The sequence below is a fragment of the Pseudomonas fungipugnans genome, assembly GCF_029955235.1.
Classification (GTDB): domain Bacteria; phylum Pseudomonadota; class Gammaproteobacteria; order Pseudomonadales; family Pseudomonadaceae; genus Aquipseudomonas; species Aquipseudomonas fungipugnans.
Genome location: NZ_JARBWL010000001.1, coordinates 1,610,534 through 1,668,204, shown reverse-complemented (window position 1 = coordinate 1,668,204; position 57,671 = coordinate 1,610,534). Strand labels below are relative to the sequence as shown.

The following is a 57,671-nucleotide window of genomic DNA, read 5'->3' as shown; positions in this document are numbered from 1 at the left end:
GCGTAGCGCACGTTGCTCAGTTCCAGACTGTGCACCGGGCCGGGTTTGCTGCCTTGATCTTCCAGCAACAGGTGCGGCTCCGGCGACGAAAACTGCTCGCTCAATTCGGCAATGCGGCGGAAGGCAATCTGCGCGCGGCTGATGATCGGCAAGGTGCTGACCAGATGCTCCAGCGGCCCTTTCATATACAGCAGCACCAGCACAAAACCGCTCATCACCGCCTTGTCGGAGCTGGGCCAGAACGACTGCAGGGCCAGCGCCAGGCCAATGACCACAAAGAACAGCATCGAGCCGAACGACTTGGCGATCACAAAGGTGTTGATCGAACGGATCTGCGTGTCGCAGATTTTCTCGGCGGTCTTCTGAATACCGGAAACGAACATGCGCTGACGGCGCGGGCGATGAATGCGCAGTTCCTTGGCACCTTCGGCAATCGCGTTGTAGTGCTTTTGCAGTTCGTCTTCGCAGTCGCGCGCCGCGTAGAAACCGCGCATGCCCTTGGCCCGGGCAATCGCCTGGATGGTGGTGCCGATGGCGATGGCCACCAGCATCATCAGGAACATCGGCCACGACAGCATGGCCAGATAACCGAGGCAACCGAGGGTCACGGTCAGGGAAATGGCCAGTGGTGCAAAGGCGAAGGCGAAGTCGCTGATGGTGTCGACGTCGTGGGTCAGCACCGGGATCAAGCGGTGACTGCGGTAGCGTTCGATCTGGTCGATTGGCGCCGACAGCACTTTCTCCCCCAGTTCCTTGCGCAGCCTGGCGATGATGTGTTGGCCGACGTAGTTGGTGCCGATGTCGGACAGGATCGAGGTCAGCAGCGCCACCACGCACAGGCCGGCGAAGATCATGACCACGGTGCGGGTCAGGCCGTCGGCCGAGTGCAGGGCATTGTTGATGGTCGCCAGCAACACGGTGACGCTCAGGCCGCCGATCATGCCGAGCATGATGGACACCGAGACGATCAGGCGGAAGGGCTTGAGCAGGGCGAACAATTCGTTGATCGCCCCACGCGTTGGCTTGGTCATGGAGGATTCCTGCTTCGATGCGGAGGGAGTGCTTTAAAGAAAACGAACGATTGCCGACTTTCTTTAAACGACCGCAGACAGGTCTGCGGTCGTGAGGGGCGGGATCAGAGGTCGCGCACTACGCGAAAGCCCAGCCAGTCGCCTTTGCTGGTTGGCCAGCTGCTGTTGCGATTGCCGGAACGGGAGAACACCGGGGCTTCACCCCAGTCGTTGCCGCGCATTACCTGACGTTCACAGTTGGCCTGCACCCACGAACTGCCGTCTGTCGGCACGCCGGAATAATCTTTGTGGTAACAGTCGGCGGTCCACTCATAGACGTTGCCGTGCATGTCGTACACACCAAAAGCGTTGGGCGGGAAAGTGCCTGCCGGGGAGGTGAAGTTGTAGCCGTCGGCAGCGCCATAAGTGTTGGCGTGTTTGGAAATCTGGTACTCGCTGCCTTCATCGAACGGGAACGGGAAGGCGCCGGTGCTGCCACCACGGGCGGCGTATTCGCGGATCGATTCGCTTTGCAGGCGATAGGCCTGACCGGTTTTCTTCGACAGCCAGTCAATGTAGCCCTGGGCTTCGGCCACGTTCATGCACACCGCCGGGTCCCGTGGGGTTTGCGCGAAGCTCGGCTTGCCCGCGGTGCAACGACGGCCCGGTCGGTCGTCGAAATCGTAGGGCTTGTTGCCGGTTTCACGGACATACGCGTCCCATTCGCTGACCAATACCTGGAAGCGGCTGATGGCAAAGGGTTTGGTGAAGGTCACTTGGTGACGCGGGCCTTCATCCGGCTCGCGTCCGACTTCATCCTCCGGTGTGCCCATGGTGTAGCTGCCGGTCGGCAGCACCACCATTTCCGGGCAGTCCTTGCAGTCCTTGAACACCTTGCCGGGCACTGGCGGGGTGGCCGCCTGCGCGACGCCGGGCACCAGGCTGGCGAGCAGGGCCGTCAGGGCAATGGCCGACAAGGCCTTGAGTGAAGATGACATGAGGGGCTTTTTCATAAGTCGTCTCTGGTAAGGGAAACTGTGCTTCGCAAAGAGAGGCGGGCGCTGGCCCCCCCTGTGGAAGTTAGGCAAAGGTGCGACGGTCACTCAGGGTTTGGCAGCTTTCTGCACCTGTTCCCAGACCCGCAGGAAGTTGCCGCCCCAGAGCTTGGCGATGTCCGCTTCGGAGTAGCCGCGCTGAAGCAGTTCGGCAGTCACGTTGCGCACTTCGCTGACGTTCTCCCAGCCCTTGATGCCGCCGCCGTCGTTGAAATCCGAGGCGATGCCGACGTGGTCGATGCCGATCTTGCGCACGGTGTAGTCGATGGCATCGCCCAGGTCCTTGAGCGTCGCCTTGGGTTCTTCTTCAAGGATCGCGTACAGGCCGCTGGCGTACTGACCGAGTTTGTGTTCGGACCAGGCGGTGATGATCGGGTCGCCGGGCATCAGCGCCATGGCCAGATTCGGCAGCGGCGGCAGGTCGAAGCGTGCGCGCAGGGCATTGAGTTTGTCCTGGGTGCCCTGGGTCAGCGGTTTGAGGTACTGCGAAAAACCGACCACCTGCACCACGCCGCCGCTGTTCTTGATCAGCTGCAATTCCTTGTCGCTGAGGTTGCGCGGGATGTCCACCGACGCGCGGGGCGCCGAGTGCGAGGCGACCATCGGCGTGCGGCTCAGTTGCGCCACTTGCTCCAGGCCCTTGGTCGACATCTGCGACACGTCGATGATCACGCCCAGGTCGTTGAGCCGTTGCACGGCCTGTTTACCGATGTCCGAGAGACCGTCGAGGGCGTCGGGCGAATCATTGAAGAACGGCAGCGGCCGCGAAGAATCGGCCCAGCTGTTGTTGCCGATGTAGCTGAAGCCGAACATGCGCATGCCGCGAGCGGCCCACAGGTCCAGTTTGTTCAGGTCGTTGCCCAGCGGGTAGGCGTTGAGCATGCTGATGAAAATCGCGAATTTGCCTTCACCGTGCAGGCGCCGGAAGTCGTCCGGGGTGTAGGCGATGCCGACCTGATTGGGGAAATCGCGCACCAGTCCGGAGATGATCTTGTAGCGCACCTCCTGCTGATTGCGTGCCTCTTCGACGAAGCCTTCGGTAGGGCGGTGCGGCGCGTTCGGGCCGTTCCACATTTCCGGCCAGCCGAACACGGTCAGGGCCGCGCCGGACAGGCGTCCGCGATTGGCCTTGATCAGGTCGAACTGCCCGGCGCCGTCCTTGTCCGCCTCGTTGCCGTGGGCGCCGAAGCTCAGCGGCACGGTGATGTGGCTGTCGAAGGAGAGGATCCGGTCCTGCAACTCGGTGGCCTGTTTCATCACCTTGACCGGGTAGCCGGGGTTGTTCCGAAACCAGTAGTCCCAGGCCAGGAAGCCGGCGCCGGCACCGATGGCCAGGGCCAGTGGCAGGCCGATGTACAAAGCCTTTTTCGAACGCGTTTTTGTCATTGCCGTCTCAGTCAGGTTCGCCGTCGAGGGTCAGGCGCAGGGGCCTTTGCTATCTGGGAAGAACGAGCGACCCAGGCAAGAATTTAGGCCGATGTGTCGTCCTCTTCGCGAGCAGCTTCAGCGCTGATCCTGTGAGAGCGAGGCTGCTTGCGAAGCTTTTAAATTTGTTCAGGCAACAAACGTTCTAGCTTGGATAAAGCCTGCTTCATGGCTGACACAGGTAGGGCAATGACGATTTCTCGACGCTGGTTCATGGCGGGCCTGGCACTCACGGGCGCTGCGCTGCCCGCCGCCTTTTATGCACATCGTGAGCTGACCCGTGAGGAGGAGCCGATCACCCCCGGCGAAGCCACGGTCGACTTGGCGGACACCGCCGGGCAACACCTGGCCGACAGCCTGCGCGGGGTCTGGGACATACGGTTCACCGGCACCGACGCCGGGCTCGATGGCCTGCCACACGAGGGCGTGGAGCTGTTTCTCGACAGCGCCCACCGTGGTCGCGGTTTGCGCGGTTACCTGGACACAGGCGTCAACCTGCGCGCGGAGCAGGCGCCGCGTTATCAGGTGATCGGCGATCTCGCACCGGGCAATGGCGCCGAGTTGTACTGGCGGCTGATGCGCAGCGACGCACCATCCGCGCCGCCGGTGTATGAGTTCAAGGTCAGGCTGGACGAGGTCTGGGCGGCGTTCGGCAATGCCGGCAGCGGCACGTTCAATGGTCAGGTGCTGCGCCTGGATCGGCCGCTGGCCTTGCCCGAGCAGGACAATCGTTTTATCGCCATCAAGCGCCGGTTTCCCGAAGCGCGGGAGCGAACCGGTTTGAATCCGGCGCTGCTGGCATGGCTGGTGGCGCCCGAGCACCGGCTGTTCCATCAGCTCTGGCATGCCTCCCGGGACAAGTGGCACAAGCTCTCGGACAAGAAGCGCGATGCCCTGCGCGGCATCGGCTGGCAGCCCGGCCCACGGGACAAGGAGCGTGATGCGCGAGGGCCACGCAAGGATCGCAACGGCTCGGGCATCGACTTTTTCTTCATGCACCGGCACATGCTGGGCATCGCCCGTTCCAAACAGGATTTGCCATCGTGGCCGGCGTTTCCGATGCCGCAGCCGGAACTTGAGCGTGATCGTCAGGGCTTCGCCCGCTATTTCGATAACCACGACGGCAACGCCTTGCCGCCGACCTGGCTGACCGACGGCGACGACGAGTACACCAAGTGGGTCAGCGATATCAAAGCCGCCGAGACCTATCACAGCAATTTCCAGGTCTGGGAGTCGCAGTACCGTGACCCGCGCTATCTGTCGAAAATGACCCTCGGCCAGTTCGGCTCGGAGGTCGAACTGGGCCTGCACGACTGGCTGCACATGCGCTGGGCGTCGGTGGCGCGCGATCCGTCGAACAATATCCCGGTGCCGATGGCCCGTGATCAGGCCGACTTCGCAGCCCGTTGGTATGCCCCGGAAAATGACTTTCTCGGCGACCCGTTTTCGTCCCATGTGAACCCGGTGTTCTGGCGCTTTCACGGCTGGATCGACGACCGTGTCGAAGACTGGTTCCGTGCCCATGAAAGGTTTCATCCGGGCGAAGTCAGTCGGCTGGAGGTCAACGGCGTGCCGTGGTTCGCGCCGGGGCGCTGGGTGGAAGTCGATGACCCGTGGCTCGGCCCGGACACCCACGGCTGCAGCACGGTCCCGGGTTTGCAACTGGGACGCTCGGTGGAAATGGACCCGGAAACCATGAAGCTGGCGCTGCGCATCACCTTTGGCGATGAAGACAACATGGCTGACCTGCTGCGCAAAGTGCCGCAACGGCCGTGGTATGCGCGGCATCTGAAGGTCAAGGGGTGGGCGGTTTAGTCAGGTAGACCGCAGCGCGCCCTTCGCGAGCAGACTCGCGAAGGGCGATAACGAGGTCTCAAGCCATACGCAGTCAGATAACCTGCCAACCCCCACCCAGCGCCTTGTACAGCGCGATACTCGCCTGCAATCGCGACAACCGCAGCTGCACATTCATATCCTGAGCCGCATACAGCGTGCGCTGTGTTTGCAGCACCGTAAGCAGGTCTTCAGCTCCGGCCTGGTAGCGACTCTGGGCAATGTCGAATGCGGTTTGTGCCTGGGTCAGTTCTTCATGCTGCCAGCGACGTTGTTCATCAAGACCACGAATCCCGGTCAGTGCTTTCTCGACATCGGCAAAACCATTGATGATCGCCCCGCGATACGTTTCCAGCAGCTCTTGCTGACGTGCCGTGGCCTTGTCGCGTTCGGCGCTCAGGCGGCCGTTGTTGAAGACCGGCGCCACAAGCCCCGACGACAAATTGTAGAAGGTCGTGCGCATCAGCTCCGAGGCCATGTCGGCGCCGGTGCCGAGGCTGGCGGTGAGCGTGACTTTGGGCAGCATCGCCGCACGGGCCACCGTCACATCGGCCTGGGCGGCGGCCAGTCTGGCTTCGGCGCTGGCGATGTCGGGACGGCGGCGCAGCAAGTCGCTGGGCACGCCGCTGGCGATGTCCGGCCATTGCAACTGGTCGAACGGTTGCGGCGTCAGGGTCAGTTCCTGCACCGGTTGGCCGAGCAAGGCGGCCAGGGTGATCAGCGCTTCGCGGGCCTGTTGTTGCACCAGCGGCAACTTGCGTTGCTGCTCGGCCACCAGGCTTTTCTGCTGAGCCAGTTCCAGGGCCGTCGCGCTGCCGGCGTCGTAGCGGGTTTGCACCAGGTGCAGGACGCTTTGCGCGTTGGCCAGGTTCAGTTCGGCAATCCGCCCCTGTTCACGCAGCGACAAGGCCTGGGTGTAACTGTTGGCGACGCCGCTGAACAAGGTCAGTTCGACGGTGGCGCGGTCGAACTCGCTGGCCTGCAAGCCGAACACGGCGCTGTCCCGGGTGGCACGTTTACCGCCCCAGAAATCGATTTCGTAACTGGCGCTCAGTTCGGCGTCGTAGTAATCCAGCGAGCGGTTGCTCGGGCTGACATCCAGCTGGCTGTAGCCCTTGCCGTGGATCAGCCGCTGGCGATTGGCGTTCAGGCCGGCCTTGATTTCGGGCAGCAGCGGGGCGCCCGCAATCACCGCGCTGGCTTCGGCCTGACGCACCCGCGCCACCGCAGCGGCCAGGTCAAAGCTGCCCAGCCGCGCCTGTTCGATCAAGCCGTCCAGTTGCGCACTGGCGAAGTGGGTCCACCATTGCCGGTTGCTCTGCACGGTGTTGGCGTTGTTGGGCGACTGCCACGCGGCGGGCGGTTGCAGGCCGCTGTCGGGACGTGGCGCGGGGCTGCTGCAGGCCGCCAGCAAAAGGCTGGCGGCAAGGAGGGTCAGGGGCGCTTTCATAGGTCGATCATTCACTGGTAAGGGCCGTGACCGGGTCGAGCCGGGCAGCCTTGCGGGCAGGCATGAAGCCGAAGATGACGCCAGTGGCCAGGGCGCAACCAAAGGCACCGAACACGGCGAACCACTGGAAAGCCACGGCCACATCGCTGAGCAGCAACACGCCACCGACCAGCAGCGCCAGGCCGATACCGGCAAGGCCGCCGACCACCGAGAGCATCACTGCCTCGGTGAGAAACTGGCGCAGGATGTCGCGCTGGCGGGCGCCGGTGGCCATGCGGATGCCGATTTCGCGGGTCCGCTCGCGCACGGTCATGAGCATGATGTTCATCACGCCAATACCGCCCACCAGCAGCGAGATCGCGGCGATGGCACCGAGCATCAGCGACAGCGTGCCCTGGGTACGGGCCTCGGCCTGGATCAGGGCGGCGTTGTTGGTCAGCTCGAAGTCTTTCTTGCCCTTGTGCCGCTGCAACAGGGTCTGTTCGATGGCGTGCTCGGCGTCCTTGACCTTGGCCGCGTCCCTGGCGGCGATCACCACGTATTGCGGGTCGCGGCTGCCGAACAGGCGCACGCTGGCCGCCGAATAGGGCACGGCGATGCGGTTGTCGCTGTCCGAGTCGCCGGAGCTGGCGCCTTTTTCGGCCAGCACGCCGAGTACCTGGAATGGCACGTTTTCAATCAGGATGTACTGACCGATGGGGTCGGCCACGTCCTTGAGCAATTTGTCCCGGACCTTCTTGCCAATCACCGCGACGGCGGCTGCGCTGTCTTCATCGGCCTGGGTGAAGTAACTGCCCTGGACCACCGGCCAGTTGAAGATGACCGGAAAATTGGTGTCGTTGCCGCCCACGTAACTGGTGTGATCGACGTTGCCGAAGCGCACCCCGGCTGTCGCCCCGTTGACCGGCATGATGCGTTGCACTTGTGGCAGGTCTGCCAGCGCGGCGACATCGTCCAGGGTGACGATGCCCGGTGGCGTGCGTGGGTGGGGGGCGCTGCCATTCAAGTAGATGATGTTGGAACCGAAGGCGCCCATTTGCGCCATCACCTGGCGCTTGCTGCCTTCACCCACCGCCAGCATCACCACCACCGAGGCGACGCCGATGACGATGCCCAGCAAGGTCAGGGCGGTACGGAAGCGGTTGATCCACATCACGCGCCAGGCCGCTTGCACGGCGTCCACCAGTTCACCTTTCCAGGCCCCGGCGTGCTCGCTGCCGGCGCTCAGGCGCTGGCGCAGGTCTACGGCTTGCAAGGCGCCGGGGTTGGCCTGGCGGGGCGCAGCAGCGGGTTCATCGGCGGTGTCACTGATGATCAGGCCGTCGCGGATTTCGATGATGCGGTTGGCGCGTTGGGCGACTTCCCGGTCGTGGGTGATCAGGATCACCACATGGCCCTGGCTGGCGAGTTCGTCGAGCAGGGTCATGACCTCGGCGCCGCTGTGGCTGTCGAGGGCGCCGGTGGGTTCGTCGGCCAGAATGATGTGGCCGCCGTTCATCAAGGCCCGGGCAATCGACACCCGTTGTTGCTGGCCACCGGAGAGCTGATGCGGGCGGTTGCCGGTGCGGCTGGCCAGGCCCAGACGGTCCAGCAGGGCCGCGGCGCGGGCATGGCGCTCAGCGGCTGGGGTGCCGGCATAGATGGCCGGCATCTCGACGTTTTCCTGGGCCGAGCCGGACGGGATCAGGTGATAGCCCTGAAACACGAAGCCGAACGCCTCGCGCCGCAGCCAGGCCAGTTCGTCGCTGTCCAGTTGCGCGACGTTTTCGCCGGCAAACAGGTACTCGCCGCGGGTGGGGCGATCGAGGCAGCCGAGGATGTTCATCAGTGTCGATTTGCCGGAGCCGGAAGCGCCGACAATCGCCACGAACTCACCGGCATGAATCGACAGGTCAATGCCGCGCAGCACTTCCACCAACGGGCTGTCGTTACCGCCATAGGCTTTGCGGATCTGGCGCAGGTCAATCAGGGGCGTTTGCATTCAGCCTCCGCTGCCAACAGCCGGGGCGCTGAGCACGTGATCGCCTTCGGCCAGGCCGTCGAGGACCTGGGTGCGCAGGCGGTCGCTGATACCGGTACGTACCTCGCGTGGCTGAATGTCGCCGTTGGCGGCGACGACCTGTGCCATGTGCCGGTCGGCTTGCGGCCCGCTCTGCAGCGAGGCGGTTGGCACGGTCAGCACGTTGCGGGCCTGTTGGGCGACGAAGAACACCTGCGCGGTCATGTCCGCCATCAAGGCGTTATCGGCGTTATCGACGTCCAGCAATACGGTGTAGAGCACCACGCGTTCGGCGCCGCTGCGACCGCTGGTGGGGCTGCCGCCCTGGGACTGTTCGAGTGGACGGGGCGGCACCGGCAGAATCTGGCGCACGGTGCTGCTCCAGCGACGCTTGCCGCCGCTGAGGGTGGTGAAGTAGGCGCTCATGCCGGCTTTGACGTGGCCGATGTCGGCTTCCGAGACTTCGGCCCACACGGTCATCGGCGACAAGCGTGCGATGCGCAGGATCAGCGGGGTTTGCTGTTGGGCGTTGAGCGTCTGGCCTTCGCGCGCGCCGACCGCGACCACGGTGCCGGACATCGGCGCATAGATGCGCGTGTAGCCGAGTTCGGCCTCGTCGCTGCGCAGGCTGGCCTGAGCCTGACGAATCTGCGCCTGGAACATGTCGATGCGCGCCTGGGTCGCCCGCACTTCGGCGCGGGCGGTCTGCACATCTTCTTCACGGGTGGCGCCGCCGGCGGCGAGTTGCTGCTGGCGCTGGTACTTCTGCTGTGCCAGATCGTGCTGGGCGCGCTGTTCTTGCAACTGCGCTCTCAGGTTGTCGATCGAGAAGCGCCCGGCATCGAGTTTGGCCTTCTGGGTCGACGGGTCGATTTCCACCAGCAACTGGCCCTCCTTGACTTCGTCGCCAGCCTCGACATGGATTTTCTGGATCTGCCCGGACGCCTGGGCGCCGACATCGACATAGCGGCGCGGTTGCAGGGTGCCGAGGGCGGTCACACTGCTTTCGATATCGGCCCGGGAGACCTGCGCCGTGGCCAGTTTTTCCCGACCCGGCGGGATGACTTGCCAGGCTGCGAAGGCCATTGCGGGGATCAGGCAGAGTGCTACAAGCAGGGCGCGTCGGGTGGGACGGGGACGTTTCATGCAGGGTTCCAGCCGGTGGGTATCGGCCCGTCGTATGGCGCTGCGCAATGTTTGCGCAGCGCCATACGCTGTCGCAGGGCGCGACAGACACGGGAGGCTGTCCTGTTAACGAGAACCCTTCGCAGGAATTTAAGCCTTGATACATTGGGTTACAGCTCCGCCGGCGGGTTATTTGTCCGGCAGATGGATCCAGTGCTTTAAATCTATATGAGAATTACTATAAATTACGCACCTTGAATGGCCACTATCGTGCTATTGCCCATTTTGGCGGTGGCCGGTCTGGCTCAAGGACAGGACCCGCACTCCGTGCGGCCGGGAGTCATGTTGGAAAACTACTATCGCGAACTGGTGTATTTTCTGAACGCCAGGCTGGGCAACCGTCAGGTGGCCGAAGATGTGGTGCATGACGCCTATGTGCGGGTGCTGGAGCGCTCCAGCGAAACGCCGATCGAGCAACCCCGGGCTTTTCTGTATCGCACCGCACTCAATCTGGTGATCGACGACCATCGGCGCAACGCCCTGCGTCAGGTCGAGTCGCTGGATGTGCTCGATAGCGAAGAGCGCTATTTCACCCCGTCGCCCCATCACAGCCTCGATCATGGCCAACGCGTGGAGATGCTCCAGCGCGCCCTCGCGGAGTTGCCAAGGCTGTGCCGCGAGAGTTTTCTGCTGCGCAAGATCGACGGCCTGTCGCACCCGCAAATCGCCGAACACCTGGGCATTTCCCGGGCGCTGGTGGAAAAGCACATCGTCAATGCCATGAAGCATTGCCGCGTGCGCATCAAGCAATGGGACGCCCATTGATCCTTTGCCGTTAAATTTTTTTTCATCGTCCTCGTTCCTACTCAACAGACGACCCTGGCCGGCGCAAGGCCAGCCGGGTCACTTAGGCTTACCCCGTGTTGAGGGGTTCATCCAGAGGACACTGGAAATGACACAGGCAATTGCATCGCCCATCGTTCACGACCTGATCGGCGTCGGTTTCGGCCCTTCGAACCTGGCGCTGGCCATCGCCCTGCAAGAGCGCGGGCCGAGCCAGGGCGAGCTGGATGTGCTGTTTCTCGACAAGCAGGCCGACTACCGCTGGCACGGCAACACCCTGGTGACCCAGAGCGAGTTGCAGATTTCCTTCCTCAAGGACCTGGTGACCCTGCGCAACCCGACCAGCCCGTACTCGTTCGTCAATTACCTCAAGCACCACGGTCGTCTGGTGGACTTCATCAACCTGGGCACCTTTTATCCGTGCCGCATGGAGTACAACGACTACCTGCGCTGGGTCGCCGGGCAGTTCACCGAGCAGAGCCGCTACGGCGAAGAAGTGCTGGCCATCGAGCCGGTGCTGCATCAGCAGACCGTCGAGGCGCTGCGGGTGATTTCCCGTGATGCCCAGGGCCATCAACACGTGCGCACCACCCGTTCGGTGGTGGTCAGCGCTGGCGGCACACCGCGCATTCCCGAGGCGTTCAAGGCGCTGAAAGATGACGGCCGGGTGTTCCACCATTCCCAGTACCTGGCGCAGATGGCCAAGCAGCCATGCGTGAACAATCAGCCGATGAACATCGCGATCATCGGCGGCGGGCAGAGCGCGGCAGAGGCGTTCATCGACCTCAACGACAGCTTCCCGACGGTCAAGGTCGACATGATCCTGCGCGGCTCGGCGCTGAAACCGGCGGATGACAGCCCGTTCGTCAACGAAGTGTTTTCGCCGGAGTTCACCGACCTGGTGTTCCAGCAGGCCCACAGCGAGCGCGAGCGGCTGGTCAACGAGTACCACAACACCAACTACTCGGTGGTGGACATCGACCTGATCGAACGCATCTACGGCATCTTCTATCGCCAGAAAGTCTCGGGCATTGCCCGGCACGCATTCCGTACCCTGACCACCGTCGAAAAAGCCACCGCCACCGAGCGCGGTATCGAACTGGCGGTGCGCAACAATGCCACTGGCGAAGTCACGGTCCGTCTGTACGACGCCGTGGTGCTGGCCACCGGTTACGAGCGCCAGATGCACCGCAAACTGCTGGCGCCGCTGGAAGAATACCTGGGTGATTTTGAAGTGGACCGCAATTACAAACTGATCACCGACGAACGCTGCAAGGCCGGCATCTACATGCAGGGCTTCTGCCAGGCGAGCCACGGCTTGAGTGACACCTTGCTGTCGATCCTGCCGATTCGCGCCGATGAGATTGCAGGGTCTTTGTATGACCATGGCAAGCATCGTGGGCATGGCCGTTCGGTGATGGATCTGTTGTTGGCGACCGCCAGCTAAGATTTTCGGCGCCTGTACCGCCGCCATCGCGAGCAAGCTCGCTCCCACATTTGATCTTCGGTTGTACACAAAATCTGTATTCACTGAAGATCCCTGTGGGAGCGAGCCTGCTCGCGAAGAGGCCATTTAAAGCACCACAAAGCCATATACCTGAACCCTCCCACAGGAGATCTTCAGAGAGCACAAATTTTGTGCATGACAGGGATCAAATGTGGGAGCGAGCTTGCTCGCGATGGGGCCATCGAAAGCACCACAAAGCCATATACCTGAACCCTCCCACAGGAGATCTTCAGAGAGCACAAATTTTGTGCATGACAGAGATCAAATGTGGGAGCGAGCTTGCTCGCGATGGGGCCATTGAAAGCACCACAGAGCCATATACCTGAACCCTCCCACAGGAGATCTTCAGAGAGCACAAATTTTGTGCATGACAGAGATCAAATGTGGGAGCGAGCCTGCTCGCGATGGGGCCATTGAAAGCACCACAAAGCCATATACCTGAACCCTCCCACAGGAGATCTTCAGAGAGCACAAATTTTGTGCATGACAGGGATCAAATGTGGGAGCGAGCTTGCTCGCGATGGGGCCATCGAAAGCACCACAGAGCCCCAACCTGAACCCTTCCTGAATAACCCTGCAATTGCCCCGGCAGCCGTCAAGGCGTCGTTTACTCTCCCTGTAGCGGTATGTAAGCTTCGCGCGATTTTATCCATAGCGGAGACCCACAGTGGGCACTTGTTCGAGTGACAGTAGTCGGCCGGTTTTGATAACCGGCATATTCTCGGCAAGATAACGCGCAGTTTTTTTGTGCCGTTATCTCGCCGAAAAGCGAGTAGCGGCATCCCGATCGCGGCCAGTTGCGGCCCGACTCCCGACGTCCCTCTCATCGACGCTGAACAGCGCGTGATGTTCGACTACCCCGTCGCCATCACGGCGCAGACACGCCTGCTTGAAGGTTTCCCCGGCTGCTCCTGGGAAAACTGCCATGAACCTGACCCTGCTCAAAGAATTCTTCGCCGGATTCCTGCGCACCCGCCACATCGCCCGGCACTTTCGCCGTCTGGCGTTGCTGGAAAGTTTCACCGACGCCACGGTCAATCGCGAAGTGCCGCCGTCACTCGCACAAACCCTGGTGACTGCCGCCAACAGCGACACCGGCCCGTTGCTCAATCGTCTTGGCAGCCACACCGACGGCTTGAGCGAAGCCGAGGCGCACACCCTGCGCGAGCGTTTCGGTCTCAACGAGGTCGAGCACGAGCAGCCTCTGCCCTGGTGGACGCACCTGTGGCACTGCTACAAAAACCCGTTCAACCTGCTGCTGACCCTGTTGGCCGTCATTTCCCTGCTGACCGATGACCTGAAAGCCGCCACGGTGATCTTCTCCATGGTGTTGCTTTCGACGCTGCTGCGTTTCTGGCAGGAAACCAAATCCAACCAGGCCGCCGACGCGCTCAAGGCCATGGTCAGCAACACCGCTACCGTGCTGCGCCGTGGCGATGCCGACACCGAGCAGGCGACGCAACGCATCGAGTTGCCGATCAAGCAACTGGTGCCGGGCGATCTGATCGTGCTGTCGGCCGGCGACATGATTCCCGCCGATTGCCGGGTACTCAGCGCCAAGGATCTGTTCGTCAGCCAGGCGGCGATGACCGGCGAATCGATGCCGGTGGAAAAATTCCCCCGCCAGCAGGACAGCGACACCAGCAACCCGCTGGACCTGGACAACATCCTGTTCATGGGCACCAATGTGGTGTCCGGCACCGCCATGGCGGTGATTCTCACCACCGGCAACAACACCTATTTCGGCGCACTGGCGCTGCGGGTCAGCGCCACCGACCGTGGCCCGACCTCGTTCCAGACGGGCGTCAACAACGTCAGCTGGTTGCTGATCCGCTTCATGTTCGTCATGGCGCCGCTGGTGTTGTTCATCAACGGTTTCACCAAGGGCGACTGGACTCAGGCGCTGTTGTTCGCGCTGTCGATTGCCGTGGGCCTGACCCCGGAAATGCTGCCGATGATCGTCACCTCGACCCTGGCCAAGGGCGCGGTGTTTCTGTCGCGCAAAAAAGTCATCGTCAAACGCCTCGACGCCATCCAGAACTTCGGCGCGATGGACGTGCTGTGCACCGACAAGACCGGCACTCTGACCCAGGACAAGATTTTCCTCGCGCGCCACGTTGACGTCTGGGGTGAAGACTCCGACGACGTGTTGGAAATGGCCTACCTCAACAGCTACTACCAGACCGGTCTGAAAAACCTGCTGGACGTGGCGGTACTGGAACACGTCGAGGTCTTTCGCGAGCTGAAAGTCGGCACGGCGTTCAGCAAGGTCGACGAGATCCCTTTCGACTTCAATCGTCGGCGCATGTCGGTGGTGGTGGCCGAGCAGAGCCAGCCGCATCTGCTGATCTGCAAAGGTGCAGTGGAAGAGGTGTTGTCCGTCTGCACGCGCGTGCGCCACGGCAAGGCCGAAGAAGCGCTGACCGAACCATTGCTGGCGCGCATTCGGCAAGTCACGGCGGCCTTCAATGCCGAAGGCTTGCGGGTCGTCGCCGTGGCTGCACGGCCGATGATCGACGGGCGCGACACCTATAATCTGGCGGATGAACAGGAGCTGACGCTGATCGGTTATGTGGCCTTTCTCGACCCGCCGAAAGAAAGCACCGCTCCGGCCCTCAAGGCCCTGGCCGCCCACGGCGTGGCGGTGAAAGTGCTGACCGGCGACAACGAACTGGTGACCGCCAAGATCTGCCGTGAAGTCGGCCTGGAGCAGCAGGGCCTGCTGATGGGCAACGACATCGAGCGCATGAGCGACCGGCAACTGGCGCTGGCGGTGGAAACCACCAACGTCTTCGCCAAACTCACGCCGACCCACAAGGAACGCATCGTGCGCCTGCTCAAGGCCAACGGCCATGTGGTCGGCTTCATGGGCGACGGCATCAACGATGCGCCGGCCCTGCGCACCGCCGACATCGGCATTTCCGTGGACAGCGCGGTGGACATCGCCAAGGAAGCGGCGGACATCATCCTCCTGGAAAAGAGCCTGATGGTGCTGGAGGAGGGCGTGCTGGAAGGGCGCCGGACCTTCGCCAACATGCTCAAGTACATCAAGATGACCGCCAGTTCCAACTTCGGCAACGTGTTCTCGGTGCTGGTGGCCAGCGCGTTCATCCCGTTCCTGCCGATGCTGCCGATGCACCTGCTGGTGCAGAACCTGCTGTACGACATCTCGCAGATCGCCATCCCGTTCGATAACGTCGATGCCGACATGCTGAAAAAACCACAGCGCTGGCAGCCGGCGGACGTCGGGCGCTTCATGCTGTTTTTCGGCCCGATCAGCTCGATCTTCGACATCACCACCTTCGCCCTGATGTGGTACGTGTTCGACGCCAACACCCCGGACCACCAGACCCTGTTCCAGTCCGGCTGGTTCGTGGTGGGGCTGCTGACCCAGACCCTGATCGTGCACATGATCCGCACCCCGAAAATCCCGTTCCTGCAAAGCCGTGCGGCCCCACCGCTGATGATCATGACCGCGATCATCATGGCCGTCGGCATCTTCCTGCCCATGGGCCCGCTGGCGCACTACTTCAAACTGCAGGCGCTGCCGTCGCTGTACTTCGTGTTTTTGCCGGTGATTCTGCTGGCGTACATGGGCCTGACTCAGGCGGTGAAGGGGTTTTACATTCGGCGGTTCGGCTGGCAGTAATCAGCCCCATCCCACGGACTGCCTTTTGTGGCGAGGGGGCTTGCCCCCGCTCGGCGGCGAAGCCGTCGTTAACCTGAACATGCGATCGTTCCCACGCTCTGCGTGGGAATGCAGCCCGTGACGCTCTGCGTCACAGCCTCAAAGGCGCATTACTGAGCCGGCTTTAAATCGATCACTTCGAACCCGGACTTGCCCGGCACGATATCGCTGCCACTGGCTTCTTCACCTTGGCCTTTGCCCGAGACATAGTCATAAATCAGAAAGCGCTTCGGCGTTTCATTGCCGATGTTGGGAAAGACCAGCCGCATCTGTGTCTGCCCAAGATACAGAAAGGTCGGCAGTGCTTTCTCGGCAAAATCAATGCGTTCAATCGAATGACTGACAGGGTTTTTCCGTAATACAACACCTTTCAAATAAGGTGAGCCGTAGTCAAGCGCAAAGATCAGGCTGGAGCCCGCGCACCTGGCCATGACCACTTCTCCGACAAAGTCAGCGTCAGGCATGTCGGTGAAGGCGGGTTGTGTTTTTTTATCGATGTTCACGAATAGACGTTGGCCATCAGCGCTGGATTCAGCCAATAAGGAGGCTTGGGTTCCGTCTGATAACAGGCAGTTGATAATGGGTTTTGGTGGTTGTGCGAACACCTGGCCAGCTGCAAGCAGGTCTAGCAGGCTCAGACAGATGATGTTTTTTTTGGGGCTCACTGTTTTTAGAACCTTTTTATCGGAAACACACTGTATTTGCTTGACGCCGACGAGCGCTTTTTGCTTAAGCGGCGTATGGCTTCTTCTTGGCCCATGGCCCACAACTTGTCACAGCCCAGGACCACTTCGTGGACGGAGCAGGCTTTGTCATTGGTCGTGAAGGTGGTAATCGGTTGAGCGCTCATTTCTTTCTGCTCGCCTCATAGTCATCGGCCCCGGAAGGCACAATCAGTTCATCCCATACCAGATGGGCCTTTACCGGTTCTTCGGCGTCGGTTTGCAAGCGGGGATGAAGACCGGCGGCGTCGCTTTTCGAAATTTGCGGCGCTGTTTCGGAGGGCACGATCAGCGCCGTCTTGACGGATTTGACGGGCTGTCCACGGCGGGTAACGAACTTCAGTTATTCGTCATAGCGTTCGCTGACTTTTGATTTGAGCAAGCCGCCTGCCCGGGCTTGATCGACAATCACAGGAATCAGCGGCGCAAGAATGCCGATCCCCGTACCCGCCCCAGGCGCACCCCCGGAATTGGTCTTGACCTCGGCACCACTGATGGTCACGCCACCGGCATCGATCTTGATAAAACTCCCGCCTGCCTTGGCCGTCAGTTCCATCCCGGCGTCGATCACCACCTTCTCACCCGCGTGGTAGTGAATCTCGGTCCCGGCCTCGACAAACTGCGCCGTGCCGACCTTCACATGTTGGGTCACGCCCACGGTCAGGTGCTCATCGGCTCGCGCTTCGGTCTTGCGGTCCAGATGGGTGATGCGGTGTTCTTCGACCTTGAACTCGCTGAACACATTGGCCTCGACCGTGTCATGCCGTTCGTTGCCGACATGGATCTTCTGGTCGTGCTCGATGTTTTCGTCCCAGTCACGCTGGGCGTGCAGGTAGATCTGTTCCGCGCCTTTCTTGTCTTCGATGCGAAATTCGTTGTAGCCCTTGCCGCCCGGTGAACTCAGGGTCTTGAAGGTGCTGCGGGTCTTGTTTGCCGGCAGGTCGTAGGGCACGACGTTGGTCTTGTGGTACAGGCAGCCGGTGATCAGCGGTTGATCGGGATCGCCTTCGAGGTAGGTGACCAGCACTTCCATGCCGATGCGCGGGATGGCGATGCCGCCGTAGGCATTGCCGGCCCAGCCGGTGGCGACGCGCAGCCAGCAGGTGGTGTTGTCGTCAGACTGGCCTTCGCGGTCCCAGAAGAATTGCACTTTGACGCGGCCGTACTGATCGCAGTGGATCTCTTCGCCCTTGGGCCCGGTGACGACGGCGGTCTGGCTGCCGAGGACTTTGGCTTTCGGGTGTTCGAGGGCGGGGCGGTAGTGCGCGTCCCACGGGGTGGCGAGGAAGCGGTTGCGATAGCCCTGATGGAAGTCGTCCTTGTGGTCGGTCACGTCGCTGGTGGTGTTTTCGCCCAGCACTTGCGGTTGTTTGCCTTCGTGAATGACTTCCAGCAGCAGCCACAGATCGTTCCATTCGGCGCGCGGGTGTTCGGCCAGGGTCAGGAAATGGCCGCTGACCAGACTCGGTTCGTCGCCTTTGCCTTCGACCCGCGTGTAGTCGGCGCGATGGCGTTCCAGGGCGCGGGTCGCCAGTTGCTTGCCGCGTTCGCGGTCGGTGAAGCGGCCGGGGTAGTCGTAGTCTTCGAGGTCCGGGGCGAACGCGCTTTTGGCCGCGCCTTCGGGCAGCAGGCGTGGTTTTTCGAAATCGTAGTCGCGGCGGCTGACGCGGGTGGTGCGGGTTTCCAGGCGCAGGTTGAAACGCTTGATCACCGGTTTTTCGGCGGCCATGCCGGAGTCTTGCTGGTAGCTGACCGGCGCCAGTTTGCGGAACACGGTCTGGTCATCGCCGAACACCAGTTTGTGGCCGCTGGCGCTGTGCTGGAAGTGGAAGTGAATGCCTTCTTCTTCGCACAAACGCTGAATGAAATGCAGGTCGGACTCGTCGTACTGCACGCAGTAATCGCGTTCCGGGTAAGTGGCGCCCAGCTGGAAACTGTAGGCGTCAGCCAGAATGCCGCGGGCTTCCAGGACCTGAGCGATGATCTTCGGCACGCTCAGGTGCTGGAAAATCTGCTGGTCTTGGTTATGCCGCAGGTAGGCGAGTTGCGGGACCAGGCTGATGCTGTAGCGGGTCAGGCTTTTGCCGGAATCGCCTTGCTCGATGCGATACACCAGGCCGTGGATCAGGCCCTTGCCGGTCGCGCCAAAGGACAGGCTGCCGGGCTTGTGCATCAATTCTTCGAGCTTGAGGTCGGGGCGGCTGCTGACCAGTTCGATGTCGAAACAGAACGGCTGATTGAGGGCTTCGCGACCGACGAAGCTGAGCACTTGCAGGTCAGTGGAAACGCCTTCCAGCGTGAGGGAGATATGGATTGCGTTTGCGTCCAGCATGCCTTGAATTCCGTCCTTTGGATAAGCTGAGCGGATGTTGCTGGAATTAATCAGTTACATCAATGCAGAAGTTGTTATTGCCCATTGTTGGGCGACGAAAGCCACGTTCGGAGGCTTTTTCTTTTCTCCGGGAAAAGTCCTGCACGATGTCAGGATAAATACTTCCTTCACATACCCCTTCAGTCGTCACGGTCCCGGGAAGCCATTCCATACAGGTGTGCCGGATTGACAGAGATTGCAGGGTGATAGCGGCGCGCTCCAATCGCAAGGGCGGTTAGAGCCGTCGGACGGAAGATTGGAACATCCAAGCCGCTCAGCCTGGGTGCGACATGGCAATGACCTTTTCCTTCACAAACCCCAAAAACGCCTTGGTCAAACGCGAGGCAACCAGGCGCTCGGAAATCACAATCCCGTATTCGAAGTCAATCTGGGGCGTGAATGGACGCACCAGGACCTTGTCGCCCAATGTATCGGCCACTGCGGGATCAATGATGGAAACGCCGGCGCCAAAACCGACCAGGGACGCGATGGCCGTAGATAGATGGCATTCAATGTTCAGCTGGCGCGCCACCTGGTACTTCGCAAACAGTTCGTCAATGGCGCGTCGGCTATCCAGCTCTTTGGGGTATGAAATGAAAGGCTCACCGGCCAGGTCCTGTGGCGTGATATGGGCACGGTCTGCCAACCGGTGGCCGATCGGCAGAATGCAACGCATGGGCGCCGTGAACAGTCGCTCCAGCTTTACGCCGGGTTGCCAGGTTGCATACGTCACGAAGCCGACGTCACATTGCTCGTTGGCCACCATTTCACTCACGATTTTGGTTCCTTGGATGGTGAATATCACCGTCACCCCTTCATGCAGTGCCATGAATTGCGCGATCCAGGATGGCAATAATGTCGCGGCCAGGGCAGGGGCACAGCAAACGGTCAGGGCGCCCTTGTTCAATGAGCGTATCTGGCGTGCGGCATGGGCAATTCGTTCGACGCCGACAAACGAGCGCTCCACTTCCCGGTACAGCAGTACCGCATCGGAGGTCGGAAACAGACGGGCCTTTTCACGTACGAACAGCTTGAACCCGACATCCGCTTCCAGATCAGCAATCAAGCGGGTAACCGCAGGTTGAGTCACGCTCATCATCTCCGCTGCGCTGGTGATCGAGTGCCGAATCATGACCGCGCGAAACGCCTCTAGCTGCCTGTTTTTCATAGCTATTTGCACTCATTATATTTTGACATTCGTTTGCTTGATATTTGACCGTTAGCGCAACTTTTTGGCTGAGGTTTGTCGGTAAACGCTGATCAAAAGGCTGTTTGCTCAAGAAGAATAAGCGTTTCAGCAATTTTTTTGAACCAGAGGACTCATGGAAAATACATAACATTCAAACATGAATGTCATTCCAATTGTGATTGGACCCCCTGATATCAATTGCAGACACTGGGTCTGCCCGGAAGGTGCGGGCATCGACAGTGGTACTCATATCAGGAGTCAACATGATCAGAAGGTTTGCCCCCGCACTCATCGCGGCCTCGCTGTTCGCCAGCCACGCACACGCCGAGCAACAGACACTGTACGTCGCCGTTTTCGGCGGCTCTTTCGAGCAGTTGCTCAAAGAGCAGATCGTGCCGCCTTTCGAAAAAATGACCGGCAGCAAAGTGATCCTGGTACCGGGCGACACGACCACCACCATGGCTCGCATGCAAGCTCAGAAGGGTAAGCAGACGCTGGACGTGGCGTTTCTGGATGACGGTCCCATGTCCCAGGCGGCGCAGCTGGGTTATTGCGAGACGCTGAGCGATGCCCCCGTCTATAAAGACCTGTACGACGCTGCGCATTTCAAAAGCAACAAGGCGGTAACGATCGGTCTCGACGGCACGGGCATCGTCTACAACGAGCGCGTATTTGCCGCCAAGGGCTGGGCGCCGCCTACGTCCTGGAACGACCTGGCCAACCCTTTGTACAAGGGCCATGTGCAGTTCCCCAGCGTCACCAACGGTTACGGCATTGAAAGCCTGGTGATGTTCGCGCGCCTCAATGGCGGCAGCGAGCAGAACATCGAGCCGGGTTTTGCCGCGATAAAAGCCAGCGTGGCACCTAACGTTCTGTCCTTCGACCCGTCACCGGGAAAAATTTCCGAGTTGTTCCAGAACGACAGCCTCTGGATCGGCGCCTGGGGTGCAGGCCGTACCCAGTCACTGCGTAATCAGGGCGTGCCGGTGAAGTTCGTCGCCCCCAGGGAAGGCGCCATGGCGTTGGGCCTGAGCGTTTGCCCGGTCAAGCACGATACGGTCAATGCGTTGGCCCAGAAGTTTGTCCAGTACAGCCTGACCCCGGAAGTGCAGGCGCTGTTCGCCGATGAAGAGGGCGTGGCGCCGGTCAACAAGCACACCGAACTGCCACCCGCGGTGCTGGCAAAAGTGCCTGACCAGGCCACCGTCGCGAAAATGCTGAGCATTGACTGGGACATCGTCAACGCCATGCGTCCCGCCTGGATACAACAGTGGAATCGCCAGATCGAGCAATGAATCTGCGTCACAGGCAGGGCCACCGAATGGCGTCCTGCCTGGGCCTGTACACGCCCGTCCAAGCGGAAAGTGAGTCAATAATAAAATGAGTTATTTGATTATCGAAGGCCTGAGCAAGTCGTATGGCGACGTGACAGTCCTGCATGAGGTCAATCTGAATATCGAGCAGGGCGAATTCATTTCGCTGCTGGGACCTTCGGGCTGTGGCAAGACCACGACGTTGCAAATGATTGCCGGCTTCATTGATCCCAGCCATGGCGACATCCGTCTGCAAGGCAAGTCGTTGCTGGGTCGGCCACCGGCACAACGTGGCCTGGGCATGGTGTTTCAAAGCTACGCGCTGTTTGTGCACATGACCGTTCGCGAAAATATCGAATTCGGCTTGCAGATGCGTGGCGTGGCACGCGCCGAGCGGATCCGTCAGGTGAGCCAGTCGCTGGAGCTGGTGCAACTGGGCGCCCATGGCGACAAGTTTCCTCGCGATCTGTCCGGCGGACAGCGCCAGCGGGTCGCACTGGCCCGGGCACTGATCATCAAGCCACCCTTGTTGTTGCTCGATGAGCCGTTATCCAATCTGGACGCCAAGCTGCGTCACGACATGCAAACCGAATTACGCAGCATCCAGCGTCAAGTCGGTACGACGACGATCATGGTCACCCATGATCAGGACGAAGCCCTGGCCATGAGCGACCGGGTCGCGCTGCTGGACCGTGGCCGAATCGTGCGCTTCGACAAGCCCAACCATCTGTACGACGACCCCGGATCGCACTTCGCCGCCGACTTCATTGGCCGTGCCAATCTGCTGGACGGGGAAATCGTGCTGCGCGGCAGTCAGCGCCAATTTGTCTGCGGTGCTGGCAGCCTGGTGCTGGACACCGAGTGGCCGTGCGGTCGCGCTACCTTCTCGTTGCGCCCCGAGCGTATCGACCTGGTCGACGGTCCTGCTGCTGTCCTCCGCGGCCAGGTGGTGAGTTGCGTGTTCAAGGGCAATTGCTGGCTGGTCACGGTCATGACCCAACTGGGCGTCCTGCACGTCATGCGTGCCAATCGAGGCCAGGTTGCCGTGCTGCCCGGCGCACAGGTGGGGTTGGCGTGGGAGTCCTCGGCGCTGCGCCGCGTGATTTCCAATAGTGATCTGCCGGCAACACAGTCCGGGGTGGCGCCATGAGTCAGGCATCCGTGTTGATACCCCGGCGCCGCGCCTTTGAATTCAGCACCAGAGCTTTGTTGCTCTTGCTGCCGGCCAGCCTGTTGTTCATCGCGCTGCTGGCCATTCCGATGCTGATGACGGGCGAACTGAGCCTGCATGGCTTCAGTGCTGAAACCAGCTCTGTGCTTGAGACCCGTTCCTGGCACAACTACGCCCTGGTGCTGCTCGACCCTTATTACCAGACCATTTTTCTGCGCACCCTCGGTCTGGCCCTGGCTGTCACCGTGGGCGCCGTGGTACTGGGCGTGCCGGAGGCGTACATCATTTTCCGCATGCGGCCGCGCTGGCGTGCCTTCTTCCTGATCATGACCCTGGCACCGTTACTGATCTCGGCGGTCGTCAGGACCCTGGGCTGGTCAATCCTGTTGAGTCAGAACGGTGTCGTTGCCAGTCTCATCGGCTGGCTGGGTCTGACGAATGGCAGCCCGCAGATGCTGTTCTCCTTCTGGGCCGTGGTCATCGTCCTGATCCACGCGCTGGTGCCACTGGTGATCTTGTCGGTATGGACCTCGTTGCAAGGCATTGACCCGCAAAGCTGTGACGCTGCATTGAGCCTGGGCGCCGGGCAGATGACGGTCTGGCGGCGGGTCGTCTTGCCGCAAGTGCTGCCCGGCGTGCTGTCCGGCAGCCTCATGACATTTGCCCTCAGCGCCAGTGCCTTCGCCACCCCGGCGCTGATTGGTGGCCGTCGACTCAAAGTCGCCGCCACCGCGGCCTACGATGAATTTCTCAACACCTTGAACTGGCCGGTCGGCGCGACTATCGCGGTGCTGTTGCTGCTGCTCAACCTGCTGGTCATCGGCGTGTACGGCAAGCTGGTTGAACGCCGAATCCAACGACGACTGGGGCGCTGACATGAACCGCAATGGATTATTCGCGCTGGTTTTTCACAGCCTGTTTTCAGTGTTCCTGGCGGCGCCTTTGGTGATCGTCTGCCTGGTCGCCTTCACCCCGGACAATATGCTGAGCGTCCCTACGTTGCACTTTTCAGTGCGCTGGTTTGTGGCGCTGTTCAATGACAATGGTTTTGTCACGGCGTTCTGCAACAGCATGGGGCTGGCGACGCTGGCCGCGACCGGAGCGGCACTGCTTGGCGTGCCTGCCGCGCTGGGCCTGTTGCGTTATTCGTTCCCCGGCCGGGCGGCGCTCAACGGCCTGTTGTTGTCGCCGTTGATGATCCCGCCGGTGGTGCTGGGAGTCGCGTTGTTGCGGCTGTTCAACGAGTTCGGTGTCAACGGTTCGTTTACCTCGCTGGTATTGGCCCATGTGATGCTGATCTTCCCTTATTCACTGCGCCTGATCATGGCGTCAATGGTGAGTCTGTCCCGTGAGCCGGAGCACGCGGCAATGTCCTTGGGCGCCAGTGCCTGGACGACCTTTCGACGCATCACGCTGCCGGCGCTGCTGCCGGGCATTCTCGGCGGCTGGGTATTGGCCTTTGCCAGCAGCTTCGACGAACTGACCGCCACCATCTTCCTCGCATCCCCGGCGACGCTCACGTTGCCGGTGCGTATCTACATGAGCATGACCGAAACCGTGGACCCCATGGTCGCTGCGGTCGCGGTGGTGATCATCGTGATTACCGTAGGTTTGATGTTTGTGCTTGATCGCCTGGTGGGTCTCGACAAAGTGCTGATGGGGAAAAACTGATGAAGAACGACTACGACTACGTAGTGGTCGGCGGCGGGTTGGTCGGGATGGCCATCGCTTATGGACTGGCCAAGCGCGGCGTCAGCACGTTGGTGCTCGATGGCGAGGACTCAAGCGTGCGGGCCGCACGGGGCAACTTCGGCCTGGTCTGGGTCTCGAGTAAAGGCTCCCGGCAAATCGATTATGCGCGCTGGTCACTGGAGTCATCGCAGCTGTGGCCCGGCTTCTGCCAGGAACTCGAAGACGCCAGCGGCATGAAGCTCGGTTACGAAAAGCCGGGTGGAATCATGATCGCCATGAACGAGGAAAGCCTGGCCAGCAGTGCGGCGGCGCTGGCGAAGCTGCATGCGCAAGACAGTCGCTTGAGCTATGAAGTGCTTGATCATGCGCAATTGAAACAGCGCATACCGGCCGTGGGTCCGGACGTGACGGGCGCGGTCTATTCGCCCCACGACGGTCATGTCAGTCCGCTCTACACCTTGCGCGGCCTGTTCGCCGCTTTCGAACGCGCCGGGGGCGTGTATCGAGCCGATTCACGCGTCGATCTGATCGTTCCGCGCGACGGCGGCTTCCGGTTGACCGCCGGCAAGCAGACCATCGAAGCCGGGAAAGTGGTGCTCTGCGCAGGCCTGGGAAATCGCGTCCTGGCACCGATGGTTGGCCTGCGTGCACCGGTGGTGCCGCTGCGGGGGCAGATTCTGGTCACCGAACGGGTCAAGCGCTTTCTCGATTACCCGACGCTGTCTGTCCGTCAAACCGCCGAGGGCTCGTTGCTGTTGGGGGATTCCGCCGAAGACGTGGACATGGATGACAGCGTGACGCCGGGCATCATTGCCCATATTGCGCAAAAAGCCATCGCGCCGTTTCCGCTGCTCAAGAACGTTCGCGTGGTGCGCGCCTGGGGATCGCTGCGGATCATGACCCCCGACAGCATGCCGGTCTACGAAGAGTCGCTCGTGCACTCTGGGGCGTTTGTTGCCTTGTGCCACAGCGGCGTCACGCTCGCGGCCGCCCATTGCGAAAAACTCGTGCCCTGGCTCATGGGTGCGCCTCGTCCCTCACTTCTCGACTATTTCTATGCCAAACGTTTCGCTGTTTAGCGCGCTCGCCGCTGCGCCAGCCGCTCAGGTTTCAATCCTGATCAATGACCGGCCCTTCACTGTGCCGCACTACATGTCGGTCGCCGCGGCGCTGCTGAGCGTGGGCGTTACGCAGCTGCGGGAAACGCCGGTATCCAACGCACCACGGGCACCGTTCTGCATGATGGGCGCCTGTTTCGAGTGCCTGGTTGAGATTGACGGTGTGCCCAATCAACAGGCCTGCATGACGCTGGTGCAGCCGGGAATGACGATCCGATCCATGATCGGTGCCAGGAGTCTGAAATGAGCATGATGCATGTTGACCTGCTGATCATCGGTGCCGGTCCCGCGGGCATGAGCTGTGCGTTGCAAGCCAGGGAAGCCGGCCTTGATGTGTTGCTGGTGGACGAAAACCAGCAGCCTGGCGGGCAGATTTATCGCAGTGTGGCGCAGTCGCCGCTGGCTGATCCGGATTTGCTGGGCAAGGACTATGTAGCCGGCGCAGCACTGGTAAAGCGCTTCCTGGCGAGCGGTGTGGCGTATTGGCCCGGCACCCTGGCATGGCAGATTACCCGCGACCGGCAGGTGAGCTTCACCCGCAACGGCGCCAACGCAGGCAGCGGCAGTGGCCAAATCCAGGCGCGGGCACTGGTCATCGCCAATGGTGCCCAGGAGCGGCCCGTTCCATTTCCCGGCTGGACGTTACCCGGCGTCATGGGCATCGGCGCCGCGCAAACGCTGTTGAAGTCGGCCGCACTGCTGCCGAGCCAGCGCGTGGTGCTCGCGGGTAGCGGGCCGTTGCTCTATCTGTTTGCCTGGCAGTTGATCCGGTCGGGCAGTTCCGTGGCGGCCATTCTCGACACCACGCCACGAGCCAATCGTTTTCCGGCGCTGCGCCATCTGTTTTCAGCGTTGCGGGCGCCAGGTTATCTGCTCAAGGGCATGGATTTGCTGAGGACGATTCGCAGCAGCGGCCTACCGCATATCCGGCATGTCGACAGCCTCGAAGCGCTGGGGCAGGGCGCTGTCGAGCGGGTTCGCTATGCAATCGACGGTCGTGAAGCGCACATCGACACGGACCTGCTGCTGGTTCATCAGGGCGTCATTCCCAACGTCCAGCTGACCCGTTCGCTGGGCTGCGAGCACCTCTGGGACGCAACGCAACTGTGCTGGCGCCCTGATCTTGATCAGTGGGGCCAGACCTCGCTGCGGGGGACGTACGTCGCCGGGGATGGCGGTGGCATCGACGGCGCCAGGGTTGCAGAGTTTTCGGGCGCGCTGACTGCCCTGCAGGTCGCCCAGCAACTGGGCTGTTTCACCGAAACCGTGCGCGACAGACAGGCGCTTCCACTTCAGCGCCAGCTGAATCGCCATCGGGCAATCCGGCCATTCCTGGACACGTTGTACCGGCCTGCGGAGATTTTTCGTCGGCCCGCAGACCAGACCATCGTCTGTCGCTGTGAAGAAGTCAGTGCCGGTGATATCCGCGCCATGAGCCGATTGGGTTGCAGTGGACCCAACCAGACCAAGTCTTTTTCACGCTGCGGAATGGGCCCCTGTCAGGGGCGGATGTGCGGAATCACGGTCGGGGAAATACTGGCCGAGGCCAGGCATGCGCCCATGCAGGCGGTGGGTTATTACCGGATTCGCCCACCGATCAAACCCGTGCAGTTGATTGATCTGGCCAACGCTTACGTACCGGACGTGAATGCGGCGCCGCTGAAGGCGTTTGTACCCAAATAACAGCAAGTGCGGGTAGCCCTGCGGATGACCCGCTGTACTGACTGACACTCCTCACAAGGCATTCAACCCATGAAAGAAATTGTTCGCATCGACAGTAATCATCGTATGAGCCGCGCGGTGGTCTGCAACGGCTTTGTCTTCATCGGCGGGCAGACCGCTTCCGACGCGACGCAGGACATCAAAGGCCAAACCGCTCAGGTGCTGCAAAAAATAGACGACTTTCTGGAAAAGGCGGGGCTGGACAAGACACGCATTGTTTCGGCGCAGATATGGCTGGCGAACATTCAATCTGACTTTTCAAAAATGAACGAGGTGTGGGATGCGTGGGTGCCAGAAGGTCACACGCCCGCCCGTGCAACCGTGGAGTCGCGCCTGGCACTGCCGGAGTTGCTGATTGAAATCACGGTCATTGCCGCTGGTTGAGCCAAAAAAACAACGCATCGCCTTCGGAGTGGGGAAAATGTTGACAGGTCTGTATTCGACGGCGGCGGTGCGCATCGGGGCGGGTAAATTGTTCCCCCTCTGCGCCCCTCAATTCGCAAAGCGTTGCAAGTCCCTGTCCAGTTGTATCCTCATCATTCGGATGAACTGTCGAGCATTGTCGGGCAGCGGCTTACCCGGCCGAAAGACCATCAGACTGGCAAAGTTTACGTCTGCGCTAAAGGGTTTGACGACTAACCCACGATCAAGAAAGTCATACGCGGCTAAACGGTTTACAAACCCTACGCCCAACCCCAGGAGTGCCATCTCGCAGACCGTATGGGTGTACGCGGTTTCAACGCGGATGTTCAGGCTGACGCCTTCCCTTTGTAAAACGGCGTTTAGTCGATTCCTGCTGCTGTCTTCAGGGCTTAGCGCAATAAATTCAATGTCCTGCAGATCCTTTGGATGGATGACCGAGTGGGTCGCCAATGGATGGGCCGCGTGCATGACGACAACCCCGGGAATGTCCACAAAGGGCGAATGTTCGAGGCCCGTCACGGGCATTTCGTCGGCCATGACCCCGAAATCGCATTGCCCTGCGCAGACTTGTTGGTGCACTTCCTTGGAGCTGAGGATTTTGAGCGAGACTCTGATATCGCGCTTTTTCAGCTCGAAAGCCGACATGACCCTCGGCATGAACGAGGTGCCCAAGGCCGGGTGAACGGCGATGGTCAGTCTGCCTATGCCGAAGTACCGCAAGCTTTTAAGACGATGTTCTATTGCTTCAAAACCGACGAACAGTTGATCGACATCCACCATCAGTGCCAGCGCTTCTTGAGTGGGTACAAGGCGCCCACGCGTTCGCACAAACAACTGTAAGTCGGCACCGCTTTCCAGTTTACGAATCGCCTGACTGACCGCGGGCTGAGATATCCCGAGCATGCTTGCTGCTTTGCTGGTAGTGCCGCCATTCATGACGGCCCTGAAAATTTCGATCTCTCGGATGCCCATGTGAACTCCAGTCTATAACTGCTGCTTATAGAGTAAATAAGTTTTGATCTTGTTGCCAAGCGTCACGGATACCTAGAATCGAGTCACTTTCAACGGCTTCACAGGGCACTTCAATCATGAGCTTTACCGACCATGCCAATAACCCTTATGCCAGCCTTTCACCCGCCGTATGGCGCGGATCAACGGTGGTATTCGATACCTTCGAAGATTTTGTCGGCCGAAAGTCACGGCAGCCAGATGGTTACAGTTATGGCATCACCGGGACGCCGACGACTCGGGGCCTGGAACAACGTATTGCCGACCTTGAGCACGGCAAGCACTGCATCGTCACACCCTCAGGTGCATCAGCATTGATGACCACCGTGATGGGTTTCGTCCGTAGCGGCGACCATCTTTTAATTTCCGATTCATGCTATGGCGCGCTGAAGGCATTTGCCCACAACTGGCTGGCCAGGCTAGGCGTCGAGGTGGAGTTCTATCCGCCGACCATCGATGCGGGCATTGAGGCGTTGATCAAGCCCAATACCAAGATGATCTGCCTGGAGGCCCCCGGCACGGTCACCATGGAAATGCAGGACATCGACACAATTACCGCCATCGCTCGCCATCGTGGGGTCATGACGATGATGGACAACACATGGGCCAGCCCACTGTATTTTCGTCCCTTGGAGCATGGCGTCGACTTCTCCATCGAGGCCGCCACCAAGTTCTTTGGCGGTCACTCCGATGTGTTGATGGGCAGCATCAGCATGAACAACGCGGATGACTACGCCACTCTGCGTGAGACCCAAAGCACCTTGGGCCAGTCCGTCAGTCCGGAAGACTGCTTCCTGGTGATGCGCGGCCTGGACACTCTAAAAGTCCGCCTGGCCGAGCAGTGCCGCAGCTCCCTGAAAATCGCCCGATGGCTGGAAGCACAACCCATGGTTCAACAGGTGCTGTTTCCTGCTCTTGAAAGCCATCCGGGACACGCCATTTGGCGTGAGCAGTTTGACGGTAACGGTTGCCTGTTTTCGATAATCCTCCAGCCAGCACCCGAAGCAACGTTCGGTGCCTTCTTCAATGCTTTGCAGCATTTTCCAATCGGCGCGAGTTGGGGCGGAACGCACAGCCTGATTGCCTACTACCCGGCGAGCCAGCAGCAAACGCGTAACTTTTCACCCACAGAGGAACCCATCGTGCGTATCTCCATTGGGTTGGAAGACCCTGACGTGCTCATCGCTGACCTGGATCGGGCTCTGCGCTGCTACGAGCTTGCGCGGATTCAAGTTCATCCTGGTTTTCAGGGCGGCTGAAGCGTCACGTTCCACCGACCGATATGTTCTCGAAATGCGGCCACCTTTTACCACTCAAGACCTGAGCGGCTCAACGCTACACAAAGGATGGAATATGAAAACAAGCACTGGCATTCGATTTGTACTTTCTTTTTTCGCCCTCGTTGTCCTTGGCACTGATATGGCTTGCGCCGAGGATTCGTTGGCGAATCTCAGAAAGCTGGGCGAAATCCGGATCGCCAATACACAGTCCAGTCCGCCCTGGAGCTATATCGACGATCAGAATAAACCGACGGGTTACGACATTGCGATTGCTGAAGAAGTCGCCAAGCGGATCGGCGTGCCCAAAGTCGTGTTCATCGCCGACAGCTTCGCCAATTTTGTCGAGGGGCTTAAGGCAGACAAGTACGACCTGGTCATGAATGACCTGACGCCGACGCCTGAGCGGGCCTTGCAGGTGGACTTTTCCGATCCGTACGGCGTAGAGGAATTCAGAATATTCCTCCTCGACAAGAACACCGACATTCATGAACGTGGGGATTTGGCCGGCAAGTCTGCAGGCGTAGTGGCGGGTTCCAGTAATGAATCCTGGTCACGTAAACAGCTGGTTGAGTCGGACATTCGCACCTATGAAAACGGCGGGTTGGCGTTCGATGACTTGGCAAATGGCCGCATCGACGTCGTCATCTCCTCCTGGTTCAGCGGTGAGAAATATCGCCTGGCCAATCAGTTGCCGATAAAAGCGGTCGGCGCGCCTCTTACGTTTCAACTGTCTGCAGCGGCCATGCCCAAAGGACATGAAAGCTTGAAAGTAGCGGTCAATAAGGCGATAGCCGAGATGATCGCGGACGGAACCATTGACGCGTACACCAGGAAGTTCATCGGTCCTGATTACCCAATGACCGCTGATATCAAGAAAGCGCAAGCCGGGGAGTAATTTATGCTGGAATTATTTCTCCGCTCCTGGCCGCTGCTTAAAACGGCTGTGCTCGTCACGCTGGGTCTCGGTCTTGGCGCCTTCGTGCTCGGCAGTGCGCTGGGAATGGGCGTGGCTTTGTTGCGTAACTCCAGCCTGCGTGCGCTGCGTGTCATCGCGTTCATGTACGTGTCTGTCTTTAGAGGCACGCCCTTGCTGGTGCAGATCCTGTTGATCTACTTCGGCCTTCCGCACTACGGGATCGTTCTTTCGCCGATTCCTTCCGCTCTGCTGGCGCTGACACTCTTTTCAGCCGCCTATCTGAGTGAAAACTTTCGCTCGGGAATAAATGCGGTAGATCCCGGCCAGTGGGAGGCGTCATTGGCGATGGGGATGGGCTACTGGACCTGTTTGAAGCGAATAATTCTGCCTCAAGCAATACGCATTTCATTACCACCGGTGGGCAGTCGCTTGATTGCCTTGATCAAGGACACCTCCCTGGCATCGACCATTACCGTCGTGGAAATGACCCGAGTGGCTGAACAGGTGGGGGCGGCGACGTTCCGCTACATGGAAATGTTCTTGATGATCGGGATGATCTATTGGCTGATCAACCAAGTCCTGACACTGATCCAGACCTACTTCGAAGGCCGTATTACGAGGCGCTACCGATGAGCCAGATAAAAATACAGGTCACCGCGTTGGCCAAGGCATTTGGTGCCAACACGGTGCTTAAACACGTCGACCTGACCGTAAAGGCTGGCGAAGTCGTGGTGATCCTTGGGCCGTCCGGCTCAGGAAAAACCACGCTGTTGCGCTCACTGAATTTTCTTGAGCAGCCTGACAGTGGCACGCTGGAAATTTGCGGACATCGCATTGAAATCAAATCCGGTCAGCGACTGAGCCGGGCGAACAAACAGCAGATTTCTCAACTTCGCCAGAAAACCGCGATGGTGTTTCAGTCCTTCAATCTGTTTCCGCACTTGACCGCTCTGGAAAACGTGATCGAGGGTCTGATCAGCGTCAAGAAGGTGCCGAAGGACGAGGCGATCACCAAGGGCATGTCCCTGCTGGAGAAAGTCGGCCTGAGAGAGAAAGCCGACAGTTACCCGGCTCGCTTGTCGGGTGGCCAAAAGCAGCGTGTCGCCATAGCCCGCGGTCTTTCAATGGATCCGCAAGTCATATTTTTTGACGAGCCGACGTCGGCGCTTGATCCAGAGTTGCGTGACGAAGTGCTAACGGTGATGCGCAATTTGGCCAACGCGGGAATGACCATGCTGGTCGTTACGCACGAACTTCGTTTTGCACAGGAGGCGGCTGATCGCGTGGTCTTCATGGAGGGCGGAGTCGTTGTAAAAGACTCGACCACCGAAGCGTTTTTCGCGCAGGACAGCGGGGAGCGCATCCAGCAGTTCCTTCGACGCTACTGAGCCTTTGCAGCGCAGGCCGTTATCACTCTTTGCAGTGCACGTCATTGCGGCTACCCCTGCAAGCCGCTAGGAAATTTCCTACAGGCCAGAGAGATAAATCCTTCGTTGGCAGTGTCATGAGTTAGCCACAATTTTGACTCCACGCTTTTGCAGAGTAATTGGCGAGATGGAATCCCCTAGCGTTCTCGTTTTAGAAAATCACGCGTTTCGGCGCGGTGTGTTGGTCACGGCTCTGCAGCATTTGGGCGTCAGCGATATTTTGCAGGCGGATAACAGCGAAGGGGCAATGGCACAGATAGATCGGGAGGGGGGCGTGGACATCGTGCTCTGCGACCTGAGCAATACCGCCCTCGACTGCCTGGACTTCCTGCATTGTGTTGGGCACAGCGGCATGGTCCGCGCGGTCGCCCTGTGCAGTGAGTTGCGCCCGGAGTTGCGTCGCGCCGTCGAACAGATGACGCGCTTTTCGGGGTTGCAGTTGCTGGGTGTCCTGAGCAAGCCCACGCAGCTCTATACGCTGCAAGATATCTTGCAGCGCTATTGTCACCGACGCTTGCCGGCGCAAGCCGATCCGTCACCACTTTATCGACTGCCCAGTGAAGAGGACGTTCGTCGTGGCCTGGCTCGGGGGGAGTTCAAAGCCTGGTTCCAGCCCAAGTTCGATATGAACAGTGCTGCATTGGCCGGAGCTGAAGCGCTGGCGCGTTGGGAGCACCCGATTCGGGGGCTGCTGTTGCCCAAGGACTTTCTGGCTGCCGTGCTGGCCTACGACCTGATCGATGAAATGCTCAAGCAAATGCTTGAGCAAGGCATGAGCCTGTTGCGTGCCTTGCGCCAGTCTGGCCTGGGCCTGGAATTGGCTTTCAACCTTCACGCCTCGCAACTGGCCCGCAATGACCTGACCGACCACATCTATAGCGTCTTGAAGAGCCACAATTTTCCAGGGTCGACGTTGTTGTTCGAAGTCGCTGAAAACGGCTTGCTCGACGTCCCTCGGGCGACCCGGGAAAACCTGCTGCGCCTGCGCATGATGGGCTGCAGCCTGTCGATCGATGATTTCGGCATGGGTTTTTCCTCGCTGACATTGCTGTCCCAGCTGCCGTTCAACCAACTCAAGCTCGACGGGCAACTCGTGCGCTCAATTGCCGAGCCGCACACCCGGGCGATGGTCACTTGCACCCTGGCGCTGGCCCGGTCGCTGAACATGAGCCTGGTGATCGAGGGTGTCAGCAGTCAGCTTATCCGCGATGGGCTGGTGGAAATGGGTTGTTCATTTGGCCAGGGATTTCACCTGACTCGTCCGATGGATGCCCAACGGTTCACGCAGTGGCTACAGAACCCGGAATCCACCGATTAGAAGGTCTGAAGTATTTCGATATGGCTGCCGGATGACACAGTGATGTTGGCCACACCAAAGGGTGATTTTTTCCGCGGTCTTTTGATGCTTGATCCTTCCCGGGGCGTCTTACAGAGAGGTTCAAATGCATAGAGCGTTGGTTGTAGATGATCATCCGTTCATTCGGGCGACGGTGAAATTGCTGCTTGAACATGAACGATTCGAAGTCGTCGCCGAGGCTGATAATGGCGCCGATGCGGTGCAACTGGCTCGCAAGCATGACCCGGAACTTATCCTGTTGGACATTGCCATGCCCAGCCTGGACGGCCTGGAAGTTCTCAGCCGGATCAGCGCGCTGAAGCTGTCCAGCAAGATCCTGGTATTGACCTCTCAATCAGCGGCCTTTTATGCCATGCGCTGCATGAAGGCGGGCGCTGCCGGTTATATATCGAAAACCGACGAATTGGATGAATTGAGCAAGGCGATCAAGGCACTCATGGCTGGATATACCTTCTTTCCAAACCTGGCGGGCAATTCCGTACGCCGAATTGATATCGATTCCACCGAGCTGGAGATGATCCGCGGCCTTTCCGATCGTGAACTGACGATTCTGCAACAACTTGCCCGAGGTTTGAGCAACAAGGAAATCGGTGATGCCATGTTGTTGAGCAACAAGACTGTCAGTACGTACAAGACCCGCCTGATTGAAAAACTCAACGTGAAGTCGGTGGTGTACCTGGCCGATTTTGCCAAGCGTAATAGTTTGATCTGAGTGGAAATCCCTGTGCGCAGCTATCTACTCGCAGCATTTTTGCTCAGTCAGTTGGGGATTGTTCCGACAGCCCATGCCGAAATGCAACCGCTGAACCTGTACGGCCGTTCGAATGGCGAAAGCAGTTCAGTCTTTCTGGATGAGGCGGACTGGCGCTGGTTACGCAGCAGAAACTCACTGCGCCTGGGCGTATCGGCGCCAGACCATGCACCCTTCGACATGGTCACCAATGGGGGGCAGGATTACGAGGGCATCACCGCTGACTATGCGCAGCTACTGGCCGCGATGTTGCACATTCAGGTCGAAGTGCGTCGCTATGACTCCCGAGCCGAGGTGATAGAGGCACTCGCGCTCGGTGAGGTGGATCTGGTGGGCACCGCCAACAGTGCCGATGCGGCGGATCCAGAACTGGTGCTCAGCAGTGCCTATGCTAAAGCCCCGTCAGAACTGGTAACTCGCCGGGGCGCCGAGCAAGTGTTGACACCGGACCTGCCCGGCATTCAACTGGCCATACTTGACCATTATCAGCCGATGGAGGCCCTCAGTTCGGCCTATCCCAAGGCTCAGATACAGCTCTATGATTCGGCCCAGAGCGCGATCGGTGCCGTGGCGTTTGGTCAGGCGGATGCGTATGTGGGTGATGCCATCAGCACCCACTATCTGGTCAATAAACACTTTCTGGATGACGTGCGCCTGACGCAGTTGCCAGGCGTGTACACCACGCATTTCTCCTTCGCCATGAACCAGCACAATCGTCGTCTGCTCAATATCGTCAATACCGCGCTGGCGGCGATTCCAATCACGGATCGCATGACGATTCTGCAGCGCTGGAGTGCCGGTGACATGAGCATTTCCGGCCTTCACCCACTTCGCTTTACCGCCGCCGAACAACGTTGGCTGGAAAAACATCCGCGTCTGACAGTGGCAGTCAACGATAGCCTGGCCCCCGTCTCGTTCTTCGATGAGCGGGGCGAGTTCCGGGGCATCAGTGCCGAGGTGCTGGCCAAGATCAGCCAACGTACCGGTTTGAAATTCGATGTGCTGCGCGGCAATTCAATGGACAAGTTGATCGAACAGGTCAGGGGCGGCAATGCGGATCTGCTGGCGGCGTTCAACCCCAGTGCTGAACGTGAAAACGAGCTGCGGTTTACCCGGCCTTATCTGACCAACCCGTTTGTCCTGATCACTCGGGACGCGTCGGATAGCCCAGACACACTGGAGGACATGGTTGGCAAAAAGCTGGCGCTCAGACGCGGCAATGCACTGCATGATTTCATCAGCACAAAATACCCGGGCATACAGTTGATCGAGACAACGTCTTCGGCCGATGCCACGGCGTTGGTGGACAAGGGGAAGGCGGACGGCGCCATCAACTCGCTGATCAACGGGCGTTACCTGATCCTGCGCGAATACCGCGATCGCCTGCGCGTGGCCGGTATCGTCGGTTTGCAGTCGGCCCAGATCGCCTTTGCCACTGAGCGTGGGGCGCTGGAGCTTTATTCAATTCTGGACAAAGCCCTGCAAAGCATTCCGCCAGAAGAAATGGATGAACTGACGGGCCGCTGGCATTACGACGTGGTGATCGAGAATGGCAACTGGCAGCACAATCGCTCAGCGGTCATACAGGGTTTTCTCCTTTTCGCGTTGTTGCTGATCATCGCTGCATGGCGGATCGTGTATTTGCGTCAGCTGGTCCTCACTCGCGAAAAGGCCGAGCGGGCGCTCAATGACCAGATGGAGTTCATGCGCGTCTTGATCGACGGCACGCCCCACCCGATTTATGTACGTGATCGCCAGGGCCGGCTGGTGAGTTGTAATTCGGCCTACCTTGACGTGCTCGGGGTCGCGCGCGAGGCGGTGATGGGCAAGCAGATTATCGACAGCACAGTGCTCAGTCATGCCGACGCTGTGGCCTGTCAGGACGCCTACATGAAGGTGATGGCGGACGGTACGCGATGGATACAGGACCGCGCCGTCACCCGCAGAAACGGCACGATCCACACGGTGTATCACTGGATGTTGCCGTATCGCACCAGCGATGGCGTGGTGACCGGGATCATTGCCGGCTGGATCGATATCAGCGAACGACAGCTTCTGTTCGAACAATTGCAGAATGCCAAGAAAAGCGCCGATGAAGCCAACCGCGCGAAAACCACTTTTCTGGCAACCATGAGCCATGAAATCCGTACCCCGATCAACGCTGTGATCGGCATGCTCGAACTGGCCATGAAGAAGGCCGACCAAGGTGTCACGGACCGGTTCGCGATCGAAGTCGCTTCTGGCGCGGCGCGGGGACTGCTGGACCTGATCGGCGACATTCTCGATATCGCACGCATCGAATCCGGCCGCCTGTCCCTGGCCCCGGAGCGGGCCAGTTTGCGTGAACTGGTCGAATCAGTGGTGCGTATGTTCGAAGGGGTGGCTCGGCAAAAAGGCCTGCGACTGTTGCTGGATTTCGACCTCAAGGCCTGTCGCGATGTCCTGATTGATCCGCTGCGCTTCAAACAGATTCTTTCCAACTTGCTGAGCAATGCGATCAAGTTTACCGACGAAGGCGAGGTGCGTTTGAGCGTGCAGTCTGCGCTCGGTGCAGGCGGCGAGCGCCTGGCGATTCATGTGCAAGTCAAGGACTCCGGCATCGGTATTTGCGCCACTGACCAGGAGCGACTGTTCAGTCCTTTCGGTCAGGCCAGCAATAATCACCAGTCGGCGCGGGGTGGTTCGGGACTGGGCCTGGTCATCAGCCGTACGCTGTGTGAAATGATGCAGGGAGAACTGAACCTGAGCAGCGAGCCGGGCAAGGGCACGCAGATCGATATCTGCCTCAATCTGGTTATCTTGCCACCCATGCCCGTTGCCGAGTTGCCAGCGGTCGAGCCCGCGTCTCAGGGCTGTGTGCTCAACATCCTGGTGATCGACGACTACCCGGCCAACCGTTTGCTGCTCTCCCAGCAGTTGTCCTACCTGGGTCACGGGGTCTGCGACGCCGAAGACGGCGCCCATGGCCTGCGCGCCTGGCGCAACGGCAACTTCGATGTGGTCATTACCGACTGCAACATGCCTGTCATGAACGGCTACGAGCTGACGCGGGCCATTCGTGACGAAGAAAAGGCATCGGGTGCCGAGCCGTGCCTGATCCTCGGTTTCACTGCCAATGCCCAGCCGGAGGAAAAGGAGCGTTGCCTGGCAGAAGGGATGAACGATTGCCTCTTCAAACCCATCAGCCTGGTGGATCTGAGTGCCCGACTGGCCTTGATCAAACCCGGCATCCAGGCATTGCCGCTGGGCGCGAAGGCGCCCGAGGTTGAAGGCGACATCGACCTCAATAGCTTGCAGCAACTGACGCGTGGCGATCACGCCGCGATCAGAAAACTGCTCGGCGATCTGGCCACCAGTAACGAAGAGGACATGTTGCGGCTGATCAAACTGTTCGGCGAGCATGACTTGCCCGGCCTTAGCGACCTGGCTCATCGGCTCAAGGGCGGCGCGCGAATCATCAAGGCGCGCAGCGTGATCCAGTGCTGCGAGCAGTTGGAGGTCATCTGCATGGGGGCGGACTCTGTCTTGTTGACAGAGGCAGTGGACGCATTGCAGCAAGCAATGGAGCGATTGGCGCAGACGCTGGAGCAGAGCATGGGTGAACCCGCACTCTAGATCTCGGGGCCGAAACTTTCGGCCCTGATTTTAGTGCCTGTAAAAGTTAACCATGAGTGCGAATGCTGGACGGCATCAGTCCGTCAGTTTGCGTCCCTTGCGCTTGTTCAATTGTTTCAACAATCGTTCCATCTGCACTTTCAGATTCTGCAGGGTTGCGGCGCCTCTGTCGCGATCTTCGCCTCGCCAGGATTCGCTATGTGCGGTCAGCAGCTCAAGATTGTCTTCGTGTCGCCTGAGTAATATCCGTAGTTGCTTTCGCTCTTTCGTCATGTCGACTATTTCCTGGGGGCGTGGGCCAATTACTGTATTCAACGATGCGCTAAACATTAGTAATGAATTCAATCCCGTGTATGTAGGAAATTTCGCAAAGAGCAACAACCCGCTACCGATAGGCCGCAGTCCATCGCCGGTGTCGCGATGCTGGGAAATTTCCTACATTCAGGGAGAATTTTCCTAGAGATACCCACCGGTCAGGTCCGGACAATCGACTCATTCCTTTTAGAGTGAGCCGCTTCAATGCATATGCTCCCATTACGTATTCTGGTTATTGGCGACAACGCTTTCCATCGCTCGATTGCGGTCAACATGCTTTGGCAGTCCGGCTGCCAGGAAGTCTTTGTTGCCGCCGATGGCCAGCAAGCTCTGGGGATTCTCGAACAGGTCGGTGCGGTGGATATCACCTTGTGCGACCTGCGCATGGAGGGTGTGGACAGTCTGGCTCTTCTACAAACCGTGGGCCGATCCCGGCTGGCGGGGTCGATCATCATCAGCAGTTCGTTGTCCGCAGATGTGCGTCGGGCGGTGGGGCAGTTGGTTTCGCTGTTAGGGATGGTGCTACTGGGCGACGTCGGCAAACCCTTGCAATTCAGTGCCCTGCAGCGATTACTGGCGAAACACATGAACGAACCTGTTGATGAACGGGCCGTGGCTCCTGTCGCTGGATCAGCGACTGAAGAAGAGGTGCGCCGGGCGCTCGCCGATCAGCAATTGCAGACTTACTTTCAACCAAAATTCGACCTGCTGACCGGTGACGTGTGCAGCATCGAAGCATTGGCGCGTTGGCACCATCCTGCCAAAGGCGTACTGCCAGCCTCAGTGTTCATACCGACTATCGAGCGCTGCGGGTTGATGGATGACTTGCTGTTCCTTCAGTTGGAGCAAGGGCTGAAGCTTCAGCGTCAGGCACTCGATCAGGGATTCGCGCTCAACATCGCTTTCAATCTGCAGGCTGCGCAACTGGTCAATGCCCAACTGACATGCCGGATCAAAACGCTATTGAGTGATTATGATCTGCCCGGATCAGGGCTGACGTTCGAACTGACCGAAACGGGGTTGCTCGAAGCGCCTGCAATCAGTCTGGAAAGCCTGGTCCGCTTGCGCATGATGGGTTGCAGCCTGTCTATCGATGATTTTGGCGCGGGGTTTTCATCCTTGCAGCGCCTGTGTCAGTTGCCGTTCAACGAAATCAAACTCGACGCCGAATTCGTTCGCGGGCTCAAGCAAGAGCCGCGTTGCCGCGCCGTCATAAAAAGCACCCTGGCGCTGGGTGAAGCATTGGGCATGACGGTGGTAGTCGAAGGCATCGAAACCGAAGAGCAACGTCAAGTCTTGTTGGAACTTGGGTGTACCCAAGGGCAGGGGTACTTGTGCGCGCGACCGATGACGGCGGCGGGATTGTTGAATTGGCTGGATCTTCAGCGAATGGCGGCTGTTAGTTGTTCGGTCAGTGATTGAAAAAACTGATGGCGGACGAGATTTTCAATGCGTTTTCATGGTTTCAGTTTGCTGGGAAATTTCCTACAAATAGCAGGAAATTTCCTAACTTAATCCACTTGGCAAGTTGAAATAATACGACCTGGTAATTCCTTGGTGATTGACATGTTTACGTAAGACGAAGTTTTATCCGTGTTGATTTATAGGCGCGGTGTCGTTTGTAAACAGTGTTTTTATATCAAGGGTTAAATGAAAAGCGGAAGTCATCACGCCATGGATGACGCGTGTTCGGGAGGTTGGCGCGACGCCAAATTCATTGATGAATAAAATATTTTCGGTTGTTTGGAACACATCAATGTGTTGCTGGGTAGTTGCTTCGGAACTTGCCAGCAAGAAGACCAGAAGTGGGCCAGCACGGCAGCGTAGGCGGGGTTTGAAAACGTCTGGCGCAACGGCTGTTGCGCTGACTGTTTTCTGGATGGAGGCAATGAGCCCCATGGCAATGGCCGCCTCGCAACTGAACGGGACCGCCTCTGATAACTCCATTGCTATCGGCGGTGGAGCGGGCGCCAATGCATCCAATATCAGTATTGCCATCGGCGACGCCACTACCGCGGCCGGAAGTAACTCTGTTGCTCTAGGTCGTCAGATAACCGGGACGGGTGCTAATGCGGTCGGCATAGGTTGGACGGCCAGTGCTATGGCATCAAACAGTGTTGCTATAGGGAATGCTGCAAGTGTATCCAACACCGCCGCCGCCGCCAACAGTGTGGCGCTGGGCAGCAGCTCATCGGCCACAGGAGCGACCTTGGGCAACGCCGCTTATGGCGTCGGTGGCTCCGCCACAACGGGTGGCGAGGTGAACATCGCCAACGGCACCAATGGCCGTCGGATTACCGGCCTTGCCGCCGGCTCCAACGCGACGGATGCGGTCAACGTCAGTCAGCTCGATCAAATGGGCCAGAACGCAGTGACTGCTCTAGGTGGCGGCGCGGCGCTGAATTCGACCACAGGGGTATGGACGGCGCCCAGTTACTCCACCAACAGCATCAATGCTATCGGTACCAACACCGGTCCATTAGTCAGCAACAACGTTGGTGCAGCGCTGACCAATCTCAATACCAGCCTGACCAACACCGCTGCTGTGGCGGTGAAATACGACAATGCCGCGACCAAAACCCAGGTGACCTTCAACCCGGCGGGCACCGCGGTCAAGTTGACCAATATCGCGGTCGGCGCCTTGACCGCCACCAGCAGCGATGCCGTGAATGGCAGCCAGTTGTTTACAACCAGCCAGAACACGGCGGCAGCCCTTGGCGGCGGCGCGGCAGTCAATGCGTCCACCGGTGCATGGACGGCACCGAGCTATTCCACCAACAGCATCAGCGTTAATGGCACCAACACCGGGGCATTAGTCAGCGGTAACGTCGGTGCGGCACTGACCAATCTCAGCACCAGCGTGACCAACACCGCTGCCGTCGCGGTGAAATATGATGCGGTCGGCGGCAACACCATTACCCTGGGGGCGACTGGTGGCGTGGGCGCACCGGCCGGCGGGGTGAAAATCACCAACCTGACTGCCGGGGCCTTGAACGGCACCAGCACTGATGCGGTGAACGGCAGCCAACTCTTTGCCACCAATACTACCGTCACTAATCTGGGGACCCAGACCACGACGTTGGGCAACACCTCGGCCAGCACCCTGGGTGGCGGCGCCACTTACTCGCCGGCCACGGGGCTTACGGGCTTCAGTCAGCCGATCAATGCGATCAGCAGCACCGGGGTGGTAGGGGCGGGCACTGCGCAAACCAGCGTAGCGGGTGCGTTGTCGGCGCTGAACACCGACACGGTCAACACCGCCAATATCGCGGTGAAATATGATGCGGTCGGCGGCAACACCATCACCCTGGGAGCGACTGGTGGTGCGGGTGCACCGGCTGGCGGGGTGAAAATCACCAACCTGAGTGCCGGTGCCTTGAACGGCACCAGCACCGACGCGGTGAACGGCAGCCAACTCTTTGCCACCAATACTACCGTCACTAATCTGGGGACCCAGGCCACGACGTTAGGCAACACCTCGGCCAGCACTCTGGGTGGCGGCGCCACTTACTCGTCGGCCACGGGCGTTACGGGTTTCAGTCAGCCAATCAATGCGATCAGCAGCACCGGGGTGGTAGGGGCGGGCACTGCGCAAACCAGCGTAGCGGGTGCGTTGTCGGCGCTGAACACCGACACGGTCAACACCGCCAATATCGCGGTGAAATATGATGCGGTCGGCGGCAACACCATCACCCTGGGTGCAACCGGTGGTGCAGGCGCACCGGCTGGCGGGGTGAAAATCACCAACCTGACTGCCGGTGCCTTGAACGGCACCAGCACCGACGCGGTGAACGGCTCGCAGCTGTTCGCGACCAATCAGACGGTCAATAACATCAACAACGGCGCGGGCATCAAGTATTTCCACGCCAACTCTATCCTCGCCGACAGCACCGCGACCGGTCAGGACAGCGTGGCCGTCGGTCCAGCCGCCAGCTCGACCGCAACGAATGCCGTCGCCATCGGCAACGGTGCCGTCGCCGGCACCGCCAACTCCGTCGCCCTGGGCAATGGCGCCACCACCGCCGCCGCCAATGCGACCGCCTCGGGCGTGGTCAACGGCGCCACCTTCAATTACGCCGGTGCGGTTCCGACCGGCGTATTGAGCGTCGGCAGCGCTGGCAATGAACGGCAGATCACCAATGTAGCGGCCGGCCAAGTCACGGCCACCAGCACCGACGCAATCAACGGCAGCCAACTCTTTGCCACCGATACAGCGGTCACTAATCTGGGGACCCAGGCCACGACGTTAGGCAACACCTCGGCCAGCACTCTGGGTGGCGGCGCCACTTACTCGTCGGCCACGGGCGTTACGGGTTTCAGTCAGCCAATCAATGCGATCAGCAGCACCGGGGTGGTAGGGGCGGGCACTGCGCAAACCAGCGTAGCGGGTGCGTTGTCGGCGCTGAACACCGACACGGTCAACACCGCCAATATCGCGGTGAAATATGATGCGGTCGGCGGCAACACCATCACCCTGGGTGCAACCGGTGGTGCAGGCGCACCGGCTGGCGGGGTGAAAATCACCAACCTGACTGCCGGTGCCTTGAACGGCACCAGCACCGACGCGGTGAACGGCTCGCAGCTGTTCGCGACCAATCAGACGGTCAATAACATCAGCAACGGCGCGGGCATCAAGTATTTCCACGCCAACTCGACCCTGGCCGACAGCACTGCCACGGGTACTGACAGCGTGGCCGTCGGCCCAGCCGCCAGCTCAACCGCAACGAATGCGGTGGCCATCGGCAACGGCGCCATCGCTGGCACCGCCAACTCCGTCGCCCTGGGCAATGGCGCCACCACGGCGACCGCCAATGCGACCGCCTCGGGCGTGGTCAACGGCGCCACCTTCAATTACGCCGGTGCGGTTCCGACCGGCGTATTGAGCGTCGGCAGCGCTGGCAATGAACGGCAGATCACCAATGTAGCGGCCGGCCAAGTCACGGCCACCAGCACCGACGCAATCAACGGCAGCCAACTCTTTGCCACCGATACAGCGGTCACTAATCTGGGGACCCAGGCCACGACGTTGGGCAACACCTCGGCCAGCACTCTGGGTGGTGGCGCCACTTACTCGTCGGCCACGGGGATTACTGGCTTCAGTCAGCCGATCAATGCGATCAGCAGCACCGGGGTGGTAGGGGCGGGCACCGCGCAAACCAGCGTAGCGGGTGCGTTGTCGGCGCTGAACACCGACACGGTCAACACCGCCAATATCGCGGTGAAATATGATGCGGTCGGTGGCAACACCATCACCCTGGGCGCAACCGGTGGTGCAGGCGCACCGGCTGGCGGGGTGAAAATCACCAACCTGACTGCCGGCGCCTTAAACGGTACCAGCACCGATGCGGTAAATGGTTCGCAGCTGTTCGCGACCAATCAAACCGTCAATAACATCAACAACGGCGCGGGCATCAAATATTTCCACGCCAACTCTATCCTGGCCGACAGCACCGCGACCGGTCAGGACAGCGTGGCTGTCGGCCCAGCCGCCAGCTCAACCGCAACGAATGCCGTCGCCATCGGCAACGGTGCCGTCGCCGGCACTGCCAACTCCATCGCCCTGGGCAATGGCGCCACCACAGCCGCCGCCAATGCGACCGGCTCGGGTGTGGTCAACGGCGCCACCTTCAATTACGCCGGGGCAACACCGACTGGCGTGTTGAGTGTCGGCAGCGCTGGCAACGAACGGCAGATCACCAATGTAGCGGCCGGCCAAGTCACGGCCACCAGCACCGATGCAATCAACGGCAGCCAACTCTTTGCCACCGATACAGCGGTCACTAATCTGGGGACCCAGGCCACGACGTTGGGCAACACCTCGGCCAGCACCCTGGGTGGTGGCGCGACTTACTCGTCGGCCACGGGCGTTACGGGTTTCAGTCAGCCAATCAATGCGATCAGCAGCACCGGGGTGGTAGGGGCGGGCACTGCGCAAACCAGCGTAGCGGGTGCGTTGTCGGCGCTGAACACCGACACGGTCAACACCGCCAATATCGCGGTGAAATATGATGCGGTCGGCGGCAACACCATCACCCTGGGCGCGACCGGTGGTGCAGGCGCACCGGCTGGCGGGGTGAAAATCACCAACCTGAGCGCCGGTGCCTTGAACGGCACCAGCACCGATGCGGTAAATGGTTCGCAGCTGTTCGCGACCAATCAAACCGTCAATAACATCAGCAACGGCGCGGGCATCAAGTATTTCCACGCCAACTCTATCCTCGCCGACAGCACCGCGACCGGTCAGGACAGCGTGGCTGTCGGTCCAGCCGCCAGCTCGACCGCAGCTAATGCCGTCGCCATCGGCAACGGTGCCATCGCCGGCACCGCCAACTCCATCGCCCTGGGCAATGGCGCCACCACGGCGACCGCCAATGCGACCGCCTCGGGTGTGGTCAACGGCGCCACCTTCAATTACGCCGGGGCAACACCGACTGGCGTGTTGAGTGTCGGCAGCGCTGGCAATGAACGGCAGATCACTAACGTGGCAGCCGGTCAGGTATCGGCGACCAGCACCGATGCAGTCAACGGCAGCCAATTGTTCTCAACCAACACCGCCGTCGATGGGCTGGGGACTCAGGTCAACAACCTGGTCAACAACGGCACCGGCATCAAGTATTTCCACGCTGATTCAACGCTGGCCGACAGCACCGCGACCGGTCAGGACAGTGTGGCCGTCGGTCCCGCTGCCAGTTCCACCGCAGCGAATGCCGTGGCCATCGGCAACGGCGCTATTGCCGGAACCGCCAACTCCATCGCCCTGGGCAATGGCGCCACCACAGCCGCCGCCAATGCGACCGCCTCGGGCGTGGTCAACGGCGCCACCTTCAATTACGCCGGTGCTGCACCGACCGGCGTATTGAGCGTCGGCAGCGCTGGCAACGAACGGCAGATCACTAACGTGGCAGCCGGTCGGGTCTCCGCGAGCAGTACCGATGCAGTCAACGGCAGCCAGCTGTTCTCAACCAACACCGCCGTCGACGGGCTGGGCACGCAAGTCAACAACCTGGTCAACAACGGCACCGGCATCAAGTATTTCCACGCCAATTCGACGCTGGCCGACAGCACCGCGACCGGTCAGGACAGTGTGGCCGTCGGTCCCGCTGCCAGTTCCACCGCAGCGAATGCCGTGGCCATCGGCAACGGCGCTATTGCCGGAACCGCCAACTCCGTCGCCCTGGGCAATGGCGCCACCACAGCCGCCGCCAATGCGACCGCCTCGGGTGTGGTCAACGGCGCCACCTTCAATTACGCCGGGGCAACACCGACTGGCGTATTGAGTGTCGGCAGCGCTGGCAATGAACGGCAGATCACTAACGTGGCAGCCGGTCAGGTATCGGCGACCAGCACCGATGCAGTCAACGGCAGCCAATTGTTCTCAACCAACACCGCCGTCGATGGGCTGGGGACTCAGGTCAACAACCTGGTCAACAACGGCACCGGCATCAAGTATTTCCACGCTGATTCAACGCTGGCCGACAGCACCGCGACCGGTCAGGACAGTGTGGCCGTCGGTCCCGCTGCCAGTTCCACCGCAGCGAATGCCGTGGCCATCGGCAACGGCGCTATTGCCGGAACCGCCAACTCCATCGCCCTGGGCAATGGCGCCACCACAGCCGCCGCCAATGCGACCGCCTCGGGCGTGGTCAACGGCGCCACCTTCAATTACGCCGGTGCTGCACCGACCGGCGTATTGAGTGTCGGCAGCGCTGGCAACGAACGGCAGATCACTAACGTGGCAGCCGGTCGGGTCTCCGCGAGCAGTACCGATGCAGTCAACGGCAGCCAGCTGTTCTCAACCAACACCGCCGTCGACGGGCTGGGCACGCAAGTCAACAACCTGGTCAACAACGGCACCGGCATCAAGTATTTCCACGCCAATTCGACGCTGGCCGACAGCACGGCAACCGGTCAGGACAGTGTCGCCATCGGCCCGGCCGCCAGTTCAACCGCCGCCAACAGCGTGGCCCTGGGTAGCAACTCCCTGGCCACAGGATCGACCCTGACCAACGCAGCCTATGGTATCGGCGGCGCGGCAACGGGCGGCGAAGTCAACATCGCCAACGGCGCAGACGGTCGTCGTCTGACCGGCCTCGCTGCCGGTTCCAACAGCACCGATGCGGTGAACGTCAGCCAACTCAACCTGGTCGGCCAGGATGCAGCGCAGGCCCTGGGCGGTGGTGCACAACTCGACGCCACCACCGGCGTGTGGACGGCGCCCAGCTATGTGACCAACAGCATCAATGCGGCAGGGGCCGACACCGGTCCGCTGACCAGCAGCAACGTAGGCAATGCGCTGAGCAACCTCAGCACTGGCCTGACCAACATCGCCGCCGTCGGGGTGAAATACGACGACGCCACCACCAGGACGCAAGTGACGTTCAACCCAGGTGGCGCGGCAACGAAACTGAGCAACGTGGCCGCTGGCGATCTGAGCAGCACCAGCTCCGACGCGGTGAACGGCAGCCAGTTGTTCGCGACCAACGAAGCGGTCGACAACATCGTCAACAACGGCACCGGCATCAAGTATTTCCACGCCAACTCGACGCTGGCCGACAGCAGCGCGTCCGGGCTGGACAGCGTTGCAATCGGGCCGTTGTCCGTCGCCACAGGCGCCAATTCGTTCGCGGCAGGCACGGGCGCCACGGCGTCCGCTGATGGCGGTCTGGCGCTGGGGCATCAGAGTCAGGTGCTGGTGTCGGGCGGTATCGCACTGGGCGAAGGTTCGGTCGCGAACCGTGCCCTGGCACCGGCCACGGGCTCGATCCCGGTCGGTAGCGGGGCGATCACCTATGACACCGCTGATGCGACCTTGCTTGGGTCGGTTTCGGTGGGCAAGGCCGGTGCTTACCGGCAGATCACCAACGTGGCGGATGGCACCGAAGCCAACGACGCGGTAACGCTGCGTCAATTGACCGGGGCGATGGGCTCCTTGAGTTCGACCGGCACCCTCTATTTCCACGCCAACTCGACGAACCCGGTGGACTCACTTGCCACGGGTGCGGAGTCGATTGCGGTCGGCCCGGCCACCGTGGTCAACGGCGATAACGGTATCGGTATCGGTGACCAGGCCACTGTCGGTCAGGCCGCGGCCGGTGGCATTGCCATCGGCCGTAATACCCAGGTGTTGCTGGCTTCCGGCATCGCCGTGGGCAGCGCGGCCCAGGCCTCGGCTGAGCAATCGGTGGCGCTGGGCGCCGGTGCCAATGCGAGTCAGGCGATGAGCGTGGCGCTGGGCTCCAGTTCGATAACCACCGTCGGCGCCGAAACGGATTACAGCGCCTATCGATTGACGGCACCGCAGACGTCGGTCGGCGAGGTCGGCATCGGCACGGCGCTGGGCAATCGCAAACTCACCGGGGTGGCGGCAGGTACCCAGGACAACGACGCGGTCAACGTCGCACAACTGAAGTCGGTCGGCGATCAAGTGGATCAAAACACCACAGACATCACCAACCTCGACGGACGGGTCGGTGGCCTCGAGAACCTGATCGGCTCGGGAGGCGGCATCAAGTACCTGCATGTCAACTCCACCAGCGCCGACTCCTCAGCCACCGGCAGCAATGCGATGGCCCTGGGTCCTCAGGCCGTGGCATCGGGTAGCAGTTCGGTGGCGGTGGGCAATGGCGCCAAGGCCAGCGCTGACGGCAGTGTCGCGCTGGGCAGCGGCGCCAGCGATGACGGTCGAGGGGCAGAGACGTACACCGGCCAGTATTCGGGGGCGAACAACGTGACCTCGGGCACGGTGTCGGTGGGCGATGCGGCGACCGGCGCAACCCGCACGATCAGCAATGTTGCCGACGGCAAGGACGCCACGGATGCGGTCAACGTGCGGCAACTCGACGGTGCGGTCGCCGAGGCCAAGCAGTACACCGATACATCGATTGCCAACCTCGACAGCACGGCAGTTCAACAGGATGGCCGCATCAGCGCCGTCGAGAGCGATGTCTCCAACATCAAGAACGGCACCGACGGCATGTTCCAGGTGAACAACAGCAGTGCGGCGGCCAAGCCGCAAGCCACGGGTGTTAATTCGCTGGCCGGTGGCGCAGGGGCTGTGGCGTCGGGCAATAACAGTGCGGCGGTCGGCACCCAGGCTCAAGCCAGCGGGGAAAACTCGGTCGCCGTGGGTAACGGTGCCAAGGCCTCGGCCAAGAACGCCACGGCGCTGGGCACCAATTCGGTGGCTGATCGCGACAACAGCGTATCGGTGGGCAGCGTGGGCAGCGAGCGGCAAATCACCAACGTCGCGGCGGGCACCAGTGGCACCGATGCGGTGAACTTCGACCAATTGACCAAGAGCGTGGCGGGCATCACTGACAGCGCCAATGCCTACACCGACCAGCGTTACGCGGAGCTGAAAAATGACCTCAAGCAACAGGACGAAACGCTCAGCGCGGGGATTGCCGGTGCAATGGCAATGGCCAGTCTGCCGCAGTCTTATTCACCGGGTGCAAGCATGACAACGGCGGCCGCCAGTACCTATCGCGGTCAATCGTCCGTTGCCTTTGGTGTTTCACATTTGTCCGGCAATGGGCGGTGGTTGACCAAGTTGCAGGGCAGTACCGATACCCAGCGCAATGTGGGGGTGGCTGTGGGGGTGGGTTACCAGTGGTGATGGCTGTTTTTGATACGTCTTTCTTCGACTTTTTCTCAGGCAAAAAACCATGAACATGAAAACTATTTTCGTCACCACCCTGATCACTTTGTTGGCGCTGGCCGGTTACGACAAGTTCCTGGTCAACAGACCTGCGGACATCAAGACCAATTGGCTCAGCATTCCCGCTTTGCCGGTGATTCATGATGCGGTATTCGAACTCTCGCCGAGATTCGACGGGCAGCGCAATACGCCGGCAATGGAGCAGATCTGTGCATTGGCCCGGGGCGAAGTGAAACAGGAGCAGGTCAACGCCTTCCTCAAGCAGCAAGGCGTCGTGGCGCAAACGGTGCCCAAGGAGGGCAGCCCGTTCTCGCTATTGGTCAATGGCGACCAGGCAGGGCAGACCACGGCCTGTGCGGCCTATCTGGCGACGACCGTGTTGTCGACAGTCAATGTCTCCGAGTTCATGCGCCCCGTTACCACACCGGCCGCCAATGGGCAGCCGGAGAAATCCGCGCTGCAGGTTGATAACGCGCTATTGGCCTCGGCGCTGTCGATCAAGCTTGCCGAAGCCCGGGCCAATGCCGATGTGTTCGCCCTGATCGCCGCCGAATTGCAACGCAGTCCCGGCTTGTCGATACCGCAATACCGGGCGCGAGCCGAACAGCTGTTTGCCCGCCTGGCGCCGACCTACCTGCAACGCATCAAGGATCAACTGCCGGCCGCGGACACGCAGTACAAATTGCTGGAAATGGATGACAGCCGCTTCCTGTTCAGCAGTTCCATCGGCAGCGTATTCGAGTTTGGCAGCAACGGCCTGATCCTGGACCAGGGCGGTATCACCTGGTATGGCCAAGGCAAACTGCTGGGGCAGGATTACCCGCTTCAGGTGGCGTACTTTTCACCGTTGGTCAAAGCGCTGCTGGTACCGCCGCAATCGTGACGCTCCCTGTCCGTGACAGCAAATAGTTCGGTGCCTGGTTGTTCCTGAAAAAGGTGAGATAAATGCAATTCCGCCGAAGGTTGTATCAAGCCATCACTCTTGCCGTCCTGGGGGCGATTTTACTGGCGTGCACAGGAAAACCGGGCACCCCTGAAGCTACAGTAGAACAACTGGCGGACTGGTATCTCAAGAGCGGCTCCAAGGACGGCTATCCCGCTTTGTTGAGCATCGACGATGCCAAGCCACTGTTTGACCCGGCGATCATTCGTCTGTTGGTTAAAGCAGCAGCGCAGCGTGACAGACAAATCATGGCGCACCCCGAAGACAAGCCCCCCTTTGTCGACAACCTGTTCATCACTGGTTTTCAAGATCGGGTTGATCAGTATCGGATTACACAAACCCGTCAGTGGGGGGAGATCGCGCATTCGCAACTGGCCTGGGCCAGGCTGGGTGACAACATTTTCAATGACACCAAAGTGCTGTTACGCAAGACGCCGGAAGGCTGGCGCATAACGGATATCATCTACGATGAAAATCACCCTGAGAAGCGACTGACCGAGCTGTTAAAGATCGATCGCTGATGTGGCGGGAGATGGCGGATTGAGTTTGCGCTTTCAATAAAAGTCTCACATCGTCTCTAACGATGAGATGGGAGGTGATGGACACGCTGCGACGGGTGTTATCACCGAGCAACTCAAGGCTGTACGGTCGAGCAACGATTTACCGGTACAGTTGCAGCCGCCGTCATTTGCCAATCAGCCAGCCATGGCTGCGCGCCACGGACCTCCTTCAACCTGATCACCGTAGCCCTCGGCAGAGAAAAGCCGACGGCGACTCGGCATAAATGCCTTAATCATGTCCGGGAATGGACTTGGAGCAACAATGAAACAGGAAGTGATCCGCATCGCTAAAAAGCTAATAGTCATTACCGCAGTGCTGGCAGCCTTTACCGCTTATGGCGCGAACACGCACTTTGGTCTGGAAACCTGGGCGGGGGATATCGGCCTGTTTGTGGGCCTCTGGGTAAACGCGTTGCCCTCTACAGCCGTTATCGTTCTGGTCGTGGCAAGTGCAGCGTACTCAATCAAGTGGTTACGAAATCGGCGCAGTAACGTTTAGTTCGTCGCTCACTGAATACCAGCACAGGCGCCGGGAGTTTCTCTAAAAGGCTCTGGAGAATTTCCTGCCCACAGTCGAACCATCCACTGTCGCAACCCACCGCCCTGGCCTCAAGGTTCGGCAGGCAACAGACGTCCTCACCGCAGGTTCTCGTTCTGGAAAAAACACTCTTTGCGCGCAGCGGGAGTGTGGGTTGATTCAGGTGTTCTTGCCGATGGCCGGGCCGCTGTCGCTGTCGCTCATACTGGCGAGCGGTTTTGCGGTACTCACTGGGAAATTTCGTACAGGAATTGAGGACATTGCGTCGTTTGTTTCAATGACTGGCAACGCAAGATGAATGGCAGCAACTTTACCCAGCTTCTGGATGAATGCCTCAATGATCCACTCTATTAAAATCGTCACCTTTACTTTGTGCGCAGCCATTTGTTTTTCACATTTCGACGCTCATGCACAGGCAGGTGACGAGTCAGCTGACAGGATTCAGATTATCAGTCCGGCGCACCCCGTGTGGTTGGTTGAGAAACCCTATGCCGAGAGCCCCATGCTGACGGCGAGCACTTACGGCGACAGCGCTTACAGCGGTTATCACAGCAAGGCCACGTTGGAGATCAGCTGTCACCCGCAGAACCCGGAGGCAGGATTCAGGCTGCAAATCGCCCCACAGGCACTGGGTTTCAACAGCGGGGCATTTGAAGGTCCGGACGTCAGTGCACGGGGGTCAATGCGAATCACTACCGGAACACGCACCGCCGTCGATCACAAAGTCTCAGGCAGCTGGACTGACGGCGGGGTATTCCAGGTGGGGACGATCTTTTCGTTTGAGGCGCCGATCCCCCGCGATGAATTGGCCTACTGGGCGAGCGACGCTTCGCGTGGCCAGCCACTGCAGCTTTTGCTGGCCCCCAAGGCCGGCGGCAAGCTGTTGACTGCAACGTTTTCATTGCCAAAAAACAACGAGGGGTTGAAGAAGGTCGTCCGGCGTTGCCTCAGCACGGTTGCCGCCACGCCTGTGAGGCTATAGCGCGACCGAGTTGAAGGCGGTCTGCCACAAAGGGCCATCCGGCGATCGGCACCAACGGCACGGCCTGCGACAAGGCAATGCCATCGAACAGCCGTGGCGGATGAGCCTGGATGATCGCTATCTGTAGAGCTTTCTGCGCATTTTTGGGAAGTTTCCTACAAAATCTCAGACATTTCCTAGATAGATTTCCCCGGGTTTCCTGAACAATCGCCATACCCTTGCAGCCGATGAGTCACACCCCATGTCCTGCCTGCCACTGCGCGTCCTTGTTCTCGAAGACCATGACTTCCAGCGCTCCGTCGCGGTCAACATGCTGCGCACGCTCGGTTGCCGCGAGGTGTTCGAAGCCAGTGATGGCGCCGAGGCGCTGGAGGTGCTGGACGTTGTCGGTGCGGTGGACATCGCCCTCTGCGACTTGCAGATGGAAGGCATGGACGGGCTGGAGTTTCTCAAGCGCGTCGGTGCATCGGGGCAGGTAAAGGCGATCATCATCAGCAGTTCACTGTCGGTCGATCTGCGACGGGCGGTGCAGCAAATGGTATCGCTGCTGGGCCTGGAATTGCTCGGTGATGTTGGCAAACCGCTGCACGGATCAGTGCTGGAGCATTTGCTGGAAAATCACGTCAACCGGCCGACTGCCGGGCCAAGGTCTGCCGCACAGGTTGAATTCGCCAGTGAGTGGGCGGTGCGTCGGGCGTTGGCCGAGCAGCAGTTGCACGCCTGGTATCAACCCAAATTCAACCTGCAGACCGGTGAGGTCTGCGGCGTAGAAGTGTTGTGCCGCTGGTTGCACCCGTTCAAGGGCGTGGTTTCACCTGCGCAGTTCATGCCGGTGCTGGAGCGCTGCGGGTTGATGGATGAGTTGTTGTTCGGGCAGTTGGATCAAGCCTTGAACCTCCAGCAACAGGCCAGAAGCCGTGGTTTTGCACTGAACATGGCGTTTAACCTGCAAGCGGCGCAGTTGGCCAACGGCGAGCTGGCTTCAACCATCAAGAGCATCCTCAGCCGTCACGCTACGCGTGGCGCCAGCCTGACCTTCGAACTCACCGAAAGCGGCCTGCTGGAAGCGCCGGCCACCAGCCTCGAAAGTCTTGTGCGCCTGCGCATGATGGGCTGTCGGTTATCCATCGATGACTTCGGTGCCGGTTTTTCCTCCCTTCAACGACTTTGTCAGTTGCCGTTTAACGAGATCAAGCTCGACGCCGAATTTGTTCGCACGCTGGAACACGAGCCGCGCTGTCGTGCCGTGATCAGCAGCACCCTGGCTCTGGGCGAAACCCTGGGCATGTCGGTGGTGATCGAAGGCATCGAGACCGACGCGCAACGCCAGCAATTACTGGCCTTGGGGTGCACACAGGGGCAGGGCTACTGGTATGCGCGTCCAATGAGTGGCGATGATTTATTGCACTGGCTTCAGCGGCGTGATGATGCGCGGATCGAGTGCTGAGCACAGGTCGAGTTAATGCAATCGTCGGATATCAGAGCCTATTTTTAGGAAAAGTCCTACATCAACCATGGCATGGCTTCCGTAGTCTTGCGCGCTGACGAATTTGTCCCCGTTCTGGAGGCCACCCACAATGCCGAACAAAGCTTTACGCATCCTGATCGCCGACGCGCAGCACTTTCACCGGATGAAAATCGAGCGCCTGTTCAATCAGCTCGATTACTTTCGGGTGGCGCCGGTGCAGGACCTTGCGGAGCTGTTGGTGTTGGTGGAATACGGTTGCGAGCCGTTCGACCTGGTGGTCATCAACGCCTCGTTGGCCGCTGGTGTCATCAACCTGCCGGGGTTGTTCCTCGACAACCCGCAGGTTCGTCACGCGTTTGTCTACGACGGCGAACAGGCTGGGCTGCTGGCGACCACCGGCTGTACGGCGGAAAAAGTCCAGGTGACCCACGAACCGCTGCCGGATTCATTGACCATCGGCCAGTTGATGGCGAGGGTCGACCCCTGTGCGCAGGAGCCATTCCAGTACCGCCAGCAACTGACCGGCTGAGATGACCGTTCGTCGCTACTGTCAGTTCTGACAGGTACATGCCTTCAGCTTTCCATGCGAGAGTCATCGCGCAGCCGTTGCGTCTATTCCGGTCTTTTCCGGCGGGTATGCGCCGCGCAATCAACAGATTTTTGCCAGGAGTTGCCATGAAGTTCGCACTGATTGTGGACGATCATCCGGTTGTGCGTGCCGCAGTCAAAATCGTGCTGGAAAAAGAGGGATTCAAACGAGTTGTCGAGGCGGCCAGCGGCAATGAAGTGATGGCGATCCTGCGCGACCATTCACCGGACCTGGTAGTGCTGGACCTGATCATGCCGACCATGGACGGGCTGGATGTGCTCGGGCGGATCAAGGCCGCTGGTGTGGCCTCTCGCGTCCTGGTGTTCACCTCCCAGGACCCGATGTATTTCCAGGAGCGCTGCATGCGTGCCGGTGCCCTGGCGTACGTGGCCAAGACCAATGAGTTGGCGCAGTTGAGCAAGGCGGTGCATGCCGTCATGGCCGGATACACCTACTTCGCGCATTTGCCTGCGGCCGCGCTGAGCAATGTCCAGCGCAGCGAAAAACAGCAGATCGACAGTCTCTCCGACCGCGAATTGACCATCCTGCAATGCCTGGCCCGGGGCACCAGCAACAAGGCAATTGCCGAGCGAATGCACCTGAGCCACAAGACCGTCAGCACCTACAAGACGCGCCTGATCGAAAAACTCGGCGTGTCCTCGGCCGTGCACCTCAGGGAATTCGCCAAACGTAATCATCTGATTTAAGTGAGCCCGGCCGTGCGTGCCTATCTGTTCGTTGCAATGTGGTTGGCGCTTGTGAGTCTCGGTGTCGCGGCGGCCGACGAACCCACGCAGCTGGATCTGCTGGGGCATTCCACGGTTGCCGGTTACCAGGTCCGTCTTGACGAAAAGGATTGGCAGTGGCTGCGTGACAAGCACGTCTTGCGTCTGGGGGTCGCGGGACCGGACTACCCGCCGTTCGAGGTGTCTCGCAACCATGAGGACCTGGAAGGCATTACCGCTGACTACGCTTACCTGCTGGCGCAACTGTTGAACATCAAGGTCGAAGTGTTTCGCTACGGCACGCGCCAGTCAGCCATGGACGCCGTCAAGCGCGATGAGCTGGACCTGCTGGGCACCGCGAATAATTTCGAGGGCGCCGACCCTGGCCTGATCCGATCACGCGCCTACGCCGACGATCAGCCGATGCTGGTGACCCGTCTGGAGGAGCGCATGCCCCAGGACCTGGCGGACAAACGCGTGGCCATGGTCGATCACTATTTGCCGCTGGCGGACGTCGAGGCAGCTTATCCGGATGCACACCTGCACCTGTACGCCTCGACGCTGGAGGCGCTTGGCGGTGTCGCGTTCGGCCAGGACGACGTGTTTCTGGGCGACCTGATCAGCAGCAATTACCTCATCAACAATAATTACCTCAACAACGTGCAACTGTCGTATCCGGCGGCGCTGGACGCCAACCCGTTCGGCTTCGCCCTGGCCGCCGACAATACGCGGCTCAAGGGCATCGTCGACAAGGCACTGGCGGCGATTCCGCTCGATCAGCGCGCCGTTATCGAGCAACGCTGGAGGGCCGGCAAGGCCAACACACTCGGTCAGCAACAGGTGAGCCTGAGCGTCAAGGAGCAGCGCTGGCTCGATCAGCATCCGCTGGTGACGGTGGGCGTCGTCGAGAACTTCGCGCCGCTGGCGTTTTTTGACGCGCAGGGCCGGTTCACCGGGCTGGCGGCGCAGTTACTGACAATGATCAGCCAGCGTAGCGGCCTGAATTTCAAGGTCCAGCGCAACAGCACGCTGGATCAACAGATCGAGCAACTCAAGGCGGGACAGATTGACCTGTTGTCACTGATCATTCCCAGCACCGAACAGGAAGCGGAGCTGCGCTTCACGCGTGCCTACATGAGCAACCCCTTTGTGCTGGTCAGCGCCGTCGCCGACAGCAGCCCGAAAACCCTGGAGGATCTGGCGGGTAAACGCCTGGCAATCTATCGCACGCATCCATTGCGCGAATTCATCGAGGCTCGGGCGCCGGGCGTTCGATTTGTGGAAGTACAAAGCCCGGTCCAAGGTCTGGAGGCAGTGGTGAAAGGGCAGGCTGATGCGGCACTCAGTTCGCTGTTCCTGACCCGTTACCTGATTGCCCGCCAGTATCAGGATCGCCTGCGCATCAATAGCACGGTGGGCAATGAACCGGCGCGCTACACCCTGGCCACGGGTCGCGGCGAGCTGGAGCTGCATTCGATCCTGAACAAGGCGTTGCTGAGTATCTCGCCCCAGGAGATGGACGAGTTGGTGGCGCGCTGGAGCAATGACGTGGTGACCGACGACAGCGACTGGCTGCGTCATCGTGACGGCATTTTTCAGGGCTTTGCGGTGGCTGGCGGCCTGTTGTTGCTTGCCCTCGGCTGGATTGCCTGGCAGCGGCGGCAGATTCGTCAGCGCCAGCAATGGATGCGGCAATTGCAGGACGCCAAGGACGCCGCCGATGATGCCAATCGGGCCAAGACCACTTTTCTGGCGACCATGAGCCATGAAATTCGTACACCGATGAACGCCCTGATCGGCATGCTCGAACTGGCCCTGAAACGCTCGGAGGAGGGCGTCACCGATCGTTTCGCTATCGAGGTGGCCTCCACTGCGGCGCAACAATTGCTGGGCTTGATCGGCGATATTCTCGATATCGCGCGCATCGAGTCGGGGCATTTGTCCCTGACCCCGGAACGGGCCAACCTGCGCACGCTGGTGGAATCGGTATGCCGGGTTTTCGAAGGCCTGGCCCGGGAGAAGAACCTGCAATGGCGCGTCGAACTGAGCGAGTTCAGCGATAACGATGTGCTGATCGACCCCACGCGCTTCAAGCAGGTGCTGTCCAATCTGTTGAGCAACGCCATCAAGTTCACTCAGCAAGGCGCGGTCAGCCTGTCACTGCAGATGGCGCCAGCCTTGGCGCAGTACTGGCAGATAAAGGTCACCATTGAAGACAGCGGCATCGGTATCAGCGAGGCCGATCAGCAGCGTCTGTTCAGTCCGTTCAGCCAGGTCAGCGGACAGTCCGGGCGCAGCGGGTCGGGGTTGGGGTTGGTCATCAGCCGTACGCTGTGCGACATGATGGGCGGCCAGTTGATCCTGCGCAGCGAGACGGGCCAGGGCACGCAGGTCGAGGTCAGCCTGGACTTGCTCGTGTTGCCGCCGTTAGACATACCGGCTGCACCAGAACCTGGATTGCAGGGCGCGACCCGGTCGTTGACGATTCTGGTGGTGGATGATTACCCGGCCAACCGGTTGCTGTTGTCCCGGCAATTGAGCTACCTGGGGCATCGGGTGCTCGAAGCCGAGGACGGTCAACAGGGGCTGGAGCAATGGCGCAGGCATGCAATCGATGTGTTGATCACCGACTGCAACATGCCGCTGCTCAACGGCTATGAACTGACCGCGGCGTTGCGTGCCGAGGAACAGGCTCGAGGGTTGCCGCCGACATTGATTCTGGGTTTTACCGCCAATGCCCGGCCCGAAGAAAAGCGTCGTTGCCTGGAAGCCGGCATGGACGATTGCCTGTTCAAACCCATCCGGCTCGCGGACTTGAGCGCGTGGCTCGCCGACAGATTCCCGGGTGAAGCGCCCAGGGCAGATGAAACATCAGCGCCCGCTG

The 57,671-nt window shown here is 60.1% G+C and carries 40 protein-coding genes and 1 pseudogene (2 of these 41 running past the window's edge); 30 read left to right on the top strand and 11 right to left on the bottom strand.

The window, feature by feature from the left end; translation table 11 throughout:
• The 3 genes from POF45_RS06525 to pvdM form a co-directional block, all read right to left on the bottom strand.
• Positions 1-1,031: the 5' portion of a cyclic peptide export ABC transporter gene (locus POF45_RS06525; RefSeq protein WP_259495272.1), read on the bottom strand. Its footprint begins 619 nt before the window's first position; the window shows 1,031 of its 1,650 coding nt (coding positions 1-1,031); it begins with the start codon at positions 1,029-1,031; its stop codon lies off the left edge, out of view.
• 104 nt (positions 1,032-1,135) lie between these two features.
• Complete coding sequence (gene pvdO, locus POF45_RS06520) at positions 1,136-2,023, bottom strand: dihydropyoverdine dehydrogenase (protein ID WP_259495271.1); 888 nt, start codon at positions 2,021-2,023, stop codon at positions 1,136-1,138.
• A 90-nt stretch (positions 2,024-2,113) separates the two neighbouring features.
• Entirely contained in the window at positions 2,114-3,451 is a 1,338-nt protein-coding gene (gene pvdM / locus POF45_RS06515) for a pyoverdine-tailoring dipeptidase-like protein PvdM (protein ID WP_259495269.1), read from the bottom strand.
• Between the two features lie 228 nt (positions 3,452-3,679).
• Between pvdM and pvdP the strand changes: the two genes are divergently transcribed.
• Positions 3,680-5,305: a pyoverdine maturation tyrosinase PvdP gene (gene pvdP, locus POF45_RS06510; protein WP_282315378.1), complete on the top strand. Its 1,626-nt coding sequence runs from the start codon at positions 3,680-3,682 to the stop codon at positions 5,303-5,305.
• A gap of 73 nt (positions 5,306-5,378) precedes the next feature.
• Here pvdP and POF45_RS06505 read toward each other — a convergent pair whose 3' ends face one another.
• The 3 genes from POF45_RS06505 to POF45_RS06495 are packed head-to-tail and all read right to left on the bottom strand — an operon-like array spanning position 5,379 to position 9,918.
• On the bottom strand, positions 5,379-6,773 hold the full coding sequence (locus POF45_RS06505) for an efflux transporter outer membrane subunit (RefSeq protein ID WP_259495265.1): 1,395 nt from the start codon (positions 6,771-6,773) through the stop codon (positions 5,379-5,381).
• A gap of 7 nt (positions 6,774-6,780) precedes the next feature.
• Positions 6,781-8,754: a MacB family efflux pump subunit gene (locus POF45_RS06500; RefSeq protein ID WP_282315377.1), complete on the bottom strand. Its 1,974-nt coding sequence runs from the start codon at positions 8,752-8,754 to the stop codon at positions 6,781-6,783.
• Positions 8,755-9,918 carry an efflux RND transporter periplasmic adaptor subunit gene (locus POF45_RS06495; RefSeq protein WP_259495261.1) on the bottom strand — a complete coding sequence of 388 codons (1,164 nt, stop codon included), beginning with the start codon at positions 9,916-9,918 and terminating at the stop codon, positions 8,755-8,757.
• A gap of 321 nt (positions 9,919-10,239) precedes the next feature.
• Here POF45_RS06495 and POF45_RS06490 point away from each other — a divergent pair, with 321 nt between their 5' ends.
• From POF45_RS06490 to mgtA, 3 genes are all read left to right on the top strand, one after another.
• Entirely contained in the window at positions 10,240-10,722 is a 483-nt protein-coding gene (locus POF45_RS06490; RefSeq protein ID WP_282316011.1) for a sigma-70 family RNA polymerase sigma factor, read from the top strand.
• Between the two features lie 127 nt (positions 10,723-10,849).
• Entirely contained in the window at positions 10,850-12,187 is a 1,338-nt protein-coding gene (locus tag POF45_RS06485; protein ID WP_282315376.1) for a lysine N(6)-hydroxylase/L-ornithine N(5)-oxygenase family protein, read from the top strand.
• Between the two features lie 985 nt (positions 12,188-13,172).
• Positions 13,173-15,896 (top strand): magnesium-translocating P-type ATPase, encoded by a 2,724-nt coding sequence (gene mgtA, locus POF45_RS06480; RefSeq protein ID WP_259495257.1) that lies wholly within the window; start codon positions 13,173-13,175, stop codon positions 15,894-15,896.
• Between the two features lie 149 nt (positions 15,897-16,045).
• On the opposite strand, the gene POF45_RS06475 is transcribed toward mgtA, so the two are convergent.
• The 3 genes from POF45_RS06475 to POF45_RS06465 all read right to left on the bottom strand — a co-directional run bounded on the left by POF45_RS06475 (position 16,046) and on the right by POF45_RS06465 (position 20,196).
• A complete protein-coding gene (locus POF45_RS06475) occupies positions 16,046-16,600 on the bottom strand; it encodes a hypothetical protein (RefSeq protein WP_282315375.1) in 555 nt (184 codons plus the stop codon).
• Positions 16,601-17,000: 400 nt separating this feature from the next.
• Positions 17,001-18,989 (bottom strand): type VI secretion system Vgr family protein, encoded by a 1,989-nt coding sequence (locus POF45_RS06470; RefSeq protein WP_282315374.1) that lies wholly within the window; start codon positions 18,987-18,989, stop codon positions 17,001-17,003.
• A 313-nt stretch (positions 18,990-19,302) separates the two neighbouring features.
• Complete coding sequence (locus POF45_RS06465) at positions 19,303-20,196, bottom strand: LysR substrate-binding domain-containing protein (RefSeq protein WP_259495249.1); 894 nt, start codon at positions 20,194-20,196, stop codon at positions 19,303-19,305.
• 284 nt (positions 20,197-20,480) lie between these two features.
• Here POF45_RS06465 and POF45_RS06460 point away from each other — a divergent pair, with 284 nt between their 5' ends.
• The 8 genes from POF45_RS06460 (at position 20,481) to POF45_RS06425 (ending at position 27,617) form a co-directional block, all read left to right on the top strand.
• Positions 20,481-21,512: an ABC transporter substrate-binding protein gene (locus POF45_RS06460; RefSeq protein WP_282315373.1), complete on the top strand. Its 1,032-nt coding sequence runs from the start codon at positions 20,481-20,483 to the stop codon at positions 21,510-21,512.
• An 85-nt stretch (positions 21,513-21,597) separates the two neighbouring features.
• The gene (locus tag POF45_RS06455) at positions 21,598-22,680 is read left to right on the top strand and encodes an ABC transporter ATP-binding protein (protein WP_259495247.1); all 1,083 of its coding nucleotides are present in this window, start codon (positions 21,598-21,600) and stop codon (positions 22,678-22,680) included.
• Positions 22,677-23,576, top strand: a complete 900-nt coding sequence (locus tag POF45_RS06450) for an ABC transporter permease (protein WP_282315372.1) — start codon at positions 22,677-22,679, stop codon at positions 23,574-23,576. The genes POF45_RS06455 and POF45_RS06450 overlap by 4 nt, the downstream gene beginning before the upstream one ends.
• A gap of 1 nt (position 23,577) precedes the next feature.
• Positions 23,578-24,372 (top strand): ABC transporter permease, encoded by a 795-nt coding sequence (locus POF45_RS06445; protein WP_259495244.1) that lies wholly within the window; start codon positions 23,578-23,580, stop codon positions 24,370-24,372.
• Entirely contained in the window at positions 24,372-25,472 is a 1,101-nt protein-coding gene (locus POF45_RS06440; RefSeq protein WP_282315371.1) for an NAD(P)/FAD-dependent oxidoreductase, read from the top strand. Before POF45_RS06445 ends, POF45_RS06440 begins: the two co-directional genes overlap by 1 nt.
• Positions 25,450-25,758 (top strand): (2Fe-2S)-binding protein, encoded by a 309-nt coding sequence (locus POF45_RS06435; RefSeq protein WP_259495241.1) that lies wholly within the window; start codon positions 25,450-25,452, stop codon positions 25,756-25,758. Before POF45_RS06440 ends, POF45_RS06435 begins: the two co-directional genes overlap by 23 nt.
• Positions 25,755-27,194 (top strand): NAD(P)/FAD-dependent oxidoreductase, encoded by a 1,440-nt coding sequence (locus POF45_RS06430; protein WP_259495239.1) that lies wholly within the window; start codon positions 25,755-25,757, stop codon positions 27,192-27,194. Before POF45_RS06435 ends, POF45_RS06430 begins: the two co-directional genes overlap by 4 nt.
• Before the next feature lie 69 nt (positions 27,195-27,263).
• Complete coding sequence (locus tag POF45_RS06425; RefSeq protein ID WP_259495237.1) at positions 27,264-27,617, top strand: RidA family protein; 354 nt, start codon at positions 27,264-27,266, stop codon at positions 27,615-27,617.
• A 108-nt stretch (positions 27,618-27,725) separates the two neighbouring features.
• Here POF45_RS06425 and POF45_RS06420 read toward each other — a convergent pair whose 3' ends face one another.
• On the bottom strand, positions 27,726-28,628 hold the full coding sequence (locus tag POF45_RS06420; protein ID WP_282315370.1) for a LysR substrate-binding domain-containing protein: 903 nt from the start codon (positions 28,626-28,628) through the stop codon (positions 27,726-27,728).
• Positions 28,629-28,744: 116 nt separating this feature from the next.
• Here POF45_RS06420 and metC point away from each other — a divergent pair, with 116 nt between their 5' ends.
• The 7 genes from metC (at position 28,745) to POF45_RS06385 (ending at position 38,010) form a co-directional block, all read left to right on the top strand.
• Positions 28,745-29,923, top strand: a complete 1,179-nt coding sequence (gene metC, locus POF45_RS06415; RefSeq protein WP_282315369.1) for a cystathionine beta-lyase — start codon at positions 28,745-28,747, stop codon at positions 29,921-29,923.
• 94 nt (positions 29,924-30,017) lie between these two features.
• A complete protein-coding gene (locus POF45_RS06410) occupies positions 30,018-30,839 on the top strand; it encodes a transporter substrate-binding domain-containing protein (protein WP_282315368.1) in 822 nt (273 codons plus the stop codon).
• Positions 30,840-30,842: 3 nt separating this feature from the next.
• Complete coding sequence (locus POF45_RS06405; protein WP_282315367.1) at positions 30,843-31,493, top strand: amino acid ABC transporter permease; 651 nt, start codon at positions 30,843-30,845, stop codon at positions 31,491-31,493.
• On the top strand, positions 31,490-32,248 hold the full coding sequence (locus POF45_RS06400; RefSeq protein ID WP_282315366.1) for an amino acid ABC transporter ATP-binding protein: 759 nt from the start codon (positions 31,490-31,492) through the stop codon (positions 32,246-32,248). The genes POF45_RS06405 and POF45_RS06400 overlap by 4 nt, the downstream gene beginning before the upstream one ends.
• Positions 32,249-32,561: 313 nt before the next feature.
• A complete protein-coding gene (locus POF45_RS06395; protein WP_282315365.1) occupies positions 32,562-33,605 on the top strand; it encodes an EAL domain-containing response regulator in 1,044 nt (347 codons plus the stop codon).
• 124 nt (positions 33,606-33,729) lie between these two features.
• Positions 33,730-34,356: a response regulator transcription factor gene (locus POF45_RS06390; protein ID WP_282315364.1), complete on the top strand. Its 627-nt coding sequence runs from the start codon at positions 33,730-33,732 to the stop codon at positions 34,354-34,356.
• 12 nt (positions 34,357-34,368) lie between these two features.
• Complete coding sequence (locus POF45_RS06385) at positions 34,369-38,010, top strand: transporter substrate-binding domain-containing protein (RefSeq protein WP_282315363.1); 3,642 nt, start codon at positions 34,369-34,371, stop codon at positions 38,008-38,010.
• Between the two features lie 75 nt (positions 38,011-38,085).
• Here POF45_RS06385 and POF45_RS06380 read toward each other — a convergent pair whose 3' ends face one another.
• Positions 38,086-38,283 carry a hypothetical protein gene (locus POF45_RS06380; protein WP_259495230.1) on the bottom strand — a complete coding sequence of 66 codons (198 nt, stop codon included), beginning with the start codon at positions 38,281-38,283 and terminating at the stop codon, positions 38,086-38,088.
• A 246-nt stretch (positions 38,284-38,529) separates the two neighbouring features.
• Between POF45_RS06380 and POF45_RS06375 the strand changes: the two genes are divergently transcribed.
• From POF45_RS06375 to POF45_RS06325, 11 genes and pseudogenes are all read left to right on the top strand, one after another.
• Positions 38,530-39,747 (top strand): EAL domain-containing response regulator, encoded by a 1,218-nt coding sequence (locus POF45_RS06375; protein ID WP_259495229.1) that lies wholly within the window; start codon positions 38,530-38,532, stop codon positions 39,745-39,747.
• A 256-nt stretch (positions 39,748-40,003) separates the two neighbouring features.
• Positions 40,004-40,345 (top strand): annotated as a pseudogene (locus tag POF45_RS29810) (ESPR domain-containing protein); the annotation flags it as partial.
• 189 nt (positions 40,346-40,534) lie between these two features.
• Positions 40,535-48,940 carry a YadA-like family protein gene (locus POF45_RS06365; RefSeq protein WP_282315361.1) on the top strand — a complete coding sequence of 2,802 codons (8,406 nt, stop codon included), beginning with the start codon at positions 40,535-40,537 and terminating at the stop codon, positions 48,938-48,940.
• Positions 48,941-48,989: 49 nt separating this feature from the next.
• Positions 48,990-49,865: a hypothetical protein gene (locus POF45_RS06360; protein WP_282315360.1), complete on the top strand. Its 876-nt coding sequence runs from the start codon at positions 48,990-48,992 to the stop codon at positions 49,863-49,865.
• Positions 49,866-49,927: 62 nt separating this feature from the next.
• Positions 49,928-50,446: a hypothetical protein gene (locus POF45_RS06355; RefSeq protein WP_282315359.1), complete on the top strand. Its 519-nt coding sequence runs from the start codon at positions 49,928-49,930 to the stop codon at positions 50,444-50,446.
• 301 nt (positions 50,447-50,747) lie between these two features.
• Positions 50,748-50,984: a hypothetical protein gene (locus tag POF45_RS06350; protein ID WP_282315358.1), complete on the top strand. Its 237-nt coding sequence runs from the start codon at positions 50,748-50,750 to the stop codon at positions 50,982-50,984.
• 337 nt (positions 50,985-51,321) lie between these two features.
• Positions 51,322-52,005 (top strand): hypothetical protein, encoded by a 684-nt coding sequence (locus POF45_RS06345; protein ID WP_282315357.1) that lies wholly within the window; start codon positions 51,322-51,324, stop codon positions 52,003-52,005.
• Positions 52,006-52,246: 241 nt separating this feature from the next.
• Entirely contained in the window at positions 52,247-53,452 is a 1,206-nt protein-coding gene (locus POF45_RS06340; protein ID WP_282315356.1) for an EAL domain-containing response regulator, read from the top strand.
• Between the two features lie 130 nt (positions 53,453-53,582).
• A complete protein-coding gene (locus POF45_RS06335; RefSeq protein ID WP_259495219.1) occupies positions 53,583-54,002 on the top strand; it encodes an ANTAR domain-containing protein in 420 nt (139 codons plus the stop codon).
• A 146-nt stretch (positions 54,003-54,148) separates the two neighbouring features.
• Positions 54,149-54,769, top strand: coding sequence for a response regulator transcription factor (locus tag POF45_RS06330; protein WP_259495218.1), 621 nt, complete (start codon positions 54,149-54,151; stop codon positions 54,767-54,769).
• A 36-nt stretch (positions 54,770-54,805) separates the two neighbouring features.
• Positions 54,806-57,671: the 5' portion of an ATP-binding protein gene (locus POF45_RS06325; protein WP_282316009.1), read on the top strand. The gene runs 329 nt beyond the window's last position; 2,866 of the gene's 3,195 nt are visible here — the first part of the coding sequence; its start codon is at positions 54,806-54,808; its stop codon lies beyond the right edge, outside the window.

What these genes read in the sequence shown, in the direction of transcription:
- pvdO (WP_259495271.1), bottom strand. Translation starts at nt 2,023, where the DNA reads ATGAAAAAGCCCCTCATGTCATCTTCACTCAAGGCCTTGTCGGCCATT.
- POF45_RS06505 (WP_259495265.1), bottom strand. Translation starts at nt 6,773, where the DNA reads ATGAAAGCGCCCCTGACCCTCCTTGCCGCCAGCCTTTTGCTGGCGGCC.
- POF45_RS06330 (WP_259495218.1), top strand. Translation starts at nt 54,149, where the DNA reads ATGAAGTTCGCACTGATTGTGGACGATCATCCGGTTGTGCGTGCCGCA.
- POF45_RS06355 (WP_282315359.1), top strand. Translation starts at nt 49,928, where the DNA reads ATGCAATTCCGCCGAAGGTTGTATCAAGCCATCACTCTTGCCGTCCTG.
- POF45_RS06490 (WP_282316011.1), top strand. Translation starts at nt 10,240, where the DNA reads ATGTTGGAAAACTACTATCGCGAACTGGTGTATTTTCTGAACGCCAGG.
- POF45_RS06345 (WP_282315357.1), top strand. Translation starts at nt 51,322, where the DNA reads ATGGCAGCAACTTTACCCAGCTTCTGGATGAATGCCTCAATGATCCAC.
- mgtA (WP_259495257.1), top strand. Translation starts at nt 13,173, where the DNA reads ATGAACCTGACCCTGCTCAAAGAATTCTTCGCCGGATTCCTGCGCACC.
- POF45_RS06405 (WP_282315367.1), top strand. Translation starts at nt 30,843, where the DNA reads ATGCTGGAATTATTTCTCCGCTCCTGGCCGCTGCTTAAAACGGCTGTG.
- POF45_RS06410 (WP_282315368.1), top strand. Translation starts at nt 30,018, where the DNA reads ATGAAAACAAGCACTGGCATTCGATTTGTACTTTCTTTTTTCGCCCTC.
- POF45_RS06425 (WP_259495237.1), top strand. Translation starts at nt 27,264, where the DNA reads ATGAAAGAAATTGTTCGCATCGACAGTAATCATCGTATGAGCCGCGCG.
- POF45_RS06440 (WP_282315371.1), top strand. Translation starts at nt 24,372, where the DNA reads ATGAAGAACGACTACGACTACGTAGTGGTCGGCGGCGGGTTGGTCGGG.
- POF45_RS06360 (WP_282315360.1), top strand. Translation starts at nt 48,990, where the DNA reads ATGAACATGAAAACTATTTTCGTCACCACCCTGATCACTTTGTTGGCG.
- POF45_RS06495 (WP_259495261.1), bottom strand. Translation starts at nt 9,918, where the DNA reads ATGAAACGTCCCCGTCCCACCCGACGCGCCCTGCTTGTAGCACTCTGC.
- POF45_RS06400 (WP_282315366.1), top strand. Translation starts at nt 31,490, where the DNA reads ATGAGCCAGATAAAAATACAGGTCACCGCGTTGGCCAAGGCATTTGGT.
- POF45_RS06485 (WP_282315376.1), top strand. Translation starts at nt 10,850, where the DNA reads ATGACACAGGCAATTGCATCGCCCATCGTTCACGACCTGATCGGCGTC.
- POF45_RS06420 (WP_282315370.1), bottom strand. Translation starts at nt 28,628, where the DNA reads ATGGGCATCCGAGAGATCGAAATTTTCAGGGCCGTCATGAATGGCGGC.
- POF45_RS06390 (WP_282315364.1), top strand. Translation starts at nt 33,730, where the DNA reads ATGCATAGAGCGTTGGTTGTAGATGATCATCCGTTCATTCGGGCGACG.
- POF45_RS06450 (WP_282315372.1), top strand. Translation starts at nt 22,677, where the DNA reads ATGAGTCAGGCATCCGTGTTGATACCCCGGCGCCGCGCCTTTGAATTC.
- POF45_RS06500 (WP_282315377.1), bottom strand. Translation starts at nt 8,754, where the DNA reads ATGCAAACGCCCCTGATTGACCTGCGCCAGATCCGCAAAGCCTATGGC.
- POF45_RS06455 (WP_259495247.1), top strand. Translation starts at nt 21,598, where the DNA reads ATGAGTTATTTGATTATCGAAGGCCTGAGCAAGTCGTATGGCGACGTG.
- POF45_RS06340 (WP_282315356.1), top strand. Translation starts at nt 52,247, where the DNA reads ATGTCCTGCCTGCCACTGCGCGTCCTTGTTCTCGAAGACCATGACTTC.
- POF45_RS06380 (WP_259495230.1), bottom strand. Translation starts at nt 38,283, where the DNA reads ATGACGAAAGAGCGAAAGCAACTACGGATATTACTCAGGCGACACGAA.
- pvdP (WP_282315378.1), top strand. Translation starts at nt 3,680, where the DNA reads ATGACGATTTCTCGACGCTGGTTCATGGCGGGCCTGGCACTCACGGGC.
- pvdM (WP_259495269.1), bottom strand. Translation starts at nt 3,451, where the DNA reads ATGACAAAAACGCGTTCGAAAAAGGCTTTGTACATCGGCCTGCCACTG.
- POF45_RS06445 (WP_259495244.1), top strand. Translation starts at nt 23,578, where the DNA reads ATGAACCGCAATGGATTATTCGCGCTGGTTTTTCACAGCCTGTTTTCA.
- POF45_RS06435 (WP_259495241.1), top strand. Translation starts at nt 25,450, where the DNA reads ATGCCAAACGTTTCGCTGTTTAGCGCGCTCGCCGCTGCGCCAGCCGCT.
- POF45_RS06460 (WP_282315373.1), top strand. Translation starts at nt 20,481, where the DNA reads ATGATCAGAAGGTTTGCCCCCGCACTCATCGCGGCCTCGCTGTTCGCC.
- POF45_RS06465 (WP_259495249.1), bottom strand. Translation starts at nt 20,196, where the DNA reads ATGAAAAACAGGCAGCTAGAGGCGTTTCGCGCGGTCATGATTCGGCAC.
- POF45_RS06350 (WP_282315358.1), top strand. Translation starts at nt 50,748, where the DNA reads ATGAAACAGGAAGTGATCCGCATCGCTAAAAAGCTAATAGTCATTACC.
- POF45_RS06335 (WP_259495219.1), top strand. Translation starts at nt 53,583, where the DNA reads ATGCCGAACAAAGCTTTACGCATCCTGATCGCCGACGCGCAGCACTTT.
- metC (WP_282315369.1), top strand. Translation starts at nt 28,745, where the DNA reads ATGAGCTTTACCGACCATGCCAATAACCCTTATGCCAGCCTTTCACCC.
- POF45_RS06430 (WP_259495239.1), top strand. Translation starts at nt 25,755, where the DNA reads ATGAGCATGATGCATGTTGACCTGCTGATCATCGGTGCCGGTCCCGCG.
- POF45_RS06470 (WP_282315374.1), bottom strand. Translation starts at nt 18,989, where the DNA reads ATGCTGGACGCAAACGCAATCCATATCTCCCTCACGCTGGAAGGCGTT.
- POF45_RS06375 (WP_259495229.1), top strand. Translation starts at nt 38,530, where the DNA reads ATGCATATGCTCCCATTACGTATTCTGGTTATTGGCGACAACGCTTTC.